49 protein-coding genes and 3 pseudogenes are annotated in these 46,886 nt (G+C 38.0%); 40 read left to right on the forward strand and 12 right to left on the reverse strand.

The window, feature by feature from the left end; translation table 11 throughout:
• Positions 1 to 488 precede the first annotated feature (488 nt).
• On the forward strand, positions 489 to 1,844 hold the full coding sequence (locus PH210_RS22440; RefSeq protein WP_289988585.1) for a TrkH family potassium uptake protein: 1,356 nt from the start codon (positions 489 to 491) through the stop codon (positions 1,842 to 1,844).
• A 31-nt stretch (positions 1,845 to 1,875) separates the two neighbouring features.
• Entirely contained in the window at positions 1,876 to 2,445 is a 570-nt protein-coding gene (locus PH210_RS22445) for a GNAT family N-acetyltransferase (RefSeq protein ID WP_289988586.1), read from the forward strand.
• A gap of 43 nt (positions 2,446 to 2,488) precedes the next feature.
• Here the strand turns inward: PH210_RS22445 and PH210_RS22450 are convergent, their stop codons facing one another.
• Positions 2,489 to 3,109: a LysE family translocator gene (locus PH210_RS22450; protein WP_289988587.1), complete on the reverse strand. Its 621-nt coding sequence runs from the start codon at positions 3,107 to 3,109 to the stop codon at positions 2,489 to 2,491.
• Positions 3,110 to 3,268: 159 nt separating this feature from the next.
• Here PH210_RS22450 and PH210_RS22455 point away from each other — a divergent pair, with 159 nt between their 5' ends.
• The 3 genes from PH210_RS22455 (at position 3,269) to PH210_RS22465 (ending at position 5,112) form a co-directional block, all read left to right on the forward strand.
• Positions 3,269 to 3,691 (forward strand): CBS domain-containing protein, encoded by a 423-nt coding sequence (locus PH210_RS22455; protein ID WP_289988588.1) that lies wholly within the window; start codon positions 3,269 to 3,271, stop codon positions 3,689 to 3,691.
• A gap of 221 nt (positions 3,692 to 3,912) precedes the next feature.
• A complete protein-coding gene (locus PH210_RS22460; RefSeq protein WP_289988589.1) occupies positions 3,913 to 4,059 on the forward strand; it encodes a hypothetical protein in 147 nt (48 codons plus the stop codon).
• A gap of 72 nt (positions 4,060 to 4,131) precedes the next feature.
• Complete coding sequence (locus tag PH210_RS22465) at positions 4,132 to 5,112, forward strand: NADPH:quinone reductase (RefSeq protein ID WP_289988590.1); 981 nt, start codon at positions 4,132 to 4,134, stop codon at positions 5,110 to 5,112.
• A gap of 184 nt (positions 5,113 to 5,296) precedes the next feature.
• Here the strand turns inward: PH210_RS22465 and PH210_RS22470 are convergent.
• Positions 5,297 to 5,665: pseudogene (locus PH210_RS22470) on the reverse strand (EamA family transporter); the annotation flags it as partial.
• An 88-nt stretch (positions 5,666 to 5,753) separates the two neighbouring features.
• On the opposite strand from PH210_RS22470, the gene PH210_RS22475 reads away from it, so the two are divergent.
• The 5 genes from PH210_RS22475 to PH210_RS22495 all read left to right on the forward strand — a co-directional run bounded on the left by PH210_RS22475 (position 5,754) and on the right by PH210_RS22495 (position 12,298).
• Positions 5,754 to 6,140: a BlaI/MecI/CopY family transcriptional regulator gene (locus PH210_RS22475; protein WP_289988591.1), complete on the forward strand. Its 387-nt coding sequence runs from the start codon at positions 5,754 to 5,756 to the stop codon at positions 6,138 to 6,140.
• Positions 6,140 to 7,936, forward strand: coding sequence for a BlaR1 family beta-lactam sensor/signal transducer (locus PH210_RS22480; RefSeq protein WP_289988592.1), 1,797 nt, complete (start codon positions 6,140 to 6,142; stop codon positions 7,934 to 7,936). Before PH210_RS22475 ends, PH210_RS22480 begins: the two co-directional genes overlap by 1 nt.
• Positions 7,937 to 8,056: 120 nt before the next feature.
• Positions 8,057 to 10,111 carry a peptidoglycan D,D-transpeptidase FtsI family protein gene (locus PH210_RS22485; RefSeq protein WP_289988593.1) on the forward strand — a complete coding sequence of 685 codons (2,055 nt, stop codon included), beginning with the start codon at positions 8,057 to 8,059 and terminating at the stop codon, positions 10,109 to 10,111.
• A 461-nt stretch (positions 10,112 to 10,572) separates the two neighbouring features.
• Positions 10,573 to 11,487 (forward strand): class A beta-lactamase, encoded by a 915-nt coding sequence (bla, locus tag PH210_RS22490; RefSeq protein WP_483312139.1) that lies wholly within the window; start codon positions 10,573 to 10,575, stop codon positions 11,485 to 11,487.
• A 505-nt stretch (positions 11,488 to 11,992) separates the two neighbouring features.
• Entirely contained in the window at positions 11,993 to 12,298 is a 306-nt protein-coding gene (locus PH210_RS22495; RefSeq protein ID WP_289988595.1) for a hypothetical protein, read from the forward strand.
• A gap of 68 nt (positions 12,299 to 12,366) precedes the next feature.
• Here the strand turns inward: PH210_RS22495 and PH210_RS22500 are convergent, their stop codons facing one another.
• Positions 12,367 to 13,281: a DMT family transporter gene (locus PH210_RS22500; protein WP_289988596.1), complete on the reverse strand. Its 915-nt coding sequence runs from the start codon at positions 13,279 to 13,281 to the stop codon at positions 12,367 to 12,369.
• A 372-nt stretch (positions 13,282 to 13,653) separates the two neighbouring features.
• Between PH210_RS22500 and PH210_RS22505 the strand changes: the two genes are divergently transcribed.
• The 8 genes and pseudogenes from PH210_RS22505 to PH210_RS29985 all read left to right on the forward strand — a co-directional run.
• Entirely contained in the window at positions 13,654 to 14,130 is a 477-nt protein-coding gene (locus PH210_RS22505) for a hypothetical protein (protein WP_289988597.1), read from the forward strand.
• A gap of 90 nt (positions 14,131 to 14,220) precedes the next feature.
• On the forward strand, positions 14,221 to 15,219 hold the full coding sequence (locus tag PH210_RS22510; RefSeq protein WP_289988598.1) for a DUF3231 family protein: 999 nt from the start codon (positions 14,221 to 14,223) through the stop codon (positions 15,217 to 15,219).
• A gap of 922 nt (positions 15,220 to 16,141) precedes the next feature.
• Entirely contained in the window at positions 16,142 to 16,909 is a 768-nt protein-coding gene (locus tag PH210_RS22515) for an ABC transporter ATP-binding protein (RefSeq protein ID WP_289988599.1), read from the forward strand.
• Between the two features lie 15 nt (positions 16,910 to 16,924).
• Positions 16,925 to 17,950 (forward strand): aliphatic sulfonate ABC transporter substrate-binding protein, encoded by a 1,026-nt coding sequence (locus PH210_RS22520; protein ID WP_289988600.1) that lies wholly within the window; start codon positions 16,925 to 16,927, stop codon positions 17,948 to 17,950.
• Between the two features lie 12 nt (positions 17,951 to 17,962).
• Positions 17,963 to 18,832 carry an ABC transporter permease gene (locus PH210_RS22525; protein ID WP_289988601.1) on the forward strand — a complete coding sequence of 290 codons (870 nt, stop codon included), beginning with the start codon at positions 17,963 to 17,965 and terminating at the stop codon, positions 18,830 to 18,832.
• Positions 18,833 to 18,950: 118 nt separating this feature from the next.
• Complete coding sequence (gene ssuE, locus PH210_RS22530; protein WP_289988602.1) at positions 18,951 to 19,502, forward strand: NADPH-dependent FMN reductase; 552 nt, start codon at positions 18,951 to 18,953, stop codon at positions 19,500 to 19,502.
• A 56-nt stretch (positions 19,503 to 19,558) separates the two neighbouring features.
• Positions 19,559 to 20,695 (forward strand): FMNH2-dependent alkanesulfonate monooxygenase, encoded by a 1,137-nt coding sequence (ssuD, locus tag PH210_RS22535; RefSeq protein WP_289988603.1) that lies wholly within the window; start codon positions 19,559 to 19,561, stop codon positions 20,693 to 20,695.
• A gap of 448 nt (positions 20,696 to 21,143) precedes the next feature.
• Positions 21,144 to 21,446 (forward strand): annotated as a pseudogene (locus PH210_RS29985) (hypothetical protein); the annotation flags it as partial.
• Here PH210_RS29985 and PH210_RS29935 read toward each other — a convergent pair.
• From PH210_RS29935 to PH210_RS22550, 3 genes and pseudogenes are all read right to left on the reverse strand, one after another.
• Positions 21,445 to 21,525, reverse strand: a pseudogene (locus tag PH210_RS29935) (hypothetical protein); the annotation flags it as partial. The pseudogenes PH210_RS29985 and PH210_RS29935 overlap by 2 nt on opposite strands.
• A gap of 237 nt (positions 21,526 to 21,762) precedes the next feature.
• A complete protein-coding gene (locus tag PH210_RS22545; protein WP_289988639.1) occupies positions 21,763 to 22,929 on the reverse strand; it encodes an MFS transporter in 1,167 nt (388 codons plus the stop codon).
• A 307-nt stretch (positions 22,930 to 23,236) separates the two neighbouring features.
• On the reverse strand, positions 23,237 to 23,635 hold the full coding sequence (locus tag PH210_RS22550; protein ID WP_289988605.1) for a hypothetical protein: 399 nt from the start codon (positions 23,633 to 23,635) through the stop codon (positions 23,237 to 23,239).
• 153 nt (positions 23,636 to 23,788) lie between these two features.
• Between PH210_RS22550 and PH210_RS22555 the strand changes: the two genes are divergently transcribed.
• Both PH210_RS22555 and PH210_RS22560 read left to right on the forward strand, forming a co-directional pair.
• Complete coding sequence (locus PH210_RS22555) at positions 23,789 to 24,037, forward strand: hypothetical protein (protein ID WP_289988606.1); 249 nt, start codon at positions 23,789 to 23,791, stop codon at positions 24,035 to 24,037.
• Positions 24,038 to 25,010: 973 nt separating this feature from the next.
• The gene (locus PH210_RS22560) at positions 25,011 to 25,280 is read left to right on the forward strand and encodes a hypothetical protein (protein ID WP_289988607.1); all 270 of its coding nucleotides are present in this window, start codon (positions 25,011 to 25,013) and stop codon (positions 25,278 to 25,280) included.
• Between the two features lie 55 nt (positions 25,281 to 25,335).
• Here PH210_RS22560 and paiA read toward each other — a convergent pair whose 3' ends face one another.
• Positions 25,336 to 25,854, reverse strand: coding sequence for a spermidine/spermine N(1)-acetyltransferase (gene paiA / locus PH210_RS22565; protein ID WP_289988608.1), 519 nt, complete (start codon positions 25,852 to 25,854; stop codon positions 25,336 to 25,338).
• A gap of 23 nt (positions 25,855 to 25,877) precedes the next feature.
• On the reverse strand, positions 25,878 to 26,330 hold the full coding sequence (locus tag PH210_RS22570; RefSeq protein WP_289988609.1) for a MarR family winged helix-turn-helix transcriptional regulator: 453 nt from the start codon (positions 26,328 to 26,330) through the stop codon (positions 25,878 to 25,880).
• Between the two features lie 181 nt (positions 26,331 to 26,511).
• On the opposite strand from PH210_RS22570, the gene PH210_RS22575 reads away from it, so the two are divergent.
• The 5 genes from PH210_RS22575 (at position 26,512) to PH210_RS22595 (ending at position 29,686) form a co-directional block, all read left to right on the forward strand.
• On the forward strand, positions 26,512 to 27,597 hold the full coding sequence (locus PH210_RS22575) for a right-handed parallel beta-helix repeat-containing protein (protein ID WP_289988610.1): 1,086 nt from the start codon (positions 26,512 to 26,514) through the stop codon (positions 27,595 to 27,597).
• Between the two features lie 133 nt (positions 27,598 to 27,730).
• Complete coding sequence (locus PH210_RS22580; RefSeq protein ID WP_289988611.1) at positions 27,731 to 28,183, forward strand: C40 family peptidase; 453 nt, start codon at positions 27,731 to 27,733, stop codon at positions 28,181 to 28,183.
• Between the two features lie 130 nt (positions 28,184 to 28,313).
• The gene (locus PH210_RS22585) at positions 28,314 to 28,601 is read left to right on the forward strand and encodes a hypothetical protein (RefSeq protein WP_289988612.1); all 288 of its coding nucleotides are present in this window, start codon (positions 28,314 to 28,316) and stop codon (positions 28,599 to 28,601) included.
• Between the two features lie 100 nt (positions 28,602 to 28,701).
• Positions 28,702 to 29,085: a YkvA family protein gene (locus tag PH210_RS22590; RefSeq protein ID WP_289988613.1), complete on the forward strand. Its 384-nt coding sequence runs from the start codon at positions 28,702 to 28,704 to the stop codon at positions 29,083 to 29,085.
• A gap of 37 nt (positions 29,086 to 29,122) precedes the next feature.
• Positions 29,123 to 29,686, forward strand: coding sequence for a nucleotidyltransferase family protein (locus PH210_RS22595; protein WP_483312140.1), 564 nt, complete (start codon positions 29,123 to 29,125; stop codon positions 29,684 to 29,686).
• Positions 29,687 to 29,799: 113 nt separating this feature from the next.
• On the opposite strand, the gene PH210_RS22600 is transcribed toward PH210_RS22595, so the two are convergent.
• Entirely contained in the window at positions 29,800 to 30,804 is a 1,005-nt protein-coding gene (locus PH210_RS22600) for a DUF3231 family protein (RefSeq protein ID WP_289988614.1), read from the reverse strand.
• A 206-nt stretch (positions 30,805 to 31,010) separates the two neighbouring features.
• Between PH210_RS22600 and PH210_RS22605 the strand changes: the two genes are divergently transcribed.
• From PH210_RS22605 to PH210_RS22620, 4 genes are all read left to right on the forward strand, one after another.
• Positions 31,011 to 31,946 (forward strand): hypothetical protein, encoded by a 936-nt coding sequence (locus tag PH210_RS22605; RefSeq protein ID WP_289988615.1) that lies wholly within the window; start codon positions 31,011 to 31,013, stop codon positions 31,944 to 31,946.
• Between the two features lie 167 nt (positions 31,947 to 32,113).
• Positions 32,114 to 32,335, forward strand: a complete 222-nt coding sequence (locus PH210_RS22610; protein WP_289988616.1) for a FeoA family protein — start codon at positions 32,114 to 32,116, stop codon at positions 32,333 to 32,335.
• Positions 32,336 to 32,338: 3 nt separating this feature from the next.
• A complete protein-coding gene (feoB, locus tag PH210_RS22615) occupies positions 32,339 to 34,348 on the forward strand; it encodes a ferrous iron transport protein B (RefSeq protein WP_289988617.1) in 2,010 nt (669 codons plus the stop codon).
• Between the two features lie 17 nt (positions 34,349 to 34,365).
• Positions 34,366 to 34,530: a FeoB-associated Cys-rich membrane protein gene (locus PH210_RS22620; protein WP_289988618.1), complete on the forward strand. Its 165-nt coding sequence runs from the start codon at positions 34,366 to 34,368 to the stop codon at positions 34,528 to 34,530.
• A gap of 43 nt (positions 34,531 to 34,573) precedes the next feature.
• Here PH210_RS22620 and PH210_RS22625 read toward each other — a convergent pair whose 3' ends face one another.
• Entirely contained in the window at positions 34,574 to 36,154 is a 1,581-nt protein-coding gene (locus PH210_RS22625) for a sensor histidine kinase (protein WP_289988619.1), read from the reverse strand.
• Positions 36,144 to 36,863 (reverse strand): response regulator transcription factor, encoded by a 720-nt coding sequence (locus PH210_RS22630; RefSeq protein ID WP_289988620.1) that lies wholly within the window; start codon positions 36,861 to 36,863, stop codon positions 36,144 to 36,146. Before PH210_RS22630 ends, PH210_RS22625 begins: the two co-directional genes overlap by 11 nt.
• A 327-nt stretch (positions 36,864 to 37,190) precedes the next feature.
• On the opposite strand from PH210_RS22630, the gene PH210_RS22635 reads away from it, so the two are divergent.
• The 10 genes from PH210_RS22635 to PH210_RS22680 all read left to right on the forward strand — a co-directional run bounded on the left by PH210_RS22635 (position 37,191) and on the right by PH210_RS22680 (position 44,709).
• Positions 37,191 to 38,351, forward strand: coding sequence for an MGDG synthase family glycosyltransferase (locus PH210_RS22635; RefSeq protein ID WP_289988621.1), 1,161 nt, complete (start codon positions 37,191 to 37,193; stop codon positions 38,349 to 38,351).
• 11 nt (positions 38,352 to 38,362) lie between these two features.
• Positions 38,363 to 39,031, forward strand: coding sequence for a TVP38/TMEM64 family protein (locus PH210_RS22640; RefSeq protein WP_289988622.1), 669 nt, complete (start codon positions 38,363 to 38,365; stop codon positions 39,029 to 39,031).
• A gap of 14 nt (positions 39,032 to 39,045) precedes the next feature.
• Positions 39,046 to 39,735 carry a polysaccharide deacetylase family protein gene (locus PH210_RS22645; RefSeq protein WP_289988623.1) on the forward strand — a complete coding sequence of 230 codons (690 nt, stop codon included), beginning with the start codon at positions 39,046 to 39,048 and terminating at the stop codon, positions 39,733 to 39,735.
• 23 nt (positions 39,736 to 39,758) lie between these two features.
• Positions 39,759 to 40,355: an undecaprenyl phosphate transporter UptA gene (gene uptA / locus PH210_RS22650; protein WP_289988624.1), complete on the forward strand. Its 597-nt coding sequence runs from the start codon at positions 39,759 to 39,761 to the stop codon at positions 40,353 to 40,355.
• A gap of 80 nt (positions 40,356 to 40,435) precedes the next feature.
• On the forward strand, positions 40,436 to 41,182 hold the full coding sequence (locus PH210_RS22655; protein ID WP_289988641.1) for a COG4705 family protein: 747 nt from the start codon (positions 40,436 to 40,438) through the stop codon (positions 41,180 to 41,182).
• 270 nt (positions 41,183 to 41,452) lie between these two features.
• Positions 41,453 to 42,352 carry a VanW family protein gene (locus tag PH210_RS22660; protein WP_289988625.1) on the forward strand — a complete coding sequence of 300 codons (900 nt, stop codon included), beginning with the start codon at positions 41,453 to 41,455 and terminating at the stop codon, positions 42,350 to 42,352.
• A gap of 185 nt (positions 42,353 to 42,537) precedes the next feature.
• Positions 42,538 to 42,849, forward strand: a complete 312-nt coding sequence (locus tag PH210_RS22665; protein WP_289988626.1) for a hypothetical protein — start codon at positions 42,538 to 42,540, stop codon at positions 42,847 to 42,849.
• Positions 42,850 to 43,108: 259 nt separating this feature from the next.
• Positions 43,109 to 43,906, forward strand: a complete 798-nt coding sequence (bacA, locus tag PH210_RS22670) for an undecaprenyl-diphosphate phosphatase (protein ID WP_289988627.1) — start codon at positions 43,109 to 43,111, stop codon at positions 43,904 to 43,906.
• A gap of 278 nt (positions 43,907 to 44,184) precedes the next feature.
• The gene (locus tag PH210_RS22675) at positions 44,185 to 44,466 is read left to right on the forward strand and encodes a hypothetical protein (protein WP_289988628.1); all 282 of its coding nucleotides are present in this window, start codon (positions 44,185 to 44,187) and stop codon (positions 44,464 to 44,466) included.
• A 99-nt stretch (positions 44,467 to 44,565) separates the two neighbouring features.
• A complete protein-coding gene (locus PH210_RS22680) occupies positions 44,566 to 44,709 on the forward strand; it encodes a hypothetical protein (protein ID WP_289988629.1) in 144 nt (47 codons plus the stop codon).
• A 601-nt stretch (positions 44,710 to 45,310) separates the two neighbouring features.
• Here PH210_RS22680 and PH210_RS22690 read toward each other — a convergent pair.
• Entirely contained in the window at positions 45,311 to 46,516 is a 1,206-nt protein-coding gene (locus PH210_RS22690; protein ID WP_289988631.1) for a C40 family peptidase, read from the reverse strand.
• Positions 46,517 to 46,610: 94 nt separating this feature from the next.
• Here PH210_RS22690 and PH210_RS22695 point away from each other — a divergent pair.
• On the forward strand, positions 46,611 to 46,886 hold a 276-nt coding region (locus PH210_RS22695; protein ID WP_289988632.1), incomplete at its 3' end, for a hypothetical protein.

A 46,886-nucleotide genomic window follows, 5' to 3' on the forward strand; every position in this document is an offset into this window, starting at 1 on the left:
GACCGTCAGGGATTTGATCCTGGCGGTTTTTTTTTACGCCTCCAAAAGGGAAGCTTTGCCATTTTTTGTCTAATTGTCCAAACGGATCGAAAAATTGTCCAAAGTGGTCCGAAAAAAGTCCAATCCCCTTAAAAAAATGTCCAAAGTGCACTCAAAAATGTCCAAAGCATATGTGGAGCAACGATTTTGTGTTTCCATTTATTGGTTAAATAGACAAAGCTATTAAAAAAATAGACAAACCCCTTTAAAAAATAGACAAAGTGCCCTTAAAAATGAACAAAGTACCCCAAAAAATAGACAAAACCCCCAAAAAAATAGACAAAAGCTTCGGCAAAGGGTCACGAGGAGTGATTCCGGCGAGTTTTTTTATACCAATTTGAATATGGTTTGAATTATTCTTTGCGCTAAATCTATAATAAAAAGGAAGTCGCCTTGCTTAACATATTATGGCAATAGATCCCTTCGAATATAAATAGAAATGGTGAACCATGAAAACTCTAACTAAAAAAAAGAAGAAGTCACTAAAACCTGCCCAAATCATCGTGATGTATTACCTGCTAGCTGTGGTTGTCTCGACCATTTTATTAATGCTGCCGATAACATTAAAGGCCAATGCAAAAATAACGTTTATTGATGCTCTCTTTACTGCAGTAAGTGCCGTTAGTGTGACAGGGTTATCTACCATTCCAATCAATGAGGTTCTCAGTGTTCCAGGAACCATTATTTTTGCAATCATTCTGCAATTTGGCGGAATCGGCCTTATGTTTCTTGGAACCATGATTTGGCTTTTAATGGGGAGACGTATTGGAATAAAAGACAAAATGCTCATAATGACGGATCAAAATCTTTTATCTTTTTCTGGAATCATTAAACTTATCAGAAATATTCTGTTCCTATTTATCATCATGGAAGTAATAGGGGGCATAATTTTTGGCATTTATTTTTTAAGATACTTCCCTACCTGGCAGGAAGCTTTTTTGCAAGGTATCTTTGCAGCAGTCAGTGCGGCAACGAATGCAGGATTTGATATTACAGGAGAATCATTGATTCCATTTGCCAACGATTATTTTGTGTTAATGCTGACCATGGTGCTGCTAATCGTAGGAGCGATTGGGTTCCCCGTGCTGATGGAAGTGATTCATTTCTTTAAACATAGAGGGAGAACGCGATATAAATTTTCCTTATTTACAAAAATTACGACCCTGACATTTTTTGGATTGATTGTAATAGGCACGATTCTGATTTATCTATGTGAATATAATCATTACTTTGCCGATAAAACGTGGCATGAAGCTTTTTTCCATTCCCTTTTTTATTCAGTGTCTTCCCGAAATGGCGGGCTGAGTACAATGGAAATTCAGGAATATTCCACAGCTACCCTTTTTATTTTGAGTATTCTTATGTTTATCGGAACCTCTCCAAGCAGTGCCGGAGGGGGAATAAGAACGACGACTTTTGCGATTATGTTATTAAGTGTCTATTATTTCGCTAACGGAACGACGACGATAAAAATTTTTAAAAGAGAAATTGCCACTGAGGACGTCATCAAGTCCTATATCGTCATTGCTACTGCTATGATGCTCTGTTGTGTCAGCACCATTATCCTTACGATTCTGGAACCGGGCTTTTCCTTAATGGAGATTATCTTTGAAGTGGCATCTGCATTTGGAACTGTCGGGCTCTCCATGGGAATCACGGCAAAATTGGGCATTATGGGCAAAATTGTCATTATGGCATTAATGTTCATTGGCAGAATCGGTATCTTTAACTTTTTAATCATTATGGGAGGAAAACCGATTAAAGCGAATTATCAGTATCCAAAAGAGCGAATCATTATTGGTTAATAGGGGGATTTTGAGAGGAGGCGTGAGCGAAGTGGAGATATCCGAACATATTTATGCACGATCAAACCGCCTGATTTTAAGACAGTTTTCACAACAAGATGTTGAACCCTTTTATTTGTACCGTTCGAGTCCTGAAGTGGCTAAATTTCAGTCTTGGGAGAATTACCAATATCACGATGCGGAAGTATTTGTTGAAAAACAATCGAAGTCTATGCCGAATCAACCTGGCACGTGGTTTCAGTTTGCGATTGCCTTAGCAGATACGAATCATTTAATCGGAGATTGTGCACTGCACACACTTTTGGCGGAGCCGCGGATTGTTGAAATTGGCTTTACCCTCGCCGAAGAGCATCAGGGGAAGGGCTATGCCAGTGAAGCGGTGAGAGCGTTGTTGAGTTATGTATTCCAAGATCTTGGAAAACACAAGGTCATAGCTTTTACGGATGTTAGAAACGAAAACTCCATCCGGCTGCTTGAACGTGTAGGAATGAGAAGAGAAGGTCATTTGTTGGAAAACTACATGTCAAAGGGACAGTGGGTGGATGAGTATCAATATGCAATGCTAAGGTCCGATTGGGAGCCAAAGTTAAAACACGAATAAAAAGACCGTTTTTCTAAAAAAACGGTCTTTTTATATGGAAAAATTAATTCTTTTCGAAAGCAAGCTTTATTCCAAAGGCCAAAACAACAAATCCTGAAATTCTTTCAATGGCTCGCTGAGTAGAAGGTTTTTTCATCCAAGAACTGAGGTAATTAATTAAATTCACATACACGATAGACCAAAGGATCGTTAAAACGGTATAAGTAAGGCCCATCATGAGAAATTGCAAAAATGGTTTCATGCCGGCAGATAAAAATTGTGGAAAAAACGTAAGGAATAAAACAGCTATTTTTGGATTAAGAAGGTTCGTCAAAAACCCTTGGCGAAATGGAGACTTATTCTTATATTTCGTTTGATGGCCGTCACCAGAGACGTCTTTCTTTTTCTTGGAAGACCAAATGGATGTTACCCCTAAATAAATAAGGTATACAGCACCAACGTATTTAAAAATAGAAAATAACAAGGCAGATTTTACAAAAATAGCAGAAAGACCAAAAACCGCTGCTGAAGTATGAATAATAAGTCCTGATGAAATCCCAATAACCGTATTAATTCCACCTTTTTTTCCAGAGGTAATGGTGTTTTGGGTGATTAATCCAATATCAGGACCAGGAAGAATAACAAATAAGAGTGACATGATGACAAACAGATAAAAGTGCTCCATAACTAGCCCCCATCTTCATAATTTCTTCTAAGATACCATATACGGGCAACGTTTGGATATCCAATTTTCAGACCTTTTTGAAGTTTTTAAAGTTGTATTTATAGTTTATTTATGAGGGGAAATACTACAGTGGTACTCAAAAAATAAGGAGGAATATGTATGACAATTGTACGTGATATCATGTCAAGTGACGTTAAAGTATGTGCACCACACGCACCAGTTACCGAAGCAGCTAAAATAATGCGTGATGTTAACTGTGGTTCTGTTCCTGTTTGTGAAGGCAAAAAGGTGGTTGGAATGATCACTGACCGGGATATTGTCATAACTTGCGTAGCCGAGGAAAAAGATTGCAAATCAGTTCATTGTCATGATTGTATGACCAGTGAGGTCATTACTTGCTCGCCTGATTTGGATATTCATGAATGTGCTCGCATGATGTCCGAGCATCAAATTAGACGAATTCCAGTGGTTGAAAATGGCGAGATGGTAGGAATTTGTTCAATTGGAGACCTTGCAACCGTAAATATTCATGTTAATGAAGCCGGAGAAGCATTAAGTCATATTTCTGAACAACTCCATTAATTGTTTGTTAAATGCCCCGAAATTTTATGGGGCATTTTTTTATTGCGAAAAAACAATATTAATATAATTAATCTGCTGGTGCGTTTCTTGGAATGTTGTTGATGTTTAGTGAATTTCCACGCTAATCCTTGAACCATTCAATACTATTTTTCATATAATTTAATAGACAAATTATTATAAAATAACAATATTAATAAACAAATTCAGAAGGGAGAATTGAGATGACTAAGGATGAGCTGATTTCAATAATCCGTAAAGAATTAACAAACAATCCCCAGAGAGATAGTTTAGATATTGCAAAAATGTACAATATCCCAACAATTATTGTTCAAATTTATAAAAGATGGTTAATGAAAGAATTAACATAGGGAAAGGCTGTCATTTTGACAGCCTATTGCGTTTGACCATGATAATATAATAACTATAAGGAGGTTTGGAACATGAAAGCAATTCAAGTGACACAATTTGGTGGACCTGAGAAATTAGTATTTACTGACGTTGAGGATGTAGTAGCAGAAAAGGGAGAGGTATGTGTTCGTTTATATGCCGCGGGCGTCAATCCGAGCGATACATACACATTATCAGGTACATATGCGTTTGGTATACCTCAGTTGCCTTATATTCCAGGCTTAGATGGTGCAGGGATTGTGGAGGCGATTGGAGAAGAAGTCACAAATGTTCGTGTTGGTGAACGTGTATTTATTGCGTCCTTAATGGGAAGTAAAAGCACAGGCACATTTGCACAAAACGTAGTTTGTGATGCAAGTTTGGTTCATCCATTACCAGAGCATGTATCTTTTGAACAAGGAGCTGCATTAGGGGTACCTGCATTAACCGCATACCGTGCACTATTTCAACGTGCCTGTCTGAAGCCTGGTCAAACCGTATTTATTCATGGAGCCAGTGGCGGGGTTGGATTACAGGTTGTGCAAATGGCGAAATCTCACGGTGCTAAAGTGATTGGAACAGCAAGTAAGCCAGAGGGTAAAAAGATGGTTCAGCAAGCTGGTGCAGATTTTGTCATTGATCATGTGACAGAAGCAGGGATTGAAGATGTGCTAACCTTAATGGATGGAAATAGACCTGATGTAATTATTGAGTTTTTGGCAAATAAGAATTTAGAAACAGATTTAAAGCTGATTGCACCATTTGGTAAAATTGTCATTGTTGGAAATCGTGGTTCAATAGAAATAAATCCACGTCTTGCCATGCAAAAGGAATGTGATATTTTAGCAACAGCTCTTTGGAATGCACCAAAAGATGAATATGAACAAAGCATTCATGGTGTCATTGGCATGCTGACAAGTGGTGCGCTTCAGCCGATAATTGGTACAACTTTGCCGCTCCACCAAGTGTCGCAGGGCTTTGAACAGCTAGAAAAAGGTATAGGAAATGGTAAACTTGTTTTGAAAATTGATTAATTAGTCTACATAGTTTTAAAGCACACACTCAAGTGCCTTTATTAAAAGGCAACTCTTTTGAAACATTGTGAGATATTGTACTTAAAGTAAAGGGTGCAAATAGTAGAAAGAATGGGAGAAAAACATTCTCTTTTATGCTAGTTTCTATAGTCAATTAAAAGAGGGTTCTCCAAAAGAACCCTCTTTATTGGTAAAATTTTTGGTTTCTAAGCTGTTGCTTGTTCTTGACCAACATCTGCCTAAAGCCCACTTCCATAAGAATAATGGATAGCATAATAAGCATTTCTCCAACAACTAACTGAACTGTAAATGATTCAAAGCCAAACATTACTGAAAAAATACTTCCAAAAGCGCCTTCAAGCATCATAATTAATCCAGCAGTGGTTGCGGAAGTATGCTTTTGAGCTGCAACCTGAACCGTTTGACCAACAAACGAACATATTATGCCCATATATAACAATGGCACTAATGCCACAGACCAATTATTTTCACAAGGGGCTTTTGTTTTTAGTACAAAGTAGGGACTAGATAACAGGCAAAGGGGGATTATTTTCCATAAACTAAAGTAACGACTATTTCTTTATGTTTTTGGACCGTCTTGCTATAATAAATACTACAGTTGTAAAAGTAGGAGGGCTATCATGAAGGATATTCCACAAATATCAGAAGCAGAATATGAAGTGATGAAGGTTATATGGAACTTTGAGCCGATTTCGACTCCTGAGGTAGTGGAGAAACTATCGAATAAGAGTGATTGGAAGCCAAATACCATTCACACCATGCTGGCGCGCCTAGTTAAGAAAAAGGCTTTGCACGCAAGAAAAGATGGCCGAGTGTTTATTTATTCATCACTGGTTGAAAAGCACGAATATGTTGAGCAAAAAAGTAAATCCTTTCTGCAGCAGTTTTTCGGCGGCACGTTAAATTCAATGATATTAAATTTTATTGAAAATGATAAATTGTCGAATGAAGATATTTCGGAATTAAAGGAAATATTATCCATGAGAGACAAGAAAGGGGAAAAATAATGGATACCATGCTGCTGCGGATTTTAGCCAGTACAATCGTGGTATCCCTACTCATTTTCATCATTCTGATAATCAAAAAGCTATTAAACAATCATATGACAGTGAAAGCACATTATCATATTTGGTATTTTCTTTGCATTCCAATCCTTGCTACCTTTTTACCTTGGAGTTATTTACGCCTTGGAGATGGATCCCGCTATTTTAAGAGTTTACTTTTTTTTCATAGAGATGCGCCATCGAAGAGTGAAGGAATGAATGGAGTGGATGCTTCTAAGGCGCCAAACAGCGATTTATTACATGATTTCACGGTATCGGTAAACAAGTCAACGCCCGATTTCGTTTACCACACATTTTTTACAGTTTGGGTCATTGGAGTAGTTCTTTTTGTTGTGGCAGCTGTTTATTCAAACTATCAAATCTATCAGATGAAAAAGTCAGCTGCGGCAGTTCATAACCAAAAGTTAAATGAACTATTAGAAGCGTGCAAAGAGTTGGTTGGGGTGAAAAGAAACATAAGGCTGCGGGAGACCTCTCTTATTACCTCGCCAATTACGGTTGGAATTTTTCAACCCTATATTTTTTTACCAAGTAAAACGGGTGAAGCATTCTCGGTAACTGATTTAAAGTACGTATTTTTGCACGAGCTGTACCATCATAAAAGCAAGGATCTGTTCGTGAATTACGTCATGTGGTTGTTTCGTATTATTTATTGGTTTAACCCGTTCGTTTGGTACGCCTTAAAAAGGATTCGATTCGATCGGGAATTAGCCTGTGATGCTTCCGTTTTAAATCTCTTGGATGAGAGCGGATATATCGAATATGGGCATACCATCATTCGGTTTGCGGATAAGAAATATGATCGTACCCTTGAACAGTTTGCTCCAGGTATAGGAGGCACAAGAAAACAAATCACACAAAGAATTCAGTGCATTGCAAGCTTCTCTAGGGATTCTCTTTTATTGAAATGGAAAAGCAAGGCCATCTGCGCTGTTTTAGGAATTGTTGTGCTATTGCTTGCTCCAATCACTACCGTTATTGCCAGCTCGGATGATGTGTATCGATTTAGCGGCAATAATGCTGTCTATGAAGATCTAAGCTCCTATTTTAAGGGCTACAAGGGAAGCTTTGTTTTATATGATCCTTCTAAAAACCAATATCAAATTTATAATCGAGAGATGAGTGAACAGAGGACTTCTCCTGATAGCACCTATAAAATATATTCTGCCTTATTTGCATTGGAATCCAATGTGATTTCCGCGAATAACAATGAACAGGTTTGGGACGGGAAAATTTATCCCTTTTCAGAATGGAATCAAAATCAAAATTTAGCGACTGCCTTGAGCCGTTCCGTTAATTGGTATTTCCAAAATACTGATCGGAAAGTAGGGAGAAAGCAGCTGCAAGATTATTTTCAAAAAATAAAATACGGGAATGAGGATCTTTCAGGGAATTTGGATAGTTACTGGATGGAATCTTCCTTAAAAATATCACCGATTGAACAAGTCCAATTACTATCCCAATTAGAAGAAAATCAATGGAACTTTAAAGCAGAAAATATCAATGCGGTAAAAAAGGCAATTTTCATCGATGTCCAAAAGAATGGACAGTTGTATGGAAAAACGGGAACCGGCATGATTAATGGAAAGAATGTAAATGGCTGGTTTATTGGCTTTGTCGAAAAAGGTGATGATCGTTTTTATTTTGCCATTAATATTCAAAATAGGAATGGGCAGGCCCAAGGAAGCAAGGCAGCGGAGATTGCTAAGCAGATCCTTCATCATAAAAAGATATATTAATAATTAAACTCCAGAAAGGATTACCCCGCCTTTTTGGGTCTTTTTTGGACTAAATACTACAATTGTAGTATTTTAATATCTTTGTACACGAACTTCCCAATATGAAAGGACTGATGCGCTTTGAAGCAGAAAAGGCAGAAAGATAATATAGGAAAAAACCCAATCCGATGGAGATTGAATGGTCTCTTTTTCATGGTCTTTGTTCTTTTTTCAATCCTGATTCTCCGCCTTGGCGTTCTCCAAATTTTCAAAGGGGAAGCCTATGCGGTTCAGGCAGAGAAGACAGATGTGACGGCCGTCAACTATTCAGTTCCTCGAGGAAAAATATATGATACGAATCATAAGTTGGTGGTCTACAATATTCCGGAAAAGGCGATTGTCTATACACCGCCGAAAAATCCGCAGCCGGGCGAATTGCTTGAACTGGCCAAAAAGTTAAATACCTTTCTGGCCATGACTGATAAGGAGATCAATAAAGTAACCGATCGGGATTTGAAAGATATCTGGCTGCTGGTACATAACAATGGCACGGATTTAATTACAAAGAAGGAGGAGAAGTTATTTAAACAGGAAAAGCTGAATGACAAGGATTTATATCAATTAAAATTAAACCGCATTACAGAAAGCGATCTCCAGGCAATGGACAAAAACCTGGCAGCCATCTATAGGAAACTTTCTTCTGCCATCGCTTTAACTCCGACGATGATCAAAAATGAAAATGTAACAGAGGAAGAATATGCGAAGGTCAATGAAAATCTGGAAAATCTGCCGGGTGTGGATGTCACGACCGATTGGAACAGGGGCCGCACCTATGGGGAAACGTTTTGGAATATGCTTGGGGAAGTAACAAGTGCAGATGAAGGCCTTCCGGCTGATAAGGTAGAATACTATACGTCTAAAGGATACCAACTGAATGACCGCGTCGGGAAAAGCTATATTGAAGAGCTTTATGATGGAGTGTTGCAAGGCCAAAAGGAAAAAGTGAAAACGGTGACAGATACAAATGGAAATGTGGTGAGTACAGAGATTGTATCGGAAGGGAAGAGCGGCAAGGATATTGTTCTGACCATTGATATGGAGTTCCAAACCCAAGTGGAAAAAATTATGCAGGAAGAGTTAGTCAGTGCAATCCAAAAGCCGCATACGGATACGCTTGACACTGCCTTTGTCGTGGCGATGGAACCGAAAACAGGCCGCATTCTTGCAATGTCAGGAAAAGTGTATAACAGGCAGTCACGGGAGTTTACCGATTTTACACCGGGAACCTTCACGTATGCGTTTGAACAGGGGTCCGTTGTAAAAGGGGCCACCGTATTAACCGGATACCAAACGGGTGTCAGGGATTTCGGGGAAATCGAGCTGGATGAGGTCATGCGATTTAAGGGGTCGGGAACCTTTTCCTCTTACCAAGTCATGAACAGAATTAATGAATTAGAGGCATTAGAACGTTCATCAAACGTTTATATGTGGAAAACCGCGATCGAAATTATGGGCGGCAAGTATATCCCCAATGGCACATTAAATATTGATCCCAAAAAAATTGAAACCATCCGCTATTATTTCAACCAATTTGGTTTGGGCATTCCGACCGGAATTGGTTTTCATAACGAAACGGCAGGAATCAAAGGAACCAATACAAGCACCTACTTTCAAATTGCCATTGGACAATTAGATACCTATACGCCGATGCAAATTGCCCAGTATATTACAACGATTGCCAATGGAGGATACCGGATGAAGCCCCAATTGGTGAAGGAGATTCGTGAACCCAATAAGAATGGCACTGAACCGGGCAGCGTCATCGATGAAATCGAACCAATGGTGCTGAATCAGGTAGATATGAGTGAGGAGATGCTAAAGCGGGTTCAACAAGGTTTTTGGCTGGTTACCCATGGTTCCAAAGGAACAGCGAAGGGATATTTTAAAGACGAACCCTACAATGCCGCAGGTAAAACCGGGACATCGGAATCCTATAAGAATGGGGTGAAGACTTGGAATCTTTCTTTTGCTGGTTATGCTCCATTTAATGATCCCGAGATTGCCATTGCCGTTATTGTACCAAATGCCTTCCGTGATGGTTATGCTCAGCCGCACAGTGCAGCTAATATCATCAGCCAGCGGGTTTTTCGGGCCTATTTTGACCTTAACGAAAAAGGAAAGCTAACAACAAAATAATTGACTTTGTATTATTACATGTGTAGTATTATATGCGTAGTTAAATACTACACACGTAGTATCTCGTGTAATCTACTATTACACATGATTCAAATGATAGAAAGGAGGAAATTCTCCCCCAACATTTCGGGGCAGCCAAGGTTATGAAAAGGATATTGAACTTGGGTTAATTCTGTTGGTTAATAGGCTGTTTTTGGAAGGAATGTTGTTTTTTAAACATTTTAATATAAAAGATTTTCATGAAGTACCTCTGATTTAGACACGATTGGGCTCGGATTGCTGAAAGCTGTCCGAATGGACACCTGATTCAGACTTGATTGGGCTAATATTGCTGAAAACTGTCCGAATGGGCCACCACTGATTCAGACTTGATGAGATTAGATTGTTAGAAGCTTGCTATGCTATTTCAGAACATCAAATATTAATAGAAAGAGGTTAAGATCTTGAGGAAAACACATGATATTTTCAGCAAAAATAATTTTATATTTACCCTGCTTTTGCTAGTGGTTGCAATTGTACCCCTTACCGGCTGGTCAATGAGCACCAATAACCATTCTGACAAGCCCGAAAAGGCAGTCAAAAATACACCGGCACATCAAATACACCGTGAGTTTGCAGAACTCGAGAACAAATATGACGCCCGGCTCGGAGTCTACGCTATCGATACTGGTACACATCGGACCATCTCCTATCGGCCTAATGAGCGATTTGCTTACGCATCTACATACAAAGCTCTAGCCGCTGGTGCATTGCTGCAGCATTACTCAATTGATCAACTCGACCAGTTAGTCACATATAAAAGCGAGGACATAGTTTCGTATTCACCTGTTACACAGCTTCATGTAGATACCGGGATGACTCTTCGGGAAGTTATTGATGCTGCTGTTCGGTATAGCGACAACACAGCAGGGAACCTTTTATTAGAGAAGCTGGGAGGCCCTGCGGGATTTGAAACAGCACTTAGGCAGATTGGCGATAAAGTTACCCAAGTTGATCGCTACGAGACAGATTTGAACTCAGCTGTTCCTGGAGACACACGTGACACAAGCACACCAAAAGCACTTGCTGCAAGCCTCAAGGCTTTCGCGGTTAGTGACTTGCTCCCTACTGAAAAGCGCAAGCTCCTGACAGATTGGATGCGGGGAAATGCCACTGGAAATGCATTGATCCGAGCTGGCGCACCAACAGGTTGGGAAGTCGATGATAAGAGCGGGGCAGGTAGCTACGGAACGCGGAATGATATTGCGATTGTTTGGCCGCCGAATAGAGCTCCTATTGTCATCGCAGTCCTATCTAGCCGCGATATACAGAATGCCACCTATGACAATAAGCTAATTGCAGAAGCTGCCAAGGTCGCACTTAACGCTCTGAAGTGAAGGGATAAATAAATATACACATTGCATCAGTGAACAGGCGGTCCACATATCATCAAGAAAATAATTGAAAAGGTAAAAAATTGATCAAAAACCTAGAACTATTTTATGAGCGATCAAAAAAAGGTCTGTTTGGACTACCCGAAGCATAAAAGCTACAATGCTGAAATCAGTTGCTCTTGTTCCGTAACTGAAATATACAATAGAGGCGGCATAAAACAGTGCACTAAAAAAAGAATAAACATCACCGATATTTATGGTTAATGCTTTGTTAAATATTCCAGTTAATATAGTCATTCCAGGTAAACTAAAGGCAATGGAAACAAAAGCTTCTTACCGGGAGTTTCTTTTGATATAGAACCCAGGCAAAGAAAGGAATAATGACTACATATGTTGCTGAAATAAAGGCGTTATTGGAAGGAGTCGTGTACTGAACACCAATGGTCTATGAGGATTGGGGGAATTATTATAGAATTTAATAGTTATTGATTATTAAGGGAGAGAAAATATGGGAGTTATTTCATTTATAAAATACTCTTTGATGATGTTACCTACCTTATTAACATTCACTCTTTTAATAAGGTTTTTTCCAAATACAGGGCTTGGGAGGATAGTAGCTTTTCCAACAATATTTATCGTAAATTCTGTACTAATTATTTTGGGATTTAAAATGACCCGCAATTTAAAGTTTGCAACAAATACTATGATATGGGTTGCAATAATTCTGTTAACAGTAGTCATCACAATGGTCTTTTACCCGCAAGAGTATGGTCCGCATATCATCAAGAAAATAATTGAAAAAGTAAAAAATTGATTAGAAAAAGGTCTGCATTCGAATAACAATGCAGACCCATTTTGTCGTTTATTTTCAATGATAAATGGCTAAAATTTTTGGTTTCTAAGCTGTTGCTTGTTCTTGACCAACATCTGCCTAAAGTCCACTTCCATAAGAATAATAGAAAGCATAATTAGCATTCCTCCAACCACTAACTGAACTGTAAAGGATTCAAAGCCAAACATTACGGAAAAAATACTTCCAAAAGCTCCTTCAAGCATCATAATTAATCCAGCAGTGGTTGCGGAAGTATGCTTTTGAGCTACAACCTGAACCGTTTGACCAACGAACGAACATATTATGCCCATATATAACAATGGCACTAATGCCACAGACCAATTAATAGTAGTAAGCTGTCCATCCTCTACGAAAAAGAAAAAAGCTAATCCCCCTATGGCCTGGACAACCCCAAGCATAAAAGCTACAATGCTGAAATCAGTCGTTCTTGTTCCGTAACCGAAATATACAATAGAGGCAGCATAAAACAACGCACTAATAAAAGAATAAACATCACCGATATTTATGATGAATGCTTTGTTTAATATACCAGTTAATATAGTCATTCCAATTAAACATAAGGCAATGGAAACAAAGCTTTTTACGGGGAGTTTCTTTTGATATAGAACCCAAGCCAAGAAAGGAATAATGACTACATATGTTGCTGAAATAAAGGCGTTATTGGATGGAGTTGTGTACTGAACACCAATAGTCTGTGTAATAAATCCGCCAAAATTAAGCAATCCTGCAATAAGCCCAATTTTAAAGTCCTTAAGGGTCATTTTAATGATCTTTTTATAAAAAAACATAAATACCAAAATAACAAATAGAATGCCTCTGGAAAAATTTATGAATCCCGGAGATACATTTGCATCTAAAGCTATTTTTGTTACAACAAACCCAGAACCCCAAAAAGCCGCAGCTAGCAGCAGTAGCAAGTTTGCCATTGATTTTGTCATTTTCATCTGTTCATTCTCCTGTTCTTATTAAAAAAATCCCGCCTCTTAAAGTAAAGAGGCGGGAACGATCTACTCTCATACAGTTTTCATTGAAAATCCAACGATAATTAGTAACGGAATTGATTTTCCGACACACCCCAAATGGAATTTTGGGGGTTTTTAAGAAGAAAATTTGCTTTCGACTTTCCCAAACAATTCTTCTTTATACACTTTTAATTATATTTAATTTACTAAATTATCTTTATGTAATCAACCTAGAGTTTAAGACTGGGATGGCTGCGGCGATCCTTTTTTGTGTGTGCTTACAGGGCAGAATAGCTAAACAACAGAGGAGATATAATAAATTTAATAATTCCTTTTAGAAAAAGGGGTATTAAAATGACTTTGAAAATTCAGTGGTTGCTTAATATTGTAATGATATTACTCTCGTGGCTTACAATGCCTTTGTTAGGATGGCGGACTATAAGGAGTTTTTTACCAGCATCAATCCTATCTATTGTAATATGTAGTTTGGATGCCCAGATTGGAAAAAAACGCAAATGGTGGTCTTTTTATAATAAACCACAGTCCTTTATTCAAAATGAATTTCCTTTTCTCATAGGTCCAATGTTGGCGATGTCTTTATGGACCTTAAAATGGTCATATGGAAATTTTAAAAAGTTTATTATTTTAAATGCTATTGGCGAAGCAATTTTTGTATCTCCTATTACAAGGGTATTTACAAAATTAAAACTATATAGATTAGTTAAATTTAACGAATTTCAATTCTTTCTATATTTCTTTTACAAGGCTTTTTTCTTATATGGATTTCAATACCTTTTTGAAAAAGGCAAAAAATTGAACAAGGGAAATTAATTATCCCTTTTAGAAATAAGAGATTATAACACATAATGTTTTGGAAAATAGTTGAAAATAATCTCACACAAACATTATAGGGTGAAAAAAATGAATCAAAGCAAAGAAAGATTCACCTCATCAGAGATTGCGAATTTATGGACCCATTATATACGTGAGACAATGGGACTTTGTGTAATCAAGCACATGTTAAATACCATTCAAGACCCTCAGATATATCATGTTTTTCAAACGTCATATGGACTTTGTGAAAAGCATATAAACAAACTGAAGAAGTTGTTTCATCAAGAAAATTTTCCTGTTCCTAAAGGGTTTAATGAAGAAGATGTTAATTTGGATGCCCCACAATTGTTTACGGATCATTTTTGCTTATATTATATTCACACGATGGCAATGCATGGGAGCCAATCTTACAGTCTGGCATTTACCCTTTCGATTCGCCAAGACCTTAGAAATTTTTATTATCAATGTAATATAGATACAATGGATTTATATAACCAATCCATTGAGGTACTTATAGCAAAAAAACTTCTTGATAAACCGCCTTATTATTCAACACCAGATAAGATTCATTTTATCAATACCCTTGATTATGTAACTGATTTATTAGGCAGCAAAAGAAGCATGAATTCTATTGAATGTGGTAATATCTATTTTAATATAGAGAAAAGCTTAATCACAAAAGCATGTCTTATCGCCTTTAAACAAGTATGTAAAGACAAAGCGATAATTAAGTTTTTAGAAAAATGTCTTAATGCAGCAAATAAACACATTGGGACCTTTACAACGTTATTACTTAAAGAAGACCTTCATTTACCTCGTACCTATGCCACAGAAATAACAAATTCAAATGTTGCACCATTTTCTGAAAAACTAATGCTGTTTCATTCGGGATTTTTATTTGCTGCAGCAATATCCTATTACGGTTCTGCTGCGATTTATAGTATGAGAGCAGATATTGTCATGCAATGTGAAAAGGCTATCATAGATGATTTGCTCATATATAGTAGTTTCGGTAAATTAATCATTAAACGAAACTGGATGGAGCAGCCCCCTAATGCTGATGACAGGAAAATCATTAATAACTGAATATAGATTTACTTACAAAGACAAAACGGTGATCCTATTCAAATAACGGGTGCATTCCTTAAAGATATGGCTGCTTATTAAGGCAGCCTTTTCTTAGTGTGCCAGGCATGGCAACTATCTAGGTGGTGAAAGTCCACAATACCTTTTTTAGAAAAAGCAAATTTTATCAAATATGTTAAGTTCACACGAATACACCATGTTATCGTTGCAATGATTTATTCTACAATAATCTATGGTTATCAAATGATTTATACAAAACCTAATTCAAAAAACTTGGGATTGTTTATTAAAAAAGGGCTCAAATTATGAGTGCTTTTTATATTTTTAGCTAACATTCCCTTTCGCACAACATATATCAATAAAGTAACATTTCTTATTAAAGAAACGGGTAGCAATAGTTGAAGATCCTGCTGCCATTTTGGCGGCTTATTTTTTTGTTAAGGCAACAGGCAGGTTAGTTGAAATACGCAAAAAAATCCCATTCCCATGAATGGGTAAATTACTTTTTAAATTCAATTTTTCTAGCGCAGTAGCTGGCATTATACAAATAAAAAATATAAATTCCGAGTTGACAGATTGGAAAAGTTTATTTATATTAACAGTATGAAAAAATTATTAATTATGAATTGTTTGTATTCATTGCACCTTTGCCATAATTAAAATTTACAGAGTCTATCAGTCAACTGAAGGCTCCAACTCTTAGTATTTAGCTAAGAGTTGGAGTTTTTTTATTATAAAATATCCCCAATTATTTCAAGATATGTTAAAGTTTAGTGATTTTTTTGCTAATTAAACCAAGTTATCATATAGGAAAAGTTATATAAGGGGGTGGCATTTAATAGGTGTGACACCGTAAACAAATGCTATTCAGATAGAAAAGTAAAAGATTGTTTATTCTACATTTAAAAGGAGGAGAAGGATCGTGGGTGTTTCAGTGGAGTCATTGAATAAATCATTCATTAAACAGCATAAAAAAACCCAAGTATTACAAAATGTAAATTTCCAAATAAAACAAGGCGAATTCGTAACCGTTATCGGACCGAGCGGATGTGGTAAGAGTACACTATTGAAGCTTATTGCGGGTCTTGATAACGAATATGAAGGATCTATTAAAATCAATAACCAAGAAATTGCAGGGCCAGGCATCAAACAAGGATTTGTTTTCCAGGAACACCGCCTCTTCCCTTGGCTGACGGTGGAGAGGAACATTGCAGCTGATTTATCCCTCAAAGACCCTAATGTCCGTAAAAGAGTGGATGAACTCATTGAAATTGTAAGATTGAAAGGATTTGAAAAAGCATATCCAAAGGAGCTTTCAGGAGGGATGTCACAACGGGTGGCGATTGCTAGAGCATTATTGAGGGATCCAGAAGTACTGCTGCTGGATGAACCGTTCGGTGCACTTGATGCCTTTACCCGAACACATTTACAGGATGTGCTGTTAGATATTTGGCAACAGAAAAAAACAACTATGATTCTAGTTACGCATGACATTGACGAATCTATTTATCTTGCTGATCGAGTCGTAATCATGAGTGCAAGACCAGGTCAAATCAGCAATATTATTCCCATCGATTTACCGCATCAACGTAAAAGAGCGAGTAAGTCATTTCAGGAATTTAGACAAAAGGTACTAAGTGAATTTGAGAAAGTAGAAGAACTTCAGTTGATTGAAGGCTCAGGTATTTAAAGGAGGATGGAATAGATGTTTAAAAAGTTTAAGGTTTCTTTATTAATAGTTACAGCCATTATGATAGGGATTTTATCGGGATGCTCATCAAAAACGACAACAGCGAATACAGCTGCAGGAAAGAAAGGAAACCTGACAGTAAACATAGGAATCCAACAAAGCTTGGGACCGTTATTGATTGCCAAGCAAAAAGGTTGGTTCGAAGAAGAATTTAAAAAGGTTGGTGTAAAAGTAAACTGGACAGTATTCCAAAGCGGTCCACCGCATTTCGAAGCAATGGCAGCTAATCGATTGGACTTTGGTGCAGTTGGCAATTCACCTGTAATTGCAGGGCAGGCAGCAAATATTCAGTTTAAGGAAATTGCAAGTTCTAGCGATGGGCTTAAAGGAAACGCGATTCTTGTTCGTAAAGACAGTCCGTTAAAAACATTAAAGGATTTAAAAGGGAAAAAAATTGCAGTGGCAAAAGGAAGCAGTGGATTCAATGTACTGTACCGTGCTTTGGAAAAAGCTGGTTTGAAGCCTGGTGATGTAGAAATTATCCAATTGCAGCCAGATGAAGCACAGCCGGCGTTTGAATCAGGAGCAGTTGATGCTTGGTCCATCTGGGAGCCTTTTGTTTCACTACAGACTTTAAAGAAAAACGCAAGAATACTAGCAGATGGTAAATCATTGAATGTTTATTCACCGGGATTCGTCATTGCACGTACAGAATTTGCTAAAGAGCATCCTGATCTTGTTGTCCGCTTTCTAAAAGTATACGAAAAAGCGCGTTTATTTGAAAAAGAGAACCGTGACGATGCAATCGATTTGTATGCAAATGCTAAAAAAATTGATAAGGATGTCATAAGCAATGTACTCGAAAATAATGAATCTCTTAATCTTCCAATATCTGAAGACATCATTAAAGCACAGCAGGAAACAGCAGATTTCCAGTATTCTCTTAAAGCAATTACAAATAAAATCGATACATCAAAGGTAGTCGATAATTCGTACATTAAGAAGGCATTAAAGGAACTGAAGGAAGAAAAAACGAAGTGAGGTGGTTTTGAGATGAGCAAAGCAAAACTAGCATTTCCATCGGAAAATTTGGAGAGTAAATTTAGGAATCCTGCAGTTACGAAACAGACGAAGAGCACTAAATTCCAAGGCTCTGCATTAATAATGGCACGCGGCTTGGTGTTACCCATTATTATAGTAGTTGTATGGCAGTCGGCAGGATCGCTTTTACATGTATCTAATACGATATTACCTACACCTTTAGATATTTTTCAGTCCTTTCTGGAATTAGCTAGAACAGGTGAATTATTTGGGCATATAAAAATTAGCGTTTTTCGTGCTTTCATCGGATTTATATTAGGTGCAAGTTTGGGTCTTCTATTTGGGACGTTAACCGGCCTTTCTAATAAAGCAGAGCATTTTGTTGATCCTTCATTGCAAATGTTACGAACCGTGCCCCATTTAGCATTAGCACCATTATTTATTCTATGGTTCGGTTTAGGAGAATTATCAAAGGAATTGTTAATTGCACTAGGAGCATTTTTCCCCCTATATGTAAATACATTATTGGGCATTCGCGGAGTGGATAAAAAATTATTTGATGTAGCACGCATTTTGGAATTTAGTAGATGGAATCAAGTAACCAAACTAATTTTTCCGGCTGCTCTCCCCAATATTTTACTTGGGGTTCGCCTATCCTTAGGTGCTGCTTGGCTGGGATTAGTGGTTTCCGAATTGATGGGGGCAAGCGAAGGAATCGGCTATTTGATCATGGATGCAAGACAATTTACCCGCACCGAGGTTGTTTTTGTCGGAATTATTATCTTCGCTCTTGGCGGTAAATTAGGTGATTCGCTTGTTCGTGTATTAGAGTCAAGATTCTTAAAATGGCGTGATAGTTATCAGGGAGAAAATGCTGCTTAAACATTCATGGGGTTAAGGGAATAAAAGAAGATTGCTAGTGTTTAAACGATGGAATTACTAAAACTTTAAGGATTAATCTAATTACTATTATTTTGTCCTAAAAAGAGGAGAGATGTTTATGTCAAATATCGTTATTATTTCTGGCAGCCCTACTACTTTATCTCGTTCGTCTGCTATCTCTGCATTTTTGGAAAGTATTCTTATAAAGGAAGGAAATCAAGTAAGTACGATTACTGTCCGTAATCTGCCTCCAGAAGATTTAATATATGCAAATTTTAATAGTCCAGCCATTCAACAAGCAAAATTGCTAGTGGAACAAGCAGAAGCAGTGATCATTGTAAGTCCAGTGTATAAGGCGAGTTATCCAGGAGTTTTAAAAACCTTTTTAGATTTGCTCCCTGAAAAAGGTCTTGAAGGTAAAATCGTATTTCCAGTTGCAACCGGAGGTACTTATGCGCATCTTTTATCACTTGAATACTCATTTAAGCCTCTCTTATCCGTTCTTGGTGCAAGAGAAAGTGTAGAGTCTGTATATATGGTAGATTCACAATTTACCTATTCTGGAAAAGAGATTACTTTTGTAGATTCTGAAATTGAGCAAAGGCTGAAATCTGCTATCGGCCAATTACTGGGACGATTGCAACGAAAAGAATTACAAGAAATTCGATAAACAAAAAATGAACGATATTTAGTTAAAAAAACTAATAACATAAAGGGAGTGTAAAAATGGAAGTATTATGGTTCATTCCAACTCATGGTGACAGCCGGTATTTAGGAACAACAAAGGGAGGACGCTTGGCTGATTTTTCTTACTTTCGTCAGATCGCTCAAGCGGCTGATCGACTTGGATATACAGGGGTATTAATTCCAACAGGAAGATCGTGTGAGGATCCATGGACATTAGCGTCATCATTGGCTGCTGTAACAGAAAGATTGAAATTTTTGATTGCTGTCCGGCCGGGAATAATGACTCCTTCTGTTGCAGCGAGAATGACTTCCACAGTGGATCGCATTTCGGATGGACGTCTTCTAATTAATGTCGTCACGGGTGGTGATCCAGTAGAATTAGCTGGTGACGGAGTATTCCTTTCTCATGATGAACGTTACGAAGTAACAGATGAATTTTTAACGGTCTGGCGTAACCTTTTAGAAGGAAAAGAGGTTCAATTTGATGGGAAGCACGTGAAAATTGAAGGCGGGAAACTGCTTTTTCCACCTGTTCAGCATCCGCATCCTCCTATCTATTTTGGCGGTTCATCGCCAGCTGGCCAAGCAGTTGCGGCAAAACATACAGACGTTTACTTAACATGGGGAGAACCTCCTGCACAAGTGGAACAAAAAATAAAAGAAGTTCGCCGTTTAGCTGAACAAGAAGGAAGAACAGTACGATTTGGCATCCGATTACACGTAATCGTAAGAGAAACGGAAGAAGAAGCATGGGAAGCGGCTGATAGTTTAATTAAATATGTAGATCAGGAGACGATTGAGGCAGCACAACGTACTTTAGCCCGTCAAGATTCTGTTGGGCAGAAGAGAATGATGAAGCTGCATAAGGGTGGAAGAGAGACGCTGGAAATAAGCCCGAACCTTTGGGCAGGGGTTGGTCTCGTTCGTGGTGGTGCTGGAACAGCACTTGTGGGAAATCCAACACAAGTGGCGGAGAGGATGAATGAATATTCTGCGTTAGGTATCGATACCTTTATTTTATCCGGATATCCACATTTGGAAGAAGCATATCAATTTGCAGAGTTAGTATTTCCGCATTTACCGTTGAAAAAAAGAGACACTATTAACACCACTCAACTAAACAATCAGCCTATTGGAGAAATCATTGCTAATCAATTAGTTCCTGAAAAAGTTTAAAAATATATATTAGTGAAAAGGGAGGAGGACATAGACCTCTTCCTTTTGTTATAAATAACAATATATATTTCTGCAAGTAACGTGTGCTTGATTTTAAGAAAGGGTTGCTGAGGTGATCCTTTTTTATTGTACTAATGGGGCAGGTTAGTACAATAAGAAATAAGACTAGCTTGTTTAACCTTTAAGCTAGTCTTTATACTACCCATATTTTTAAAAGTGGTAGTCATGGTTGTGTTCTTGAAATTAATAAAAAGTGTCCGAACCTTACAATTTGATTCAACGTGGATTGACCGATGTCTTTAGGAACGACGACCGGTGCCGCGACGACCAGTGTTGCGACGACCAGTGTTGCGACGACCAGTGCCGCGACGACCAGTGCCACGACTAGTGCCACGACCAGTGCCACGGCCAGTGCCACGACCAGTGCCACGGCCAGTGCCACGACCAGTGCCACGGCCAGTGCCACGGCCAGTGCCACGGCCAGTGCCACGGCCAGTGCCACGACCAGTGTCACGACCAGTGCCACGACCAGTGCCACGGCCAGTGCCACGACCAGTGCCACGACCAGTGCCACGACCAGTGCCACGACCAGTGTCACGACCAGTGCCACGGCCAGTGCCACGACCAGTGCCACGGCCAGTGCCACGACCAGTGCCACGACCAGTGCCACGACCAGTGCCACGACCAGTGCCACGGCCAGTGCCACGACCAGTGCCACGACCTTTGCGGGAATAAGGGCTTTGATGCATAAAATCGCCTAATCCAATTTTTTCAGCTTCTTTAATTGCTTCTTGGATCTCTAATGCTGAATATCCATTCAATGAAAACACCTCCTTTTGTTCTTACATAACTGCATGAAAGAGAAATGAACCTTTCATTGTTACATCGTATGGTACGAGCTTTTTTTTGAATGAGACAGGCGTTTATAATTTAAATAAATATTTTCCGAAAAATGACTACTTTGTGAAATTTTTTACTTAAACTATCGGGATGCTTGAGTCCAAAAAATAAAAGCGTGGATAAACCCACGCTTTTAACATTAGATGTGTTTAAAAGAACGTAATCTTTCATTCATTTGCCAATCTATCATTTGGCAAGAAGAAGGCAAGAATGGAACCCGCTAATGGAAGCAGGGAAAGGATCGTAAAAACGGCAGCTACGCCAAAGACATCTGAAATGCCTCCCATGAAGACAGAACCAATCCCGCCAGCCCCAACACCGAATCCAATCGATAGACCAGAAGCCAACCCAATATTTTTAGGTAACATGTGTTGCATATAAACAACACTTACTGAAAAAGAAGAAAGAACGCAAAATCCGAAAAATAACAGATCAATAATTGACAATACCCCATGTAAATAGGGAAAAATAATGGCAAAAGGCGTAGCAAGTAACATAGAGGTGACAAGTAATCGTTTCATCCCTATTTTGTCCGACCAAATCCCGCCAAAAAAAGTACCAAGTGCCCCTGCGCCAACAAAGACAAAACTAAGTATTTCGGACTGTTGGATCGATAAATCATGCAAATAGAAAGGTAAAAAGATGACAACTCCTATTTGGCACCAGGAACGTAAAATGATGACGCCGCAAAGTATGGCTGCTCCCATTATATTGTTGGTTCCTTTTAATTCCTTTTTACGAATAACATTGGATGACTGTAATTTTTGTCCTAACCATGGAAGGATTTGTCCAGTCAAAAAGATAGAAAGGATGGCGACAGGGATGAGCCAAAGGAGTCCGTGGATTCCCGAATGTGTGACATAAACGGAAACTAACAAAGGACCGAAAGCTTGTCCAGAATTACCACCTACTTGAAAAATGGCTTGAGCCAATCCCTTTTTAGAACCGGCAGCAAGATGGGTCCCGCGAGAAGCTTCGGGATGAAAGGCACCGGAACCAAGTCCTGAAATAGAAATAAAGAATAGCAGCCATGGAAGTGATGGTGCAAGACCAGTTAAGGCTAGACCCATAATGGAACAAAAAACGCCTGCCGGAAACAGCCAAACTCTAGGTTTGCGATCCGCTAACATCCCGAAAAGAGGCTGTGAAACGGATGATGTTAAATACGAGAGTAAAACCACTAAAGTAGACTGGGTGTAATTCAAATGAAAAAAATGTTTGTATAATACCACTAAAGCTGGAACCATTCCCGTGGTCACTAAATCATTCAAAAAGTGTGCTCCAGAGAAAGTATAAACAGCTCGACGAAAAAGAGGTTCTTCACTTTTGACCATTGGTTGGGGCGCTGTTGCCAACGTAAACATCTCCTCTTAATGAAATATTTTAATTTATATAAGAAATAGTTAATTTCATTGTACCACGAGCTTGCTCTAGCAATTGGTTTCTTCAAACTAAAATTGCCTTCCGTTCTATCCATTCACTGTAATTTATATCATTTTCAACAAGTTCTCTAATAGCTTCATACTCTATCATTTTTTGAGTATATGTCAGATGAATTTAAGTGTAAAGTCCAGACAAAAAGGAGTGCCATCAAAGGCACCCCGTCGACCTTAATCAAATACTTTTTTGCTAGGAGTTTTTCTACTCACAATCGGATGCTTTGAATGAACTTTTATTTACTGTGAAATCACCATTTGCATTCCTAGTGAAGTGGACAGTCATCCGAATAAAGAAGGTAGGAGCTCCATGTGTCCCCACTACTTTTAAGTCCATCACACTGGTGAATTCTTCCGGAAACGGTGGTCTAAAGTTTTGTTCTGCATTGTTTACTTGAATAAGACGGTAACGAGCTCCCGTTGTAGCACCAATTCCTTGAGAACCTTGGGTGTTCAGATGGTTGGTAATATGCTCACCACCATTTTTATCGAATGTCTCAGTTATAATAAAATGCAATACACCCGAAAAATTGACTATTTCTCCGGTACATGGATTTTCTAATCCAAAATTGTCCGGTATTCTTATATTAACAACGTTTGCCATTTTCTTACATCCCTTCTACTATTTTTAGGTCAGATCTTTAATAATCAAACCTATTAATATAGTATTAGTGTTTTCTATTAATGTAAGAGCATTTGTATCAGTAATTAAGCAATTTTTTCCTTATATTGTATAGAGGCGAAACGGGGCTGTTTAGTGGAAAAAGGAATTTACATACGTAGTAGAGAATATATGGAAAATACATATAAATTTAAAAAGGTTGGGGTTAAGGAGTTAATGTTAGAATTTTTATTAGTTGCATTAATATTATCATTTTTTGGGTTTCATAAGGTTTTCATCGTAGGTATAAAGGAATTACTTAACAAAGAGGTTACAAAAACTAGTTATTATCTTATTTTTGCTTTGATTGGAGTTCTTTATGATTTTATAAAATTATTTAAATAACCCATTATTACAATGGCAAATTGTTTTATTGGAGGCGGAGCTCCTGTTGTTGAGCAATTTTCTTCAAAGCCAAAAAGGCGGTGGAAGTGATGAGTTTCGCTTCATGGTTTGCTATAGGCATTGGGGTAGCAGTCGCGATAGGTCTATTCGGTGGTAAATCAAAACGGAAGAAAAAATAAAGAGGCACTCGAAAATGAGTGTTTTTTTCGTTAAATAACATAATTGATTTGCGGTTCTGAAGGGGCAAGATATGACTATATATGTGCCTTCCCGTAGTAGACAATTGATAAAGGAGAATTTCCCTGCTATGTTTGATTACTTAAATAAAGCAAGATTAATAAAAGATGATATAAAAAAGATTTTTCTGGTATGAGACTGATTCTGTTTACAAGTATTCTCCCAATCTAAATCGAGTGCATGCTGATACCACAACAACTCATGTTCTTTATTCAAAAAAGAGGGATATAGTGATAGTACCTTTGAATGAGGTAGCGCAATACTTAACAGGAAGCTCCCCATACAGTAATTTCCTTACTTACGTTGAAGAAACGATTAAGCAAAATTCTTAAATTATAAAGGTATCACCTAAAAGAATCATTTCCTTCGACATTCTTCTAACGTATTTTGAGAGAAGAAATAAGGATGGATGCGGGCAGAAGCCCAAGTTAATTAAACGTCTGATTAAAGGCGAAGAATCGGGAATCTTATTGAATTCTGTCAGTTATTTGAAAATTTGTCTTTTTTACAAGGTTGATGCGATTTTTTCTGTTATTTGATAAACATTTTTCGATTGGATTTCATTCAATAAAGCCCTCTATAGCGCGGTTATTCATGGTTTTAATCAAACGATTAATTAATATAGCACATAGGGAATTTCCCCGAAAATAATCGATTGGTGTGGAAAAACGAATGGCTTAGGATAGAAATAATTGGGTTTTTATGGTAAAATGAACCCAAAAAAAGGAGGGAGATTTTGAGGAAGTATTCGGGGATTTTTTCTATCCTAATCCTAATAGCCATATTTGTAATCTTTAAGATCCCACATGCCGGTGAATTGTTACCAAGCTGGAGCTTTTGGTTTGTGCTTATCTTTGGATTTGCATCGGCCGTTATTGCCTCGTGGTATAGTCCAAGTGGTTTTTGGAGAAAGGCATCGGCCGCCATTCTAATTATGATTCCGGTAGGTTACTTAGTTGTTTTCATTTTGTTTATCATTGGAATAACTACTAGCTCTGGATTTTAGCTGAATAGATGCAATCTGAAAAGAGCTGCCAATCTGGCAGCTCCGTTTCGCCCTGTTATTCGAGTGTTTTGGTCATGATAAGGTCTATTTGTTCATCATCGCCCATATAAAAAGAGTGGGCACCCGTTTGAACAAACCCCATTTTCTTATAAAAAGCAATCGCATTTTCATTATTTTCCCAAACGCCTAGCCAGATTTTCTTTTTATTACCTTCCATCGCAATTTCCAAAGCTTTATTAAATAGATATTTACCGAGCCCGTGCTTTTGAAATTCCTTCTTTATATAAATCCTCTCGACTTCTAGTGATTCCTCACCCATTTCTTCAGACTGAGCATCATTGGTATTGACCTTTAAATATCCAGCAACTTCATTATCATAATAAACAAAAAAGAATAGCGAAGAAGTATTGGATAATTCTTTTTCTAATTGTGGTAAGTTAAAGGCCTTTTCCAAATAGGCATTCATATTTTCAGCGGAATTCTGCTCCTTAAATGTCTCATAAAAGGTTTCAGAACTAATTTCTTGCAGCTTACGTGAATCTTCAAGGGTACACTGTTTTATATTTATAGTCATTTATATTGTCGCTCCTCTATAGATCAATAATTTCTTTTGTTTCCCTTTTTTACATATTCCCAGTCTTTTTCAATACTTTTTCTTACCTTTTGAAGAAGATTGAAAATGGATTCTATCTCTACTTCGGATAATCCCTCTAAGGCCACGTTATTGGAGTAATCATTTTCTCTTTTTATAAATGGATAAACATGTTTCCCTTTCTCTGTAGGAAAGAGCTTGTTAATTTTTTTGTTATGTTGATCGTCCTTTTTTTCAATAAAGCCATTCATTTCAAGTTTTTTTACGGCACGAGCGGCTGTTGTTCGATCTACTTTAATCATCTCTGCTAACTTTTCTTGAATGATTCCAGGGTTTTCACAGATTCGCACCAAGTACAAATACTGCCCTTTTGTCAGGTCATATTCTTTGAATTCAATATTACTGATCGAATCTAATGCCCTTGCAATCATTCCTATTTCACGGAGAATTTCCTTCATAGATAACTCCTTTTTTTTAAAAAATATGTTGCAAATGCAATAAAACTGGCATGTATTAAATGTAACTTAACTTTGTTGTATTTGCAACAAAAAATATTGATTCCATTTAAACCCTTGTACCTTTCAAATGGCAATGGACATGCATACCAATAGCATTAACTAATTTAGGAGGTACAGATACATGAGTATAATCGTGGTTCCTAGAGACTTTCCTACGGTTCAAGCAGCGGTAACAGCTGCACAACCTGGTGATTTAGTCTTTGTAAAAAAGGGAACGTATCATGAAAGTGTAAACGTATTTAATAGAGGTTTAGCAATTGTCGGGGAGAAAGGAGCCACTCTTGATGGAAATCATTCATTGCCTTTTGGATTTAGAGTGGGCCAATCCTCTGCAAACCTAGCCTCTGGTATTGAAATAAAAGGTTTCACTATCCAAAATTACATTCAGAGTGGAATAACAATAGAATTTTGCGATTTTGCTTATTGCTTAGAGAATGTGATTAAAAATATTAAAAATGATGGGATCTTCATTAAGCAAAGCGTTGTCTTTACGAATGGTGCTACTCACTTATTTAAAAAAAATAAAATAACAAATATTGGTGAAAACGGATTTAATATTACGGATCCTAACATCAATGTCATGATTCAAAATGAGATAAAAGACGTTGGAAAGAATGGAATAAATATAAATGTTACTCAATCTACCATTCCAGCTAATCCTTTCAATTCAATCATTCAAAATAAGATACAAAAGGCCGGACAAAATGGAATCGTTTCAGCCGAGCAGGCTTTTTCGGGGTTAATATTGCAAAATGAAATTCAGCATACTGGCAGTGATGGAATATCTTTAAATAATGGAACCATGTCCATCATCGAAAATAATATTACAAGATCAAAAGGGAATGGAATAAAAGTAAATAATCCTTTTAGCTCGCTTTATCAGTTGAATATAAGTTTTTGGAACGCAGAAAGTGGCATTTCGATTATTTCTCCAGCCAATGTTCCAACTCAAGGATTTAATTATATTGAAGAAAATCGTACCTCGAATAATGAGAAAGATGGAATTCATGTTAATCAAAACAACAATTTTATCGTTAGGAATAGAGCGAATGAAAACGATAATGATGGAATTGCTTTAGACTCCAATGATAATGAAGTGGTTGAGAATTTTGCTTGCAGTAATGGGAATCAGGACATCGAAAATAATGGCACGGGGAATTCATTGTTTAGGAATAAGGATTGTGAGCAGGATGAAAGCAGGAGTTAGCAAAAAGCGGGAAGAGGTTGTATTGAAATTATTTTAGAATAACTTTGTAATATAATTAACATCTTGTTGTGATGGGTCTGTCATACCTTTCTAGTATAGTTAACGTATCAACTCACACTAGGAGGTAACAACCATGCTAAAGAAATTCATCGTAGCCTTTACTATTTTAGCTTCTTGTGGCTCTTTGTTCGCCGCCAAGGGTGAAAAAGCGGAAGCAGCATATAATTATCATACAGCAGCCATTTCAATTGCGAAATCGAATATTGGAGTTCCATACCGATGGGGCGGAATGTCGCCAAGCGGTTTTGACTGTTCAGGTCTTGTAAAGTATTCTTACGGAAAAGCAGGAAGAACCCTAAATCGCACGGCAGCCCAAATGTACTATGGAAACGGATATCGACCATCTAATTTGCAAATAGGCGATTTACTATTCTATGGACCAACTAAAGCAAGTGCCCCAACCCATGTTGCCATCTATATCGGATACGGAAAAATGATTATGGCATCATCCTCAAAAGGGGTCATTATCACTTACACAAGCAACCCATATTGGCATGCTAGATATATTGGAGTAAAGCGAGTATAAAGGAAGACCATCGGTGACGATGGTCTTTTTTTTCATTTAAGCTGAAAAAGTGGCAGGTAAATAGAGGAAGGAATTACATAATATCTACAGAAATATAATGTTAAAAATGAAAAGTTCAGGGAGGCAAGAAATGGAGATTTATATTGCGATTGGTTTGGTCGCCTTAGTAATCATACTTACTACAATCATTCGAACCTTCTTAAACAGGAACTGGAAATTAATTTACACTGCATTCGGTAATGAGGAATACTTCAGGATTACAGCCAAATTAAAGTCGGAAGAGATTAAGTATAAAACGGTAACACCATACAGCTTTGATAATCGAACAAACCGATTTAAGGATAATACGCAATATGACATATATGTAAAAAAGGATGAAGAACATTTAGCCGTTAAATCGTTGCAAAAAAGAAATTAATAAAGCGGAAAACAGGCTGCCAATAGGCGCCTTTTCTTTTTTACACAACCGAAATGCAGTTTTATAATAAAAACAAGAAATTACGTTTATGGGTGATTAGATGTTTAATAAGATCAAAATTTGGGCGAGGAATTTAAAAAAGCAGATATTCATTCTGTACTATGCTTGTAAAGATAAAAGAGTACCTTGGTATGCTAAATTATTCACAGCTTGTGTAGTAGCCTATGCGTTCAGTCCGATTGACCTCATTCCAGATTTTATCCCTATACTGGGCTACCTGGACGATGTTATTCTCCTTCCGTTAGGGATCTTGCTCGCGTTAAAAATGATACCCAAGAATGTCCTAGCTGAATGTGAAGCTAAGGCGGAAGAAAGGATGAAAAGCACGAAACCGAAGAATTGGATAGCCGGTTCCATAATTGTTTTGATATGGGGTGTAATGATTGTGTGGGTGGTAATGAAAATCTTTGGCCTATTAAGATAACGTGTAACACAAATTTTTAAGGAGTAATATTTCCGTGATGAATGAAGAACTTATTGTTTCCCTTATTAAAGAAGATAAATGGATGATGGAAATATTAAAATTTGCAAGATCAGTGAACTTGCCCGATTGGTGGGTTTGTGCCGGATTTGTTCGTTCAAAAATATGGGACACACTACACGATTTCGGCGAAAGAACGCCGATCCCAGATATTGATGTCATTTATTTCGACCCAAGTAATATCGATGAATTTGAGGAAAAGAAACTTGAAGAAGAACTTAAATCCCTTAATCCCGCCATTCCTTGGTCGGTAAAGAATGAAGCAAGAATGCACATTAAAAGTAATTTACCGCCTTACACTTCTTCTGTTGATGCTATATCTAAGTTTCCAGAAACAGCGACAGCCCTAGGCGTTAAATTAGATGAAAGGGGCAATGTGATATTAGCTGCCCCTTGGGGAATTAGGGATGTAATCAATCTAGAAGTAAGGCCGACTCCTTTTTTTACAGAGACAAAAGAAAGAATGGAAATTTACGAAGACCGCATTGCCAAAAAGAATTGGAAATCGACTTGGAGTAAATTAAAGGTTTTTCATATGAACTAGTTTTATCCCATGCAGATTAAAAATCCCTAACTATATTTACAGGGATACTCATAAGAGAACTCAGAAACAATGAAGACTATTCTCATTGTCTACAGCACTTATTCTTAGAGTAATTAATCCGCTAGTTTATCCCGGTCCAAAGCTAGCGGAGGTTCCTCGAGCCAGCCATTTTCAATCATTATTTTGGCTCCGTCTTCAGCAAAAGAAGCGATTTCTGCGGATAAGCGAACGTAATCGAGAGCCAAGTCTTTTCTAGCACAAGTTGCCATACTTGTTCCATACAATCCAATACTTAATGCGGTTAAAGTAGTAGCCATAAACATCATCATTTTATCTGAAATGGGAGCAGTTATTGAGTCCGTTACTTCAGTATCAAAAGACATTAGAACAGGTAAATGATCTTTTTCTAACACGGAACCAAATACCTTGGTATGTTTCAATGCTATTTCCTTTCCCCTTACCATAAATTTCTTTACTTCTTTTGATTGAGCCACCTGACTCCATGCCATCATTACTGTATGACCCAAAGTGTTTTTTTGTAAGTTTGCAAACAAATTTGTAATTTCAATGGCTGTTAAGGGTCTTTTATTACCTAACAATCCTGACATAAAATTTGGACTTTTAACAAAGTGCACCTCATTTGATGGAACTAAATAAGGAGACCGAATGTATAAGCCTTTTGATAACAAAAGATTTTTCGAATTCGTATCAAATTCATTCAGTTCCTTAACGCATTCAGCAAAATACTCATCAATATCTGAACGAACAGCGAATGTTTTGGCAATAGCATAAAAACTAAATGCCATTACAGTCATATTATGAACTAAATGCATCATGAAACTATCTGAAAATAATCTTGGAGCGGCCATATTTACATCTTCTTCAACATTAAAACCACAAGGTATTGGATACCCTTCTTTTTGAAAAAACGCTGACAATTTGTCTAAATGAGTTTCCGCTAATTCTAATCCATGTTGAATAACCGAGCGTATTTGACTATCTTCTACTGTTTCTAGGAAGTATGTAAACAAACATTTACACATGCTGGAGTTCATATAGGCGGACCAAATTTGTGTAACTTCAGCAGCGGTCAATCTAGTGTTGTGTTCAGATTCCATTAACATGTGCTCCTTTGAATTACTTTCTATTTTAATCCCTAATCTACAACGCACACTTTGTAAGAATTCTGTGATTTCCGTAAAATGTCTTTCAGCTAACATGAGATTATTTTATGGTATTAACAATGAAGTATACTATTGAAGAAGGTACAATTGTTCTTATAAATATCAGAGGAGAATGCTTTACTTTAAAAGGGGAGAAATAAATGGATAGATTTTTTTCACTTTGTCTTCAAGGTGATATAAATGCAGCAATGGAATACCTTAATTCCATTCAGCCAAAAACAAATGAAATTGAAAAATTACAGCAGATGTACAAAGAGCGATTTTTCTCTCAAAAGTCAGATGAAAATATTTTGACAGAAGATAATTGGATTAGAGATGTAGTATCAGCTTATTATGATTATTTTCGAACAGTATTAACAAATGCAGACGTGATCAATAATGCTGAGGTAAATTTGAATAAAAGTTTAAGAAGACTTTTAAAAATTGAGTCCCCTTTAAACATCGATGAAACTGAAAATGAGCTGGCTGCTATTTTTACTGAAAAGGGTTATTCTTTCTTGGGTGGAGTGACTCCTCCATTTAGAGGGGCGTATATTTGGAAACGTACCGAAACAGTTCATTTTAATGTTGAAATACCTCATCAATCCATTCCAGTATCTGTACATATGATGTCAGATTTTATACTTGATGGCTGGATGGGTTACGCAACTTTTAACAATAGATCTGTTGGCGGATGGGCAAACGAAGATGGTTTGTATTGTAATATAAAACGATATAAAGACTTAGATGACGACCAATTTCAGGTGTCCTATTTAAAACACGAAGCGCAGCATGTATATGATTACACATACTTTCCTGGTTTGAAGTCCTATGAATTAGAATATCGGGCAAAACTAGTAGAACTTATTTATTCCAAAAACCACTTCATTCTAGAGAAATTCCTGAAAGATGCAAAAAATGACGCTGATTTTCCTCATCCGTATGCTTCTTTCAACATAATTACGAATTTGTCTTCTAGCATTTTTAATAAAGATTATGAGCCTAACATTAATGTATGGTTAGAAAAAGATTATAAAGAAATATCTTCCACAGCACTGAAACTTTTTGAGAAGAATTCAAATGAACTAATGCAATAGTGTAGAAAAGCAGCGATTGTCCGCTGCTTTTCTTTGTTTTTCTAGTTTTTTCCTAATTGAAGACAAAAAATTTTCACATAATTTTAATATATATTTGTGGCAGATGTGATATAATTTAGTGAGAATAATTATCATTATTAGTTGTGTAAACACTAGGAGGCTTTGCGATGAATCTAACGGATTTAAAGCAAGGAACAAAAGCGATTGTTTCGGATATTTCAAAAATAAATGATTTAGTTCAGCAACGGTTAATTGATATGGGTCTCGTCGAAGGAGTAGAAGTCTGTTTAAAACGGACAATGCCCTTTGGCGGGCCTGTAATGGTTGAGGTATGTGGACAGTGTCTCAGTCTGCGCCGTAGAGAAGCATCATGTATAGGAGTGAGATAGCCAATGTCTCAGTTTGCCTTATTTGGAAACCCTAACACAGGGAAAACATCACTTTTTAATAATCTAACAGGCTCCTATGAATATGTGGGAAACTGGAGCGGTGTAACAGTTGAAAAAAAGGTTGGCAAGCTTCGTAATCAAAACGGACTGCTAATCGATCTGCCTGGAGTATATTCCTTAAATCCACTTTCCAGGGATGAAGAAGTGGTGACGGAGTTTTTATTAACAGAGGAATTCGAAAAAATATTGAATATTGTAGATGCTTCCCAGCTAAAACGAAATCTGCAGCTAACCATTCAATTAATCGAATTTGGCAAGTCTCTTTTAGTGGGTCTCAATATGATCGATGTCGCCAAAACGAGAGGCATGAGAATAGATGAGAAGAAGCTGGAAAACTTATTAGGTGTCAGCATTGTTCCGATTATTGCCAGGTCCGGTAAGGGCTGTGACCTACTATCGAAGGAACTGATTGCCAATCCCAAAAAAGAAATGCAGACCCCTGTTTTCCATGTGGATTATGGATTCTTAGAAAAAGCAATCGAACAAATCATCACTATTCTTCCAAACGATTCTAACTTGAATAGAAGATGGATGGCGGTTCAATTTTTAGAAGGAAATAAACGAGTGAAAACCTATTTGGATCAACATTTCGCCCATACCGATAAGCTTGATCAAATGAAGAGGGAGACAGAAGAAGAGCTCGTAAAGCTTGGTCTTGCACCCTCTATTAGACAATATATCTACAATGTTCGTGACCAAAAGGTTACTAGTATTTTAGACCAAGTCACGACGGTTACCTCGTTAAATAAAACAACTGCGACGGAATTCATTGATCGCATCGTCACAAACAAATTCCTTGGCCTGCCAATATTCCTTGCGTTTATGTATGTGATGTTCATGCTGACGTTTGATTGGCTGGGCACACCGCTGGCGGATCTATTAGACGCCTTTTTCTCTGGTCCGTTGTCAGAGGGGCTGGCTAAAGGACTGGCCGCCATTGGCGCTTCTAGTTTTATTAAGGATTTAGTGCTGGATGGAATTGTCGCCGGGGTAGGCGGGGTGCTCGTATTTGTCCCGCAAATCTTTATCATGTTTTTCTTTATCTCATTCCTTGAGGATTCCGGCTATATGGCCAGGGTTGCCATGGTAATGGACCGCATAATGGAATCGATCGGCCTTAATGGGAAAGCGTTCATCCCAATGATTATCGGCTTTGGCTGCAATGTTCCCGGAGTAATGGCAGCGCGGACCATCGAACAGCCGAAGGAAAGATTGTTAACGATTTTATTGACACCGTTAATGTCGTGCTCCGCACGTCTCCCAGTATATGCATTATTCGTTGGTGCTTTCTTTGTAAAATATCAAGCTTTAGTGGTTTTATCTCTATATGTCCTTGGAATTGTCGTAGCTATGATCGTAGCGCGAGTGTTTTCCTTTTTATTGTTAAAAGGAGAAAAAAGTGTGTTTGTAATTGAGCTGCCTCCATACCGGGTTCCGCAAGCGTTAACCTTATGGAGAAGTACATGGGAAAAAGGGAAAGGCTTTATCCGAAAAGCGGGAACGTTTATTTTTGGAGGATCCGTTTTCATTTGGCTGCTGACCTATGCAGGTCCGCATGGATTAAATGTTAAAATGGACGATAGCTTCCTTGCCATGATTGGCGGTGTCCTGGCGCCAATTTTTCAACCATTAGGATTTGGAACCTGGCAAGCGGGTGCTTCCTTGCTCACCGGCTTCCTTGCAAAAGAAGTCGTCGTGGCTACTATGAATATTATCTATCAGGTTCCGAATGCAGTATCGCTGCAAGGCGTATTAAGCACTCATTATTCAGCACTTTCTGCTTTAAGCTTCATGGCGTTTGTCCTGTTATATGTACCGTGCTTAGCAACAGTAGCGACGATTAGAAAAGAAACAGCTTCTAAGAAATGGACTTATATTTCCATTATCTATGCCTTGATTATTGCCTATATCATTTCGATATTAATCTATCAAATTGGTGGTCTATTCTTTTAAGAAAGAAGGCTTGACACATGTTCGTAAATATATTGATTGGTCTCATTATATTTGGTTATGCAGGCTGGATGATGGCCCGTCATATTAAAAAAAGCAAGCAAGGGAAATGTGCGGCTTGTGAGATGAATAAATCCTGCAGCAGTTCTTGCTCCATTCCAGACGCACCCACTGTTTCGAAGTAAAGGTCAGGCCCCGTGGTTGGATAACCATGGGGCCTGTTGTTTTTTAATCATGGAATGGCAGTGTAATCGATATGGAAATAACATGATTTTTGTAACTGACATCAATAGTTCCATGATGCAATTCGATGATACTTTTGGTAATGGCTAATCCTAATCCTGCACCGGACTTGTTAGAGGAACGGGAAGGATCGACTCGATAAAAACGGTCAAATAATCTAGCAACCTCTTCCTCAGAGAGGGTTTGACACGGATTGGATACTGAAAGTTGAACGGCATGTTTGATGTGAACTAAGCTGACATGAATGTCACCAGGCGGGGTACTATATTTGATGGCGTTAGTTAGCACATTTTCCAAGGCCCGCACCATTTGATTCGGATCGACCGCCATCATGATTTGTTCCTTTGGCAGATCGGTCATAAAGCTGACATGGTTATCTTGTGCGATAGGATCCAGTTCATCCAGGAGCTGTCTCAGCATTTGGTTTAAACTGACCTTTTCTTTTTTAAGCTGTACACCTTCATAAGTCAAACGGGTAAAATCAAATAAATCCTCAATCAATTTTTTTAATTGCTCTGATTTCCCGTAGGCAATATCCACGTATTCATCTAATTGCGTTTTATTTTTGAATTGATGATCCTTCACCAGCCTTAAATAGCCCATGATAGAGGTTAAGGGTGTGCGTAAATCATGGGATACATTGGTGATAAGCTCATCCTTTAATTTTTCCGTTTGCCTTTGCCTTTCAATCATTTCGTTTAATTCAAAAGCCATGTAATTGATATTGGCAGCCAGTGAACCAAGCTCATCCTTGCTTTTTTCCCTAATCCTATAGTTTAAATTTCCCTTCGCTATTTCCATGAGCCCTAAAGCGAGCTCCTCAATTTCTTTCATTTTTCGTTTGGTTATCAAATAGAAACAAAGAATAAACGTAACAAGTCCAAGAAGATAGGGAGTAACGCCGGTTTCTTCCTCATAATAAGCAGTGGATTTAGGAATACCGCTTACAATAATATAGTTCTTATTTCCATCAAGGGTTATGGGATAAAGCCTTGTAACCGTGGAATTCTCATCATGTTCCTTACCAATGAAAGTCTTGTTCGCATTTTTGATCTCAAGTGGAAGGTCTACTTGTGTATCACTCACACCTGTTGATTTATATAATATCTTCCCATCCAAATCGGTAATGACTGCGTTGAGATTGTTTTCTTGTTTAGGCGTATTGATTAAGTAATCGATTAATTCCTTTTTGGTCAAATGATAGAACGAAGCGTTTCCGTTTGGAACAGATAGCCGCTCCCCGCCGCCACTGCGGTTGAGAAACTTATTTTTAAAATCAGGGTTCTCGTCCCCCAGTTCAATGACAAGCCCGTTAATATCTTGATTCATTTGCTTAAATTGTCTAACCAATTCTCGTGCACTTTCGTCGATGGTGACTATTCCTTCTGTAAAATCAAATCGCTTATCTTTACTAACAAAGAAGGGGCTTGAGACAAATCCGACAAGCACGGAAACGAGAATACAAAAGGCAAAGGCTAAAATCACCTGAATGCGAATGCTTGTCTTCACTAGATGGCCCGGCTTTTTAAAATAACTGCCAGCCGGAGGCCGTTTCTCATTGTTCAATTTTATAGCCGACCCCCCAAACTGTCTTTATATACCGAGGGTTCCGCGGGTTATTCTCAAGTTTCTCGCGCAAGTTACGGATATGAACCATGACCGTGTTTTCTGATTCATAAAAGGGTTCATTCCATACCCGTTCATAGATTTTTTCCGTGCTGAACACAACACCTGGGTTCCGCGCCAAAAGTTCTAAAATGGCAAATTCCCGTGGTGTTAGCTTTATATCTTTCCCTTCAACGATCACCTCATGCGTAGAAATGTTGATGAACAGCTCATCTATCGTAATGACATCCATCTGTTCGACAGGATGCTGCTGCTGCAGTGCCCCATCTGTCTGATTTAAACGGAGATAACGACGGAGCTGTGACTTGATTCTGGCCACTAATTCCAAAGGCTGAAACGGTTTGGTGACATAATCATCCGCCCCGGTGGTTAACCCCATGATTTTATCCATATCCTGCGATTTCGCAGACAGCATAATAATAGGGACATTTCTGTTTTCCCTGATTTTTAGACAGGCTTGAATGCCATCCAGGCGCGGCATCATGATGTCTAAAACCACTAAATGAACTGTATTTTCCTCCAGGTATTGTAACCCCTCTATTCCGTCTGCTGCTTTCAGTACGTTATATCCCTCATTAGTAAGATAAATCCCGATTAAATCGCGAATTTCCTTTTCATCGTCAATGATTAGAATGGTTTCTTGTGACATTGATACCTCTCCTTTCTAATGCCTAAAGTTTACTCTACTCCTCTTAAGAAAAAACAATAGAATTTCTGAAGTTTTTCTGAAGTTCTCTTTTAAGTATTAAGAAAATCTTCAGAAAGAAGGGCATTTTTCCTTAAGAAGTTTTTTGTAATATACAGGAAGACAGACGAGGGGGCTTCGAAAGCTTTCTCATTCATTATGTTTATCAAATCGTAGTTCCCGCATGTTTATTTTTCAAAAATTATTGATCGAGATGGCCCACTGGTTTAGGTGGGCACCCGAAAACACATAGATAAGTGTCACAGAAACAAATTAAAGGAGTGGAGATCGATGAAGGTAGTCAATAAAGAAAAAGTTTTAATTTTAACCGGTAATTATGGAGATGGTCATATTCAAGTGGCCAATGCCATGCATGAAGCGATCCAAATTCGATTTCCTGCCCTAGAACCGGTCATTTTCGATTTTATGGAGTGGGTTCATCCGTATTCAAATCAAGTAAGCCGTTTCCTTTATCTGCAAGGAGTGAAAAAATTCCCACAAGTATATGGCTATATTTATCAAAAAACACGGAGAGCGAACAGGTTTTCAAAAGTGATGAAGACGGTTTTGTCTACGGGGCTCGGACGAATGAAAAAATTGATTGAAGAAGTGCAGCCGTCGGTCGTCGTTAGTACCTTTCCATTAGCAGCCGCTGTGATGTCCAAGTTAAAATCCTATGGTTTAACCAATGTTCCGACTGTCACAACCATTACGGATCATACCGATCATAGCTGCTGGATTTATCCTTTTACCGATCAATATATCGTCGGCTCAAATGCTGTCCGTGATGCTCTGATTAACAGGGGCGTAGAAGAGAATCGAATTGCCAATACAGGAATTCCGATCCGCCAGCAATTTTCTCAATCCTTTCACCGAGAGGAAATCTGCGAGAAGTATGGGTTAGATCCCCAAATGCCAACTGTGTTAGTAATGGGAGGCGGCTGCGGCTTGATTGGGGATGGCAGTTCCACCATTAAGGGATTTGAAGAATTACCAAACCCTGTCCAATTGATTATTGTGTGCGGCCATAATGAAAAACTGCGCACGCAATTGAAAGAAAAGCTAAAGGACTCCAAGCATCGCATTCATCTTACCGGATATATAAATTATGTTCACGAGTTAATGGCCATTTCCGACCTGATGATTACGAAGCCTGGAGGAGTCACCACATTTGAAGCGATTGCCATGGAATTGCCGATGCTCCTTTATAAACCAATTCCTGGTCAGGAAGAGGATAATGCCAAGTTTCTAGTCCGAACCGGAGTAGCGATTCAAGCCACAACTGATCGTGATTTAACCAATCAATTATCCAAAATACTGAGCAATCCAAATCTGCTTCAACAAATGAAAGAGAACGCAAAACAATTCCACCCTAAAGAATCCGCCTTTGCATCAGTAGAAGTATTGATTCAAGTGCCAGTCACCGCCCATATCTTATCAATAGGGCAATGAGAAGGTGAAAGATGGAGAATGTAATGAACGAATCATACAAGGTTAAAAAGTCTCCGGCAGCTCGCTCACTATCGATTGGAAGTTTGCTGATATTCTTAGCTCTAACTGGACTTTATGTATATTTACTTCATACAGGTACGGCAAAAATATGGCTGGATTCCATTCGCCATTTAGGTGTGTTCGGGATTTTATTAGGAATCATGATTCAAACCGTTGTCAATGTCATCCCTGCACCTGGCGAATTTGTTTCTATCTTTCTGATCGAAATATACGGTCCCGTCGCCGGTGGACTCTATTCCTGGATAGGCGGGATTCTCGGGGCAGTCCTGGCATATCACCTATCCAAATGGATTGCTCGTCCGCTGATTGAACCATTGGCCAAACCCTATTTGGAAAAAATCGATCGCTGGCTGCAAAAACGAGGAGATATCGGACTTTTGATCATCCGCTTTGTCCCGTTAGTTCCGTACCATTTCATTAACTATGCGGCAGGTATCTTAGGAGCGAACAGAAAGGCTTTTATCTGGACGACGGCCTTAGGGATCCTGCCTTATACCATATCGGTAAGCAGCTTATTTGCAGGATTGCGTCATGGGAAATTCTTACCGTTTATGATTGGCGGTGCCCTTTTTATTTTGTCATCGATTTTAAGCATCGTCCTTCGCAAAAAAATGGATTAGGGGGAGTGCAGGAAATGGTTAAGATTATCATGATCGTGTTGGTATTGCTGGCATTGTACTGGCTGGTTCCCTTTATCCTCACTGCTGTTTTCGGTATCGGGGCATTAAAGCGGAAAGCCTCTTCTGAAAAAATAGCCTTTACTTTTGATGACGGTCCAAATCCAATCTATACGCCGCAGCTATTGGATTTGTTAAAAATAAATAAGATAAAAGCAACCTTTTTTGTTGTGGGTTCTAAAGCAGAAAAATACCCAGAGTTACTCGCAAGAATGCATGCCGAGGGACATCTAATCGGCATGCATAATTACGTCCACAAATCCAATTGGATTCTTGCCCCTTGGACGCTTCGAAGACATTTACGGAAAACTGCGTCCATTATTGAAAGAATCACAGGAGAACGCCCAATCTACTATCGTCCGCCATGGGGCTTATTAACGCTATTTGATTTTCTGCTAATGAAACAGTACAAAATCATCCACTGGTCGGTAATGGCAGAGGATTGGCGCAGTAAAGGCGGCAGCGAGAAGGTGAAAAAAAGGCTGCTAGGCAACATAAAAAACGGGGATATCATCCTCCTGCATGATTGTGGAGAAACCCCTGGAGCGGATGAAGAGGCTCCGATGAATACCATCAATGCATTAAAAGACGTCTTTAAAGAACTATCAAGCCGGGGGATGTCTTGTGTAAGGATGGATGAATTGTAATAAAAAAGGCAGGTTTTTTTGAAATGTCACATTTTATTCAAACCATTTTTGATATGCTTTCAAATTTGGGCTATTTAGGAATTGCATTAGGTTTAATGGTTGAAGTCATCCCGAGTGAAATAGTTTTGGCCTACGGGGGCTACTTAATATCAATCGGGAAAATCTCATTTATGGGAACAGTTGTTGCAGGTACAATCGGGGGAATTGCCGCCCAATGGTTTTTATATTGGATCGGAAAATATGGCGGTAGACCATTTATGGATAAATTCGGAAAGTACCTCTTAATCCGCCCATCCCATATGGATGTTGCCCAACAATGGTTTAGTAAATATGGCTCTGGGGTTATTTTTACAGCTCGATTTATCCCTGTGGTTAGACATGCTATTTCCATTCCAGCAGGTATTGCGAAAATGTCCTTTACCAAATTCAGCCTTTATACAGTCCTGGCTATTATTCCATGGTCCATTCTCTTCATTTACCTTGGAATGAACTTGGGTACGAGATGGGATCAGATCAATAGTGCTGCCAAGCCCTACGTTACACCGGTGATTTTTATAGCCGTAATTATTACTCTGATTTATCTTGCCATTAATAGGAAGAGAAAAAAAGTAAAGCGATAATGGGATGTTTATATCCTAATTAAATGATAGAGGAGATGGGTGCATTGGCTGAAAACTTGATTCAAACAAACAGACAAAACATGTTAAGTAAGGTTCCTCAAGTTACCATATTCTTTTGGATTATTAAGATCATGGCAACGACAGTCGGAGAAACGGCAGCGGACTTTTTAAATGATAACTTAAATTTCGGGCTTACGAACACCACCATTTTCATGAGTGTTCTCTTAATCATAGCCCTGTTCTTCCAGTTTAGGACAAAGAGGTACGTACCAAGCCTTTACTGGCTTGCGGTAGTTTTAATAAGTGTTGTAGGAACACTGGGTTCGGATAATCTAGCCGATAATTTAGGGGTGCCGTTAAATATCACAACCGGAATCTTTTTTGTATTAATGGCCTTCTCTTTTTTGACATGGTATATAAGTGAAAGAACATTGTCCATTCATTCAATCTATTCGGCTAAAAGAGAAGCATTTTATTGGTTGGCCATTCTGTTTACCTTTGCATTGGGGACAGCAGCAGGTGACTGGATTTCTGAAGGTCTTAACCTTGGTTATTTAAATTCTGCACTCATGTTTGCAGCCATAATTGGAATTGTAACCATTGCACACTATCTTTTCAAATTGAATTCGGTCCTTGCATTCTGGATCGCCTACATTTTAACTCGTCCTTTTGGGGCATCCGTGGGTGACTATCTATCGCAATCACGTCATAATGGCGGCCTTGGTTTAGGGACAACAGGAACAAGCATTATCTTCCTTGTGGTGATTCTATGTTTGGTTATGTATCTGACAAAAACAAAAAGAGACCAGAGCCCGCTTGCTATCTAACAAGGATCTAAGTATTTTAACGTTCATAAAAATTGTGTACCTTAACCATCCCCAATAGGATGGTTTTGTTTTTTAATTCAACCTTTATTCAGCTTCAAAAAGTTGTTCAATATAAATCCTTTTTCTGGTAACCTGCCCCGGTACTTATGTACGATTCTTCATATTCTTTGATGTAAAGGATTCCTTCCAAAATTGATCGTAATAAAAAATAGCTACAATACATGAAATGGACATTTTAACTCATAATTAGATTAAGGAGGTATTAAGCATATGAATTTCAGTTGGTTATTTGGGCTAGTAATTTTATCTCAACAAATGAATGTGCCAGGAAGTTTAGTAATCACTAACAACAGTCAACCTATACCAGTTCACACCCCAACTTACTTTTCGATGAACTTTCCTATATTACCCATTTTGGATACTGAAAAGTTAAATAAATTTATGGATGAAATAGATCTGTATGTTACTAAAAATCCTAAAAATGCAATTATTGATAAAAACGGAAATATTATACCAGAACAAGTCGGTTACCGTTTAAACCGCCAAGTTTTCACAGAAAATATTTTTTCTTATTATTTTAATAATGGTTCCTCTAATTTAGAAGTACCCTTAGCAGCCATTTATCCAAGGGTTGACAGTGAATTACTTGGAAATATTCGAGGTGAAAAAATTGGGGAATATATAACATTCTTCAATTCGAATAACAAGGAAAGAAATAACAATATATATCTTGCTGCAAACGCCATTAATAATTTCGTGCTTTTTCCAGGAGAAATATTTTCCTTTAATAATGTTGTTGGAGAAAGAACAGCAGGAAAAGGATATATGCCTGCTACTGTTATCGTTAAAGGGGAATATTCAGAAGACTTTGGCGGTGGAATTTGTCAAGTCTCATCTACCCTTTTTAATGCAGTAGATAATGCAGGTTTAAAAGTAGTTAAGCGTTATTCACATAGTAGAGAGGTTTCATACGTTCCACCAAAGCGGGATGCCACTGTTAGTTGGAATGGTCCAGATTTAATTTTTAAAAATGAATACAAACAACCTATACTCATTCTCGCAAAATCGTTAGAAAACAAATTAAAAGTTGAAATCTATTCTTCAGATGTAATTACTTATTCGCCTAAAAAAGTACCGTATCTTCCATATCAAAAACATCCCCCAAAGTAAATACTTTGGGGATTTTTCATTTTTCATTAACCTGACCGTTGGCACAATAACAAAAAGGTTTTGATACAGTGAGCCCGTATTTTCGTTAACACGAAATCAAAATGTAAATATTATGTCACAGTAATATCGTTGTAGTTAGGTATTTTAAATTATAAACTATTTTTACTATCTGAGGAGTGATTAAGTTGAAAACAGTATTGGTGAATAAACTAAAATTCAAGAAAAATTTATCGATGATTGAGCAATTTGCAATCAAAGATTTCCTGTTCCAATGGGTTGGTCAACCAACTGAAGGATTAGATGATTTTCTACCACTGGATTACACTGATGATGTCTTTGCTAAGTTGGAGGCAAAACAGGAATCATCTTTCCTTATCAATGGGGATGAACATTTTAGATATGTAACAATAACAGAAGATAATCAAATTGTAATAGGCTATTTAGATTCGAATAAGGAGTTAAAGCATAGAATTATTTCTCTGGATGAGATTAATTAGGTAAGCACTTTTTGGTACTTGCCTCTATAATTTTCCGCTCTCAATTTTATTTTTCATGATCCTAGGAATGTTGGATTCACCTAAACTGAACAAAGAGAGAATGTTAAACTAGTGTAAATTAATAGTTGTGACTTGAAATCATTAAATTATTAAGACTATACTTCCAAATAGAGAGACATCACATTTTTTCTCCTCTTTAGAAAGCTGAGCTGTGTGTCCTTGAATACAAACCAAGGAGCAAATGAAGGGAATTGAAAACATGAACGAACACATCATAGCTTTTATTTTGGGAATAGTGGAGGGATTGACAGAATATCTCCCTGTTTCTTCTACAGGTCACTTGATATTAGTAGGAAGTTTGTTAGGATTTACCGGACAAAAGGCGAATACTTTTGAGGTCATAATACAACTTGGATCGATGCTTGCTATTTTAGTCTTATATTGGAAAAGATATCTTTCACTATTAAATTTCAAAACGATTGGAAAACCAGAGAAGAAATTAGATGTTGTACATATCATATTAGGAGTCATTCCGGCTGCTTTGGCGGGGCTGTTGCTGCATGATTTCATTAAAACACAGCTTTTTTCACCCAAGGTTGTCGTTGTCAGCCTTGTTGCTGGAGCGATTTTGATGATTTTTGCAGAAAAAAAACACAGAGTCTTCACTGCTGACAATGTGGATGAATTGAGCTATAAACAAGCTTTAACCATTGGGCTATTTCAATGCTTGGCGGTTATCCCTGGTTTTTCCCGTGCTGGATCGACGATATCAGGCGGGTTGCTAGCCGGCGCCAATCATAAAACAGCCGCTGAATTTTCCTTTTTAATTGCCCTTCCGATTATGGTTGGGGCAACAGGTTTGGATTTTATAAAGAATTTAGACATATTACAGGCAAGCGACTTTCCATTGTTCGCTATTGGCTTTATCACAGCCTTTGTGGTAGCCATGTTTGTAGCCGTCCTGTTTCTTAAAATTTTAGGGAAAATCGGCCTAACGGTTTTTGCTTATTACCGAATCGTCTTGGCCGCCCTATTCTATATTTTTGTCATTCTATAGGATAGAAAGTTGAAGTAAGCCAGTCCCTGCGCATTAAGGGGGACTGTTTTTTTTTTTCTAATTATGGACATTAAATTTTAATATAAATCGATTGAGCAGCCTTTATATCGGGTTCCTTAAGCGTTAACCTTATGGAGAAGTACATGGGAAAAAGGGAAAGGCTTTATCCGTAAAGCGGGGACGTAGGAGGATCGGTTTTCATTGGCATGGTGCCTTTGTAAATTTGAGATACTTTTTGTCCCAATAATTTCATATGTAATACTGAAGGAGGTATTACTATGAAAAAATTATTAATCGCTAATATATTGTTAATGGCCAGCTTACTATATGTTGTATTTCGTGTCACCCACAAAACATTGTATCTATATAAACTCTCTGTTAATGCTGAAAATCCGGTTAGTATTCATTGGAATTCCATCACTATTGATACTGGATTTATCCAAGATAAATTTGGTCATTCCATGCCCGGCTCTATTTACTTTATTTGGATGACTCCCATTTATATATTTGTTTTAGTGGCAATAATTCTTACCTTATTGGCGTTCAAAAAGAAAAAGTAAAACTAAATAGCTTTTTTATGTTTTTATGAGTAACTTATCCAATCCTTTTCGATATATCAGCATAGTATGTAATATTACTATGACTAAGAAGGGACTATTATGAAGTTTACAAAAAGCTTTATTAAAATAGGGATAGGTTCGAATCTTGTGGTTTTTCTTGCTATGATGCTTTTACCTGCATTTCTTGTTTCAGACCAGTTAGATGTCTTTGAGAGAGTTATTTCCTATATTTCAGAAAAATAAAGCTGCCTATCATAGGCAACTTTTTATTTTATAAAGGATTATTTTGGCATTTTTGGACACGATAACAAAAGCGAATAAACTGTTGGTTGGGGTGAAACTCGCTTATGGCAACTAGGAGGCACAAAAGATTTAATCTCTTTCTAATTTTGATACCATGGTTATCGTTGTTATTTATCGGAAAACGAAGTATAAAACGTTATTCGTTTGCGGGCGTTTTTATCGTTTTATTTGAGATCCTCAATCATATGTATGGCCACAAGCGGAATTGGTGGAAGTTTTACGAAAAACGAAAATCATTCCTCAGGGACGAGCTTCCTTTCGCCATCGGACCATATATGCCGTTATCTATGTGGATACTTAAATATTCGTACGGAAACTTTAAAAAGTTTGTGCTGCTTAACGTGATTTCTGATGGACTCTTTGCTTTTCTTTTCGCTGAAATTTTAAAAAAAATGAAAATAGCTCGGCTGAATCGGTTAAATCATTTTCAGTTTTTTATCTACCTGCATTATAAAGCCTACTTACTATACGGAGGACAGTATTTGTTTGAAAAAATGAAAAGATAAAAACGCTTGGATTGATTGTCCAAGCGTTTTTCGTGTTAGTAAAACCTCTTAAATCCATCAAAATGTTGTTTCCAATAAGCATTGGTTAGATTACTAATGGCAACGCCATTGTCGCTTGCGTGGATAAATTGGTTGTCGCCAAGGTAGATTCCCATATGGGAGATTCCTGGCTTATATGTATTTTCGAAAAAGACGAGGTCGCCTGGTTTTGGCTGGGTCACATAGTAAGCACGGCTGTAGTATCCATCAGCGGAATAACGGCCGATCTTCATGCCCGCCTGGTTCGCCACATAATAAATGAACCCGCTGCAGTCAAATCCGGAGAGAGAGCTGCCGCCCCATACATAAGGCGTTCCGATCAAACTTTTTGCAGTCGAAACCATCTTTGCCGCAAAATCAGTTGGCTGTTGTGTAGTGGTACTAGGCTGCTGGCCCGATACCTTCAGCTTCTGCCCGACATATATCATGTTAGAGGTCAACCCATTTAGCGACTTCAAATTCTCAACCGTCATGTTAAACTGCTCGGCAATTTTTCCAAGCGTATCACCGCTTTTGACGGTATACTCGGAGACGGTTGATGGTGCAGGTGTCGTTGGAGCAGGTGTGGCTGGCTTCGTTGCCGGTGGTGTCGTCGTGGATGTTTGCGCCGCTGTGACCTTCAGTTTTTGCCCGACATAAATCATGTCAGATTTCAAGTTATTCAATGTTTTTAACTGGGCAACCGTCATGCCGAATTGCACACCAATTTTACTCAAGCTGTCGCCGCTCTTAACGGTATATTCGCTGGTTGTCGTGGTGGACGTCTGCGGCACTGGTGCAGGTGTCGGTGATGGTGTGGCTGGCTTCGGTGCAGCCGTTGTTTGTTTCGGAGCCGAAACCTTCAGGACTTGTCCAACATAAATGATATTGCTATCCAGGTTGTTCCATTGCTTCAGCTCACCGACCGTGACGTTATAACGGTTGGCGATTTTAATGAGAGCGTCGCCTTTGACTACGGTGTAAGTGGTCGTCTGTGGTGCCTGGGGCTCAGCGGAAATGATGAGAGTTTGATTTTCATAGATATTATCAGATTTCAGGCCGTTCAGAGTCTTGATATCTTGAACACTCGTATTATACTTCGAGGCAATTTTTGATAAGGTGTCACCTTTTTGAACTTTGTATGTATCGGCGAGGGCGGATCCAGCAAAAAGCGTCGAAAAAAGCGCTGCTGTCGACAGCGTACGAATAATCGTTTTCTTCATCTTGTAAAAATCACCTCTTTATCCCTTTTTTCTTAATATTTTACCATAGTTTTCTAGTATTTCGGGAAAAATTTGCTAAAAAGTGGCGCTAAAGATGGATTTTTGCGGAAATAATAGAGTTATTTGCGGAATTCTAGTTCTGTACGGCGGAATCCCTGTCCTGATTTGCGGAATCAAATTAAAATTTCGCGGAATTCAGTCAAGTCCTGATTATTGTGTAAAATCAAAAGCAATTGTTTTCAGCTCTACCTTTTATGATCTTTATCCATACCCTTTCATTTTTTTGGGCGAAACTTCCATGGCTTTTTATCTACATATCCGGGAAGGGCTGTCAAAGGCTTTTCACTTTGACAGCCCTTCCCGGATATGT

This window comes from Paenibacillus sp. BSR1-1, assembly GCF_030403775.1.
Classification (GTDB): Bacteria; Bacillota; Bacilli; order Bacillales; family Cytobacillaceae; genus Neobacillus.

Bases quoted from the DNA above. Each gene is read 5' to 3' on its own strand.
- PH210_RS22440 (WP_289988585.1), top strand. From the start codon at position 489: ATGAAAACTCTAACTAAAAAAAAGAAGAAGTCACTAAAACCTGCCCAA.
- PH210_RS22450 (WP_289988587.1), bottom strand. From the start codon at position 3,109: ATGGAGCACTTTTATCTGTTTGTCATCATGTCACTCTTATTTGTTATT.
- PH210_RS22455 (WP_289988588.1), top strand. From the start codon at position 3,269: ATGACAATTGTACGTGATATCATGTCAAGTGACGTTAAAGTATGTGCA.
- PH210_RS22460 (WP_289988589.1), top strand. From the start codon at position 3,913: ATGACTAAGGATGAGCTGATTTCAATAATCCGTAAAGAATTAACAAAC.
- PH210_RS22465 (WP_289988590.1), top strand. From the start codon at position 4,132: ATGAAAGCAATTCAAGTGACACAATTTGGTGGACCTGAGAAATTAGTA.
- PH210_RS22475 (WP_289988591.1), top strand. From the start codon at position 5,754: ATGAAGGATATTCCACAAATATCAGAAGCAGAATATGAAGTGATGAAG.
- PH210_RS22480 (WP_289988592.1), top strand. From the start codon at position 6,140: ATGGATACCATGCTGCTGCGGATTTTAGCCAGTACAATCGTGGTATCC.
- PH210_RS22495 (WP_289988595.1), top strand. From the start codon at position 11,993: ATGGGAGTTATTTCATTTATAAAATACTCTTTGATGATGTTACCTACC.
- PH210_RS22500 (WP_289988596.1), bottom strand. From the start codon at position 13,281: ATGAAAATGACAAAATCAATGGCAAACTTGCTACTGCTGCTAGCTGCG.
- PH210_RS22505 (WP_289988597.1), top strand. From the start codon at position 13,654: ATGACTTTGAAAATTCAGTGGTTGCTTAATATTGTAATGATATTACTC.
- PH210_RS22510 (WP_289988598.1), top strand. From the start codon at position 14,221: ATGAATCAAAGCAAAGAAAGATTCACCTCATCAGAGATTGCGAATTTA.
- PH210_RS22520 (WP_289988600.1), top strand. From the start codon at position 16,925: ATGTTTAAAAAGTTTAAGGTTTCTTTATTAATAGTTACAGCCATTATG.
- PH210_RS22525 (WP_289988601.1), top strand. From the start codon at position 17,963: ATGAGCAAAGCAAAACTAGCATTTCCATCGGAAAATTTGGAGAGTAAA.
- ssuE (WP_289988602.1), top strand. From the start codon at position 18,951: ATGTCAAATATCGTTATTATTTCTGGCAGCCCTACTACTTTATCTCGT.
- ssuD (WP_289988603.1), top strand. From the start codon at position 19,559: ATGGAAGTATTATGGTTCATTCCAACTCATGGTGACAGCCGGTATTTA.
- PH210_RS22545 (WP_289988639.1), bottom strand. From the start codon at position 22,929: ATGGTCAAAAGTGAAGAACCTCTTTTTCGTCGAGCTGTTTATACTTTC.
- PH210_RS22550 (WP_289988605.1), bottom strand. From the start codon at position 23,635: ATGGCAAACGTTGTTAATATAAGAATACCGGACAATTTTGGATTAGAA.
- paiA (WP_289988608.1), bottom strand. From the start codon at position 25,854: ATGACTATAAATATAAAACAGTGTACCCTTGAAGATTCACGTAAGCTG.
- PH210_RS22570 (WP_289988609.1), bottom strand. From the start codon at position 26,330: ATGAAGGAAATTCTCCGTGAAATAGGAATGATTGCAAGGGCATTAGAT.
- PH210_RS22575 (WP_289988610.1), top strand. From the start codon at position 26,512: ATGAGTATAATCGTGGTTCCTAGAGACTTTCCTACGGTTCAAGCAGCG.
- PH210_RS22580 (WP_289988611.1), top strand. From the start codon at position 27,731: ATGCTAAAGAAATTCATCGTAGCCTTTACTATTTTAGCTTCTTGTGGC.
- PH210_RS22585 (WP_289988612.1), top strand. From the start codon at position 28,314: ATGGAGATTTATATTGCGATTGGTTTGGTCGCCTTAGTAATCATACTT.
- PH210_RS22590 (WP_289988613.1), top strand. From the start codon at position 28,702: ATGTTTAATAAGATCAAAATTTGGGCGAGGAATTTAAAAAAGCAGATA.
- PH210_RS22595 (WP_483312140.1), top strand. From the start codon at position 29,123: ATGAATGAAGAACTTATTGTTTCCCTTATTAAAGAAGATAAATGGATG.
- PH210_RS22600 (WP_289988614.1), bottom strand. From the start codon at position 30,804: ATGGAATCTGAACACAACACTAGATTGACCGCTGCTGAAGTTACACAA.
- PH210_RS22605 (WP_289988615.1), top strand. From the start codon at position 31,011: ATGGATAGATTTTTTTCACTTTGTCTTCAAGGTGATATAAATGCAGCA.
- PH210_RS22610 (WP_289988616.1), top strand. From the start codon at position 32,114: ATGAATCTAACGGATTTAAAGCAAGGAACAAAAGCGATTGTTTCGGAT.
- feoB (WP_289988617.1), top strand. From the start codon at position 32,339: ATGTCTCAGTTTGCCTTATTTGGAAACCCTAACACAGGGAAAACATCA.
- PH210_RS22620 (WP_289988618.1), top strand. From the start codon at position 34,366: ATGTTCGTAAATATATTGATTGGTCTCATTATATTTGGTTATGCAGGC.
- PH210_RS22630 (WP_289988620.1), bottom strand. From the start codon at position 36,863: ATGTCACAAGAAACCATTCTAATCATTGACGATGAAAAGGAAATTCGC.
- PH210_RS22635 (WP_289988621.1), top strand. From the start codon at position 37,191: ATGAAGGTAGTCAATAAAGAAAAAGTTTTAATTTTAACCGGTAATTAT.
- PH210_RS22640 (WP_289988622.1), top strand. From the start codon at position 38,363: ATGGAGAATGTAATGAACGAATCATACAAGGTTAAAAAGTCTCCGGCA.
- PH210_RS22645 (WP_289988623.1), top strand. From the start codon at position 39,046: ATGGTTAAGATTATCATGATCGTGTTGGTATTGCTGGCATTGTACTGG.
- uptA (WP_289988624.1), top strand. From the start codon at position 39,759: ATGTCACATTTTATTCAAACCATTTTTGATATGCTTTCAAATTTGGGC.
- PH210_RS22655 (WP_289988641.1), top strand. From the start codon at position 40,436: ATGTTAAGTAAGGTTCCTCAAGTTACCATATTCTTTTGGATTATTAAG.
- PH210_RS22660 (WP_289988625.1), top strand. From the start codon at position 41,453: ATGAATTTCAGTTGGTTATTTGGGCTAGTAATTTTATCTCAACAAATG.
- bacA (WP_289988627.1), top strand. From the start codon at position 43,109: ATGAACGAACACATCATAGCTTTTATTTTGGGAATAGTGGAGGGATTG.
- PH210_RS22675 (WP_289988628.1), top strand. From the start codon at position 44,185: ATGAAAAAATTATTAATCGCTAATATATTGTTAATGGCCAGCTTACTA.
- PH210_RS22680 (WP_289988629.1), top strand. From the start codon at position 44,566: ATGAAGTTTACAAAAAGCTTTATTAAAATAGGGATAGGTTCGAATCTT.
- PH210_RS22690 (WP_289988631.1), bottom strand. From the start codon at position 46,516: ATGAAGAAAACGATTATTCGTACGCTGTCGACAGCAGCGCTTTTTTCG.